The sequence below is a fragment of the Pirellulales bacterium genome (assembly GCA_035499655.1).
Classification (GTDB): Bacteria; Planctomycetota; Planctomycetia; order Pirellulales; family JADZDJ01; genus DATJYL01.
The window spans coordinates 1-57,671 of sequence record DATJYL010000021.1 but is presented as its reverse complement, the minus strand read 5'-3'; the positions used below and the strand labels follow the sequence as shown (position 1 = coordinate 57,671).

Genomic DNA, 57,671 nt, shown 5'->3' with positions numbered 1-57,671 from the left:
CTTCAAAGCCGCTGTAAATGGCCACCACTTTCGCCCCGGCCGCCAAAATGTCGTCGGCCACGCTTTCCAACAGCGCCTGCGTCAGCTTTTCGTGCACGGGGCTTTCCGCCATGTTCAAAACCACCATCGGAAACCCAGCCTCCGCCGCTCCGTCCAATTCCTGCATGTAGTCGGCCGCCAGCACCACCCGTTGCCCCGTGGTCACTTCGCGCAGCTCCTGCCAGGCGGTGGGCCCTTCCAGCAAAATGAGCAGCGCATCGGCAGTCACCACGTCCGCCAATTCAGCGGCCAGATGAATCATGCTCTGGAATTGTTCGGTAATCTTTTGCACGGTGATGGGCTGATTCAAACAGCGTTGCCTGGTTGGAGTTGACGTGCCGCTGACGAAGGCGCAAAGACGTCTTCGTGCCGCATCGTACGGACTTTATTCGCATCGGGCAAGCACAATGCAGCCAAATGGGTAGTGGCCCAATGTGGAAGAAAATAGATGTAGCGACGGCTGTCCTCAGCCGTTTTGTTCGAAAAAATTGCCGGCGTCTAGGGACAGACGCCACTACATTTTTCAGATTGGGCCACGACCGCCAATTGTGCTGGCCAAACATCCGGCCCAGGGTTAGACTAAAATTGAACAGAGCTGGGTTCGATTGAACCGCTACGAATCATTTGAATGCCGATGAGCGAGATATCAGCCATGCCCCCGCGCGGCTCATCGCCGACCCCTTCAGCCGCTCTCAGCGTGGCTGTGGTTGCCGCCGGTGACCCTCCCCTGCCCTTGCCCGTAACCGCGCCTAAAGCGCGTCAAGCCACCGGCTTCTGGCCCGGTAAAGTGGTGCTCATCACCGGCGGTTCCAGCGGATTGGGCCGCGCCTTGGCCCAAGCTTTTGCCCGTTCCGGAGCTCAGGTCGTCGTTTCCGCCCGCTCCGCCGACACACTGGAAACCGTCGCCGCCGATCTGCGGGTCTCAGGCGCCCAAGTGCTCGCCATTCCCGCCGATGTCACGCAGCAAAATCAGGTCGAACACCTCATCGAGCAAACGGTCCGTCATTTCGGCCGCCTCGATGTCCTGATCAACAACGTCGGCCGCTCCACCCGCGGCGCTCTGCTCGATACCACCCCCGAAGATTTCGCCAACTTAATGGACATCAACTTTCTCAGCGCCGTCCGTTGCACTCGGGCGGCGGTGCCCCATTTGCTCCGCAGCCGCGGGCAAATCGTCAACATCGGCTCGCTGTCGGGAAAATCCGCCAGCCGCTATGTCGGCGCGTATGCCGCCACCAAGTTCGCCCTGGCCGCATACACGCAGCAACTTCGCTTAGAACTGCAACCGCAAGGCGTGCACGTGCTTTTGGTTTCACCCGGTCCCATCGCCCGGGACGATGCCGCCGATCGTTATGCCGATCAACTGGAAGGCCTGCCCCCGCGCGCCGCCAAACCGGGAGCCGGCGTGCGAATTTCGCCAGTGCGTCCGGAAAAACTTTCGCAGGCCATTCTCACCGCCTGCCGCCGCCGCCAGCCGGAACTCATTTACCCCCCCCTGGCCCGCCTGTTCATCGCCGCCATCCATCTGTTTCCGCGCCTCGGCGATTGGTTGGTGCGCAAAATGACGTGAGAAGGCGATTCGCAACATAGCCGCTGGGCTTGCCCAGCGCTGATCGCCGTGCATCATGCACTCTCCCGTCCAGTCGCCGCTTTCCGCACTTGCTGCCTGATGTAATGCTGCACCGCCGCTAACCCGCGCATCCGAACCATCCCCAGCGATTCCAGCAAGCCCAACCGCTTGAGCAAATCTTCCGGTGTGCTCAGCACGTCCTCGGGCGTGGCTCCGTTGAAAGCGTCAATCAGAATTCCCACAAAGCCCTTAACCGTGGGCGCTTCAGGCGCAACATAAGCGTGAATTTCCACGCGCCCCTCGACCAGTTCCACCCAAATGAACGTCGGCGTTTGACACTCCGCAATCCGGTGCAGCCCGGCATCGCGTTCCGCTTCGTATTTGGCCGGAAGCGGCGGCAAATTCTCCGCAAACTCCAGCAGCAGTTCCAACCGCTCCCGCGGCTCCAAATCAGCAAACTCGCCGACAATTTCATCCAGCCTGGCAACGGGCATGTTCACCCCGCCACCGCCGTCTGCGGTTTTTCTGGTGCGGCCACCCCGCCCGGCTCGCTCCCCTTGGCAATCGGCATGCCGACCATGTTGCCCCATTCGGTCCAGGAGCCGTCGTAATTTTTCACGTTGCCAAAGCCCAGTAGATATTTCAGCACAAACCACGTGTGGCTGCTCCGTTCGCCAATCCGGCAGTAGGCAATGGTCCGGCCCCGGCGGCTTAGGCCGTTTTCTTTGCAGTACAACTTTTCCAGTTCCTTGGCCGGCTTGAACGTGCCATCTTCTTGCACCGCCTTCGACCACGGAATGCTCACCGCCCCCGGAATATGCCCGCCGCGCAACGCTCCTTCCTGCGGATAGTCCGGCATGTGCAGCAGCTCGCCGGTGTATTCGCCGTTGGAGCGCACGTCCACCAGCGGCTTGCCGCCCCGGCTGTGCTTCAGGGTTTCTTCACGGAAGGCTCGGATCGACAAATCGGGCTCCTTGGCCACGTAACGAGTCTGCGGATAGGTCGGCTCCGCATCGCGCGTCCACGCCCGCCCATCCAATTCCCACCGTTTCCGTCCCCCGTCCATAATCAGGCATTTTTCGTGACCGTACAGCTTGAACACCCAAAACGCGTAGCAGGCCCACCAGTTATTTTTGTCGCCGTAAAACACCACTGTCGTGTCGTTTTCGATTCCCTTCGACTGGCACAGCCCGGCAAACCGCTGCGTCCCGATGTAATCGCGCACAATTGCGTCCTGCAAATCGGTATGCCAATCGATTTTCACCGCCCCGGGAATGTGCCCCTGGGTATACAAAAGCACGTCTTCGTCCGATTCCACAATCCGGATGCTGTTATCGTTGAGATGCTCGGCCACCCAGACGGTGGAAACCAACACCTCAGGGTGTGCGTAGGATGTCATAACTATTGTCCTTCTATATTCAATTCGCCCGGCGGAGCGCTGCTGTCACCCGGCGGCCAAATTCGCTAACCAATAAGAGTATATTGCGAGGGTTATTCGCCCCAGGCAATGTCCCCACTTACACCCAACCACCCGCATCGAACCATCGCCTAATTCCTAACTCTTTACACCCCTTCAGCATACAACAGCAGTTTTACTCCCGCAATTGGCAAGAATTGCTCCCGAAATACGAAAAAACCTTGATTGCCAAAAATGGCGGTTAGACACTAATATAAGCCGCCACAACACACTCACCCTTTTTTCCACACACACGTACCCCGACGCTCTCGCGCCAGAGGTTCCACACGCATGATCCCCAACCAGGGGCTCGCCGCTGTCCAGGCGGCCCGGCCACGCAATGGATATGCGGGCCACACGGTTAGAATACTGTTTAACCTATTGATTTGGCTCTCCGCAGGAGCAACTTGCGCCCTGGCGAAGGACCAAGTCGGTCTGGATTCATCCCCCGCTGCGCACGCGATTGTTGCCGCCAAGCAAGCCGACGGAGCCATCGCCGCAGTTTCGCCCCCGACCGGCATTTTAAAACCTGCCTCGGGCGCCAAGCCCTTGCCTTCCAGCTCGAGCTCAAACTCCGCCAAAACCGGGCTGTTCAAAATTGGCGATTGGCCTTTCCGTCCGCTCACCCGTCCTAATGTTCCCACGCTCAGCAAATTGCACGGCTGGGCCCACAACCCCATCGACGATTTTATCGGTCAAAAGCTCGAAGCCGCCGGACTCCAGCCCAACAATGCGGCCGATAAGCTCACGCTCCTGCGGCGCGTCACGTTCGATTTAACCGGTCTGCCGCCGACGCCGGAAGAACAGGCCGCCTTTTTGGCCGACCACTCTCCCGACGCTTACACCAAAGTGGTCGATCGCTTGTTGGCCTCGCCGCGCTACGGCGAACGCTGGGCCCAGCACTGGCTCGACGTCGTCCGCTACAGCGAGACCGAAGGTTTCAAAAAAGATGGCCTCCGTCTCGACGCCCATCGTTATCGCGACTACGTCATCCGCGCCTTCAACAGCGATCTGTCCTACGACCGCTTCGTCCGCCAGCAAATCGCCGGCGACGAATTGGAGCCCAACAATCCAGATGCCCTCATCGCCACCGGTTTCATTCGCCTCTACCCGGAAGATATCAACGCTTCCAACATGGTGCAGCAGCGCCAGGAAATCCTCGACGACATCACCGAGAACACCGGCCTGGCCTTCCTGGGCCTGACCATCGGTTGTGCCCGCTGCCACGATCATAAGTTTGACGACATCAAGCAGACCGATTTTTACCGCCTCCAGGCCTGTTTTGCCGCCATCCTGCCTGCCGATGGTGTGTCCATTGCGTCCATAGACCAGGTCGAAAATTACGACAAGCGCATGGAAACGTGGGAGCAGGCCACCAAGCCCATCCGCGATCGCATCGACAACGAGCTGTCCGACGAGCGCGAAGCCGCCCGACAAGACGCCATTGCCGCCTACGATTCGCAAACCTTGGCCGCCATCAACACGCCGCCGGAAAAACGCTCCTGCTTCCAAAAACAGCTCGTCGCCGAGGCCGAAGAATGGATCGATTCCCGCATCGCACGCGCCTATCGCCGCTGCAATCCGGACGAACGAAAACAGTACGATCAGCAGATGGAGGAGCTGTCGAAGTACGATGCCATCAAGCCCGAGTCCTTACCCACCGCCATGGCCGTGGCCGATGGCGACGGTCAACCACCCCCCACCTGCGTCCTGGCCGTCGGCAATTATCTCCGGCCGGAGCAGGAAGTCGCGCCCGGCTTCCCCGCCTTTTTGGGCGCCAGCGAACCGGAAATTACCCCGCCCCCCGAAAAGCCCGCTTCCACCGGCCGCCGCACTGCGCTGGCCGAGTGGCTCACCCGCGCCGACAATCCCATGACCGCCCGCGTCATGGTCAATCGCCTGTGGGCCAATCATTTTGGCCAGGGCATCGTCGCCACGCCCAATGATTTCGGCGCCATGGGTGGAAATCCCTCGCATCAAGAACTGCTCGATTGGCTGGCCTACGAATTCATTGCCGAGGGTTGGCATCTCAAGCCCATCCAACGGCTCATCGTCCTCTCCGCTACGTATTGCCAATCGTCAAAAATCGATCCATCGTCCGCCGCCCAAGCCGCCGCCTTAACTGCCGACGCCGCCGATAATTTGCTCTGGCACGCGCGCCGCCAGCGGCTCGAAGGCGAACAGCTCCGCGATGCTCAGTTGCAAGTTTCCGGCCAACTGAATCTGCGCATGTACGGCCCCAGCGCCAAGCCGGAGTTGCCCCAAGTGCTGGAAGATTCCAAGTACGGTTGGGACGCTGATCAAAAGCCCGCCGACCGCAATCGCCGCTCCATTTACGTTCTCGCGCAGCGAAACATGCGGCTTCCCCTGTTGCAGTCGTACGATCAGCCCGATATGCAAAACAGTTGCCCGCGCCGCACCGCCACCATCACGGCTCCGCAAGCTTTGGAAATGCTCAACGGCGAAGATACCCAGGCCGCAGCCCGACACTGGAGCGGAAAACTGCTCTCCGACTGCGACCAGCACGGACAACTCGACGAAGCCAAATTGGTGCGCGAAGCATACACCCAAGCCTTTGGCCGCCCGCCGCAAGAAAACGAAATCACCGCCGCCGAAAAGTTCGTCGACGCCCAGGCCGCCACCATCACCGCCGAGGCCGCACCGCCCGACGAGAAACAACTCCCTCTCCCTCTGCCCTCCAAAGTCGATCGCGCCAAAGCCGCCGCCGTGGTCGATCTATGCCACGCCCTGATGTGTACCAACGAATTTTTGTACGTCGACTGATCCTGCTGTATAAAGCCGCGACCGTCGGTCGCGCGAGCAGTGTAAAACGTAATTTACTTTCAGCGCGACCACCGGTCGCGGCTTTATAAACATGTCCCTCATTCCTCACCACGAATCCGCCCATTCCCGGCGCGATTTTCTCTTCCGCGCCGGCGGCGGTTTCGGCGCGCTGGCCCTGTGGTCGCTCTTGAGCCGCGATGCTTCGTCCATTGCCCGCGCCGGAACCGACAGCGCCCTCGCCGGAGATCTCACAGCCGCCGCGCTCAATCCGCTGTCGCCCAAATCGCCGATGTTCTCAGCCAAAGCCAAATCGGTCATCTGGTGCTTCATCGACGGCGGACCCAGCCATCTCGATCTGTTTGATCCCAAGCCCACGCTGAACAAGCTCGCTGGCCAACCATTGCCGGCCAGTTTCGCTCGCCCCGAAACCGCCATGGGCAAAACCGCCAACACGCCGCTGATGGCCAGCCCCCGGAAATTCAAACAGTATGGCCAATCCGGAATTTGGGTCAGCGATTGGCTCCCCGAAATCGCCACCTGTGTCGACGACATCGCCGTCATTCAATCGTGCTGGGCCGATGGACTCACCCACGTCGGCAGCGTCTGCGAAATGAACACCGGCAGCATTCTCATGGGCCGCCCCTGTATGGGCTCCTGGGTTCTCTACGGTCTCGGCACAGCCTGCGAAAACCTGCCGGGCTACGTAGTGCTGACCGATTATCCCCAAGAACCACCCGGCGGCAGCCGCCAATGGAGCACCGGCTTCATGCCCGCCACGTACCAGGGCACCAAATTCCGAGACGGCAAAACGCCCATCTTGCACGTCGATCCGCCAGCCGGTTACTCCGCCGCACGGGAACGCAGCGAACTGGATTTCATCCAGCAACTGAACCGCCAACATCTTCTGGGCCGCGAGGACGACAAAGACCTCGAAGCCCGCATCGCCTCCTACGAACTCGCCTATCGCATGCAGTCCGCCGCTCCGGAAGCCACTGACATTTCCGGCGAAACTGCCGACACGCTTGCTCTGTACGGCATCGATCAGCAAGCCACCGCCGCCAACGGCCGCAACTGTTTATTCGCCCGCCGGCTGGTGGAACGGGGCGTCCGCTTCGTGCAGCTCTACATGGGCTCCGGCAGCAAATGGGACGCCCACACCGATGTGGAAGGCAATCACAGCCAGTATTGCAAAGAAACCGATCGCCCCATTGCCGGCCTGCTTAAAGATCTTAAGCAGCGCGGCTTGCTCGACAGCACGCTCGTGATTTGGGGCGGCGAGTTCGGCCGCACGCCGATGAGCGAAAGCGGCACTGGCCGCGATCATAATCCTTATGGTTTCACCATGTGGATGGCCGGCGGCGGCATCAAGCCGGGCACGGTTTACGGCGCGACCGACGAAATCGGCCTCTACGCCGTCGAAAACAAGGCCCACATCCACGACATTCACGCCACGGTGCTGGCCCTGCTCGGACTCGATCACGAGCAGCTCACCTTCCAGCACAACGGCCGCGATGAACGCCTCACCATCACCAGCGGCAAGGTCATCAAAGACATCATCGCGTGAATGACGACGACGAATGGGGAGTGTGGAATGGGGAATATCGCCATCCGCTTGCGGCTTAGCGTGCCGAGCGCGCAACCTCCTCCACCAACCGTCGCGGCACGCCGATGTCGCACACGTGAATTTCCCCCACGTATTGATCTGCGCCGGCCACAAAAAATCCTGGCTTGGCCGCCACAAACGTGGCCGTATTCGCCGCCCGAATCGTATGCCGCGCCGCCGCGCCGGTGTCGCAATCTAATCCGCTGGGCAAATCGACGGCGAGAATCGGCACGCCGCTGGCGTTCATCAGATTGATGGCTTCGGCATACGGCGATTTCGGCTCCCCCGTGGCGCCGGTCCCCAAAATCGCATCGACTAAATATCCGGCCCCCGCCAGCGCCGCGCGAAAGCGCGCCTCATCCAGCGGCGCTCCAAACGTTTGAATTTCCAATCCGGCTTTTTCGAGAATCCCGAAATTCGCCGCCGCATCGCCCCGCAATTCCTTCGGTTCGGCCAGCAACAGCACCATCACCGGCCAGCCGCGCAAATCCAAGTGCCTGGCAATTACAAATCCATCGCCGCCGTTGTTCCCCTTACCGCACACCACTACCATCCGCGGATCTGCGAACCTGCCGCCCCCTGCCCATTGGCTGCACAGCACATCCGTCGCGCCCCGCCCAGCGTTTTCCATCAGCACCAGCCCGCTCATGCCGTACTCGGCCACGGCCCGGCGGTCCACCTCGCGCACCTTGTCTCGGCTAAGAATCAACATAAAAATCCCGCTTCCAGTAAACAAAAAAGCCCTGGGGTTGCAACCCCAGGGCTTCCATCGTTTTCGATGATTGCCGACCGCAATTTTACGGAAACAGCGCCGCCACGCCGCAGTAGCCAATCGCGCCGGTCAGCAGACCGCGGCAGCTAAGCGGAAACGGATCGCAAATCCACGGGGCACAATCGCCCACGCGGTAATAACCCAAAGCGTAATCGCACTCGCACGGTGTCTGCACGCCCACGTTGTACGGCAGCAGCACCAAATCGCCAAAGAAGTGAATGTACGTCTGCGCGTCTTCAAATCCCAGCGGACCCCACGAGTGCCCGTAGCGCTCGATGCTGTCTTCTTCAAAGTATAGCGGCTTGTGACACAGCGCCGACGCCTTCCACGTGTACGTCAGGCATTGCCAATTGCGCGGCACAAACGCATCGGTGCTCAGCGAGCATTCAAACGGAACCTGGTCTCCTTTGGCATTCGCGCCCGGCGGCGTGATGTCGATGCTCAACTTCTCCAGCGTCAGCGCCTTAATTTGGTTGTACTCGTCGCGGCAGGCTTCCTCCGGATTCTTCGCGGGCTGCCTGGTATACGAGGGAACCGGTTCGGCACCGGGCAACAAATCGGGCGCAGGCGGCCCGGAAATTTGCGTTTGATACGTGTCTACGGTGCGCTTCGGCTCGCCGCTGCGCAGCGATTCCGGCGGCGTCGGCTCGTTCGAATCTTGTTCCGCCGATTCAATCCGCAGCGGAGCGGCTTCGTTTTGCACAGGCGCCGGCAAGCTGTCGATTTCTTCCGGCGGCGTCATCGCAATCCGGTGCGAAGTTTTGACCGACGGCAAATTGTCGCCGAACGGATCGGTCAGCGCCACGTTTGACGAGTTCGCGCCGCCAACCAAAATGGGCCCGCCCGCCGGCCGAATGGTTTTCCGCAATCGATCGTACTGGCCCGATTGGTCCTCGTCGTATCCGGCGGCAATCACCGGATGCTTTTGCCCCGCGACTTTGTTGCCCTCTAAATTTTCCACGTTCGCGCTTCGCGCTGGGGCATTCTTGCCGGTGGCGATGTCCGCTGGCTTGGCGCTGTCGACGCAGTCATCTTTGCCGCAGTCCGCTTTCTTTTCGGCAGTCGTGTCAGCCGACTTATCGGCGTCTTTTTTGCCCGAAGCCGAATCATCCGAACGCTCGCCGCTAGCGCTGTCGTCGGTTCGTTGCGGCCGCACTGGGTGCCACACCAAGCGCGTGCCCGGTACTACCGTGGCCGAATCGTAATCGGCCCGGGCCACAGCTAAATGTCCCATCTCCAACGCCGCAAACAGCGCGATGATGTAAAGCGCCACAATCCCCGATCGGTATTTTTTGAATTGCGAACTTCGAATTTCTGTCCTTCCAGCTTCATTCGTCATTCGAATTTCCAACTTCGAATTTGACGCGGCGTCCGCGCCGCCTAACTCGTGCGATGGGCTGCTATTCGTCTCCCGAATACTCCGCGCTGTAGTTGGGTGCTTCCTGCGTAATGGCGATGTCATGTGGATGACTCTCCCGCACACTGGCGTGCGAAACTTGTATGAATTGTGCTTCCTTGCGCAACTCGTCAATGTCGCGCGTTCCCAAATAACCCATCCCCGCTTTCAATCCGCCCACCAACTGATACACAAAACTGCTCAGCGGTCCTTTGAACGGCACGCGCCCTTCGACGCCCTCGGGCACCAACTTGCTGGCGCTGCGGGCTTCCTCGCCGCGCTTCACCGCCTGCCGATACCGTTCGCTCGATCCAGCGACCATGGCGCCCAAGGAACCCATGCCTCGGTACACCTTGAACGTTCTGCCTTGATACAAAATTTGCTGTCCCGGGCTTTCCGCGGTGCCGGCGAACAATCCGCCGATCATCACCACGCTGGCCCCGGCCGCAATCGCTTTCGTAATGTCTCCGCTATAGCGAATGCCTCCGTCGGCAATGATGGGCACGCCCGCCGCTTCGGCCGCGGCAGCCGCATCCATAATCGCCGTAATTTGCGGCACGCCCACTCCGGAAATCACCCGCGTGGTGCAAATGGAACCTGGCCCGATGCCCACTTTCACCGCGTCGGCTCCGGCTGCAATCAGGTCGGCCGCGCCTTGTTTGGTCGCCACGTTTCCGGCGACGACGTCAATTTTCTCCCAGCGTTTTTTGATCTGTTTGACGGTCTCGATCACGTTCGACGAATGCCCGTGAGCACTGTCGACCACTAACACATCCACCGCCTTGGCGATCAGACTTTCGGCCCGTTCAAAGTCGTGAACGCCAATGGCGGCTCCGACACGCAGCCTTCCCAGCTTGTCTTTGCAAGCATTGGGAAACCGCTTCTGCATGTCGATGTCTTTGATGGTAATCAGGCCCGTCAGCGTATAATCTTCGTCAACCAGCAAAAGTTTCTCGACCTTATTTGCCATCAAAATCTTCTCAGCTTCCGCAAGCGTTACAGTCCCCTGTGCTGTCACGAGGTTGTGCCGCGTCATAATTTCGCTGATGGGCGTGTCGCTGCTCTCGAGGAACCGCAAATCACGCCGCGTGATGATTCCCAGCAGCTTTTTATTGCTAGCGCTAGCAGTGATCGGTACGCCGGAGATGTTGGCCTGATTCATCACCTCGCGCGCCTTTGCTACCGTTGCTGTCGGCGGCAGCGTGACGGGATCGAAAATAATGCCGTTGGCGCTGCGCTTCACCTTGTCGACTTCTTCCGTCTGCCGCTCGACACTCATATTCTTATGAATGACGCCCAGCCCGCCTTCTTGGCTCAGGGCAATTGCCATGTCGCTTTCGGTCACGGTGTCCATGGGCGAGCTGACCAGTGGAATGTTAAGCCGAATGTTCCGGGTCAGCCGCGTGCCGACACTCACCTCGGCCGGCACCACCTGGCTGTACCGCGGAAGCAGTAGAACATCGTCAAACGTGATGGCTTGGGCAACGAGTTTGGGCATGGTCATGAGGGGCGAGGAACGAGGGGGTGAAGGGCGAGGGTGAGGTTGTTTGGCAGGGCGTATTATCGTGGTTTTGGCGTGGGTTGACAATGAGTGTCGGAAGCCGGTGGGAGCTCACTTCGTTCGACCCCAGCCAGGCGAAATTCAAATTTTTTTGCGGCGTGCGGAACGTTTGGTCCGTTTGCGCGTGCGCGAAGGTTTACCGGCAATGCGTTGGGGGGAATTTTTTTTCGGCGAGCGCCCGGCGCTGGGCGGCGGCGATGGCTTCCAGAACCAGATGTCGAAACGAGATGGGACCTTGTTCGGCTTCCAAGTCGGCCAGAAACGCGCGCGCAGCCGCTGGGCCGAGCCGCTGGATGACATTGTTCCAGGTGTTGACCGAATCGTGCATGTCCAGCACGCGCTGGTACAGGCTGAGCGGCGTGACGAAATGTCGCGGGGCAAGTTTGCGAGGACGTCCGGGACCGGGCGGACAGCCTGGGGTGAAGCGCCCGAGCGGATCGCGCTGGTGAACGACGATGGCCGGCGGGGACGCCTGGCGTGGGGCCAGCATGCGGGTGGATGCGTCTTCAAGTTGTGCCATGACCAGTTCGGCGCGGTCGTTGGCTGGCGTGAATGTTTGGGTGTGGCTGTTCATGTGTCTGGAGAAAACGGGAAAAAAGGGTGAAAAACAGATTTGAAAAGGGTGGAAAACCGACGGGAAAACGGCGGATGGGTTGGTTGAGCCGGAGCATATCAAGCCAGTTTTCTATTTTGAAAGATTGAGAGTGTACATATTACCATGTGAGTGGCCCAATTCTCTCAGAGAATTTTTTTAGAGAGAGCTATGGCAGTGCGAAAAAAGAAAGAGCCGCTTCCTCGCGGTCGCGGCTCTGGGTGGTGGGACAATTTGAAATTCCGACAGCCGCTTTTCCCGACTGACACAGTCGGGCTATGTTCAAATTGGCCCACCACCCGGCTCTGCTCGCCAGAATGTATATTTCACGCTTTTGTTGCGACCGGCCGGTCAATTCAGCGCATCACCGCCAAATGGAGCGGGCCAATCGTCAGTTGGTTGTGTTGGTCAGATCGATGTCACGGGTGCCGGTGGCTTGGCGCGACTGCATGATGTGAGTGCGGAGCAAATCTTTCACCACGTCGGGCTTGTTCACCCATCTCAGGAAAATGCCCGGCGCGTCTTTGTCGCTGGAAAGCGCCTCGACCGTGCCGACGTTGACCAGGCGCTGCAGGAAGGATTGATCCATGGATAAATCGCGGAGGCGGAACAATTCGATTTCGACTTCTTTGCGATCGACAATGCCCGTGTAAATTTTCAGCCGCTGGCTGGTGAGCGTGTAACGTGTGGCTTTAATGCGGCAGAATTTTGTAAAGGCGATCAGTAACGGCAGGAGCAAACCGAGCCAGAAATAAGGATGCACGAGCACGGCGGCAACGCCGAAAATAATCGCCAGCAGCACGCACCAGAAGTACGTGCCCAAGCCGGCCCATTGCGAGGGGTTGCCGGTCCAGATTTGGGTTTCAGCTTCGGCAGTTGACATGTGTGGGTGAGGAGGTGAGTGGTGAGGAAGTGAGTGGTGAAGGGTGAGTGTTGAGTGGCGACAACAATTGGAGCCGCGCGTGTGAGTAAGCGGTGATTAGAAGGCAGAAAGCAGAAGGCAGAATAACACAGGAGAGAACCGAGGGGAACAGAGGGTCCAACGGCAATTGCAGAGTGCAGATTGCAGCGTGCAGAATGGGCCGGGCCGGCACTGGCAGAGCCAGTGGCAAGCGGTGGGCTATAGTTGAATAGATTCAGAGGAAGCATCTATTTGTCGGGAGATATCACCATGCGCCGGTTCAAAATTGTTCTGTTCGTTAGTTTGTTTGCCGGGTGGAGTGTGAGTTATGCCAGTTCGGCGGGGGACGATACGCAAGCTTGGCAGGGAACTTGGAAACTGGTTTCGTGCATGGCCAATGGAACGGCGCAGATGGCGGATATGCAGTGGATTGTCAGCGGCAGTCAATATACCGTTCGTCTGAACGGGCAATCGGCGGCGGTGCCGTATGTGTTCAAGCTCGACCTGGAGCAAAAGCACATCGACGTGTTTCATCACGACACGCCGGCCGGAACCTTCGGCGGCCGGTTCAAAGGCATTTACGATGCCCAGGGAAATTCGCTACGGGTCTGCTACGACCTGAAGGGTCAAAAATACCCGAAGTCGTTCGACGCCAGCCGCGGCTCCGCCCAAGTGCTGTACGAGTTTCAGCGGAGCGGCAATTAAGACAGGTCGGCCGCGGGCGGCAGGCAGCAGGCAGTGATGCCAGTGCGATGACATAGAGCCCCGCGCGTCAGCAAGCGGTAGGCGGCGGCCCCAGGCATTTCTCGCGCAGAGACGCAGAGACGCAAAGAAGAATTTAGATGTAGAGCCGCGCGCGTCAGCAAGCGGTAGGCGGCACCCATGCAGAAATTAAGAGTTGGCAATTGCCGAATTAACGCCGAAGGCGTTGAACAACACAGCCCAGGGTCAGCGCAGCGCCGTACGTTCTCTGCCTGAGGGCCGGAGGCCCGACAGGAAATAGCCGCAACCGTGAGGTTGCGGTGTGATGGAACAAAAAATGAATGAGGTCCGGAGGACCGCTACCTTCTGTGCCGGTCCTTCGGACCTCGAATTGTTTTAATGCCCTCTGAACCCCGATCTGACGATCGGGGCTATTGCCTGACGGTCCTCCGGGCCTAAATCACGTTACCCAGGGTTGCCGGACAACCCTGGGCTTTGTTGTGCAACGCCTTCGGCGTTGGGGATGTTTGTCGCAGCTGGGCAGTATCACCCGTGCGATCAATAAAAAGTTGTGTATTCCCGCCAAATTGAGTAGACTAATTTGACGTTCGGTTAGTTGCTTTTAGTAAGGCGGAATAGGAGCGTCCGATATGGCGAGAAAAATTAAGCATATCCATGCAAGTCCCAATGAATGGATACGTGTTCATCGTGGGAGTGGCGGTGTATCGAAAGGGGGCGGCACGGGAGTATGGATAATAATTCTTTCAATTATTTTCGTGTTATATTGCATCCCAACCATCATCGGATGGGTGACAAACTTCTTCGGATGGACGGCTAATGCTGCTGAGTCGACGTCGCAAGGAGTACAGAATTCCTTCCATTACTTCCTTGATAATTGGATTGTGTTTGCCGCAACCATATTCGGCCTTACAATTTTGTTTCTTGTGATCGCATATAGAAAACCTATTTTATCTGCGATTTGCGCGGTAGGTCGAGGAATTGCCGAGCTATGGGTAATAAAAGATTGAATATCGCGTCTTTCGCCAGACCGGCGATGCGCCGGCTTTGTGTTAAACAGCAGGCAGCTCTCTCCCCTGCGCGGACTTCGGGTCGCGGCTAAACGTTTAGTGCACTAGTTTCTTGTATTTAAACCGGTGGGGTTGGTCGGCGTCTTGGCCGAGGCGGCGGCGGCGTTCTTCTTCGTAGGCGGCGAAGTTGCCGTCGCAGACGTGGACGTAGCCATCGCCTTCGAAGGAAATAATGTGCGTGGCGATGCGGTCTAAGAACCAGCGGTCGTGGCTGATGACGACCACGCAGCCGGCGAAATTCACGATTGCTTCTTCCAGAGCGCGGAGCGTATCCACATCTAAATCGTTGGTCGGCTCGTCGAGCAGCAGCAGATTGCAGCCGCGGCGGAGAAGTTTGGCCAGGTGTACGCGGTTGCGCTCGCCGCCGGACAGATCGCCGACTTTTTTCTGCTGATCGGTGCCGGTAAAGTTGAAACGGGCCAGGTAAGCACGGGAGTTGATTTTGCGGCCGCCCATTTCGAGCACGTCGGTGCCGCCGGAAATTTCTTGATAGACCGTGTTTTCGGCCTTGAGGGCGTCGCGGTTTTGATCGACGTAGCCCAGCTCGACGGTGTCGCCGATTTTGACTTCGCCCTTATCGGGCTTTTCTTCGCCGGTGATGAGGCGGAACAGCGTGGTTTTGCCCGCTCCGTTGGGGCCGATGACGCCGACAATGCCGCCGGGCGGCAGGCGGAAGCTGAGATTTTCGAACAGTTGATTGTCGCCGTAGCCTTTGCTGACGTTTTTCATTTCGACGACCAGCGAGCCGAGGTGCTTGCCCGGCGGAATTTGGATTTCGAATTCCTGCTCGCGTTCCTCGAAGCGCTGGTTGGAAAGCTGCTCGTAGGCGTTGATGCGGGCTTTGCTTTTGGCCTGGCGGGCGCGGGGGGCGAGGCGAATCCATTCCAGTTCGCGCTGCAGCGTTTTTTGGCGGGCCGTGGCCTGTTTTTCTTCCACGGCCAGGCGAGCCTGCTTTTGCTCCAGCCAGGAACTGTAGTTGCCTTCCCAGGGAATGCCGCGGCCGCGGTCGAGTTCCAAAATCCACTTGGCGACGTTGTCGAGAAAATATCGATCGTGCGTGACGGCGACGACGGTGCCGGCGTATTCGGCCAGATGGCGCTCCAGCCAGTGAACGCTTTCGGCATCGAGATGGTTGGTGGGCTCGTCGAGCAACAGCAGGTCGGGCTTTTCGAGCAGGATTTTGCAGAGGGCCACACGGCGACGCTCGCCGCCGGAAAGCTTGGTGACGTCGGCATCGCCCGGCGGGAGATTGACGGCATCCATGGCGATTTCGATTTGGCGGTCCAGCTCCCAGGCGTTGTGGAGATCGATTTGATCTTGCACTTTGGCTTGCTCGGCCAGGAGCTTTTCCATTTCGTCGGGCTCCATCGGCTCGCCGAGGCGGGTGTTGATTTCGTCGAAGCGGGTGAGAATGGCGCGGATGTGAGCGACGGCTTCGTCGACATTGCCCTGCACGGTTTTGGCGGGGTTGAGTTGCGGCTCCTGCGACAGATAGCCGACGGTGTAGCCGTCGGTGAGACGGGCTTCGCCTTCGAAGTTTTTGTCCTGGCCGGCCATGATGCGGAGGAGCGTGCTTTTGCCGGCTCCGTTTTTGCCTAGCACGCCGATTTTTGCGCCGGGATAAAAGGCAAGCCAGATGTTTTTGAGGACCTCTTTGGGGCCGTGCTTTTTGGAGAGATCGGCAACGGTGTAGATGTATTTTTCGGACATGGTGGAAGGAGGAAAGTGGGCAGTGGGCAGGGTTCAGGGTTCAGGCTAATTGCTAGTCGCTGGCCGCTCGCGCTATCAGACACCAGTTAACACGATTCTACCGTTACGGGTTGCCGCATGTCGCGGGGGGAGTTGGGGCGGGGGTTCGCTTTCTGCGGGGCATGACCTCCAATTGAGAGGAAGCCTGGATTGGGAAAGCGGCGTCGACGAAACCCCGGTCCGCGGTGCGCCGATGGGCAGGCTCTATTCGGGGTGCTGTAACGCATTCTGTTTTTATTTGGCGCTGGCAAAACAACAAGTCGGGCTGTTGCGAATCATGAATTGATCGAGGGAAGAGAAATTGGGGGCACTTGAAATGGGAAAAACTTTGAATGGCGAAACAGCCGAGACGGCGGGAAAGCACAAATTGAAAACCCTGGAGCCGGTGGTGATGTTTATTCGGCGCGTGATCCGGGGCGAAAAATTTTTCCCCGGCTCGGAACGTCGCACCAGTTTGCGGTATCCGGTGACCATGCCGGTGCGGGCCACACCGCTGGACGAGAGGCAAGTTCCCAACGGCGAGGCATTCCTGGGGGTCACACGCGATATTTCCGTGGGCGGGTTGTGCATGTATCACCTGGAATCGGTCGAATCGCGCTATTTGCAATTGGAGTTGACCGGCAACACCGTCAACGAAGAGCGGCTGAACGTGGTGTTGGAAGTGGTGCGTTGCCGCCAGACCGGACCATTTTTCGAAATCGCCGGGCGGTTTGTCGGTTATGCCTGAGGGACAGGCGGCAGGTGGTGCGCAGCAGACGGTGCGCAGCAGACGGTGAAAATGGAACGCCGGCCACAGACCTCGATCAGCGGGCAGAGGGCAAACGACGAACAGCGAAACCGGGGTTGGCCGTAGGCACGGCGTCGCAACTTCAGCGCCTGATCCATGGCCGGAATGCGAGCAGCAATGTTTATGCAAGAAAATCGGCCCAGGCATCGAAGTATTCTGTGGAAGATTGATCTGGCGATGATCTTCGTGTTGACAGTCTGCCTGTGGGTGGCATCGGCCCACTACAATTTTTTCGAACAACTGACGAGCACGATCAGAGATTACGAGAATTACAACGCCGATGAAGCATTCATTGCGTTGATTTTTTTGGGCAGTGCGCTGTGTGTGTTTTCTATCCGCCGGATGCGCGAAAATAAGCGGCTGCTGCACGACCGCGAAAAAGCGGTGGACGGTTTGAAAGTCGCCAAGGAACAGGCGGAAGTTGCCAACCAAGCCAAAAGCGAGTTTTTGGCGAACATGTCGCACGAGCTGCGCACGCCGATGAACGGCATCATTGGCATGACCGATTTGACATTGGACACGGCGCTTAGCGACGAGCAGCGTGAATATTTGCAAATGATCAAAAGCTCGGCTGACAACCTGATGCACATTTTGAACGAAATTTTGGATTTCTCCAAAGTCGAGGCCGGTAAACTGGAATTAATTCCCGCCAACCTGGCCCTGCGAGCCAGCCTGGGCGACACGTTAAAGTCGTTGGGATTGCGGGCCCATGAAAAGGGGTTGGAGTTGTTGTATCGAGTGGCCGCCGAGGTTCCGGACGACCTGGTTGGCGATTCGTTGCGGATGCGGCAAATTCTCGTGAATTTGATCGGCAATGCCATTAAATTTACGGAGCGCGGCGAAGTGGTGCTGGACGTGAATTTGGAGAGCACCGATAAACGCCAAGCGATTTTGCATTTTTCTGTGCGCGATACCGGCATTGGAATTTCGCCAAGGATGCAAGCCAGGGTATTCGAGGCGTTCACACAGGCCGACAGTTCCTCCACTCGTAAATATGGCGGGACCGGCTTGGGGTTGTCGATCTCCAAGCAGATTGTCGAGTTGATGCAGGGACGGATTTGGGTGGAAAGCAACGTGGGCCAGGGGAGCGCCTTCCATTTCACGTTGCGATTGGGATTGCCCCAGCGTCGACCTGGGGAATTGCCGCCGAGGCAGTTGGATTTTCATGGCGCGCGAGTATTAATTGTCGACGACAACGCGACCAGCCGAAACATTTTGGAAGAGCTTGCCTGGGGTTGGCATTTGCGCCCCTCGACGGCCGATAACGCCGCGGCGGCTAGTGCCGAGCTCAAAAAAGGGCTGCTCGAGGCCGATCCTTACGATTTGGTTTTGCTGGATGCGGCCATGCCTGGTTCCGACGGCTTTACCGTGGCCGAGCAAATACGGGCCGACTCGAAACTTGCACGCAACGTGATCATGCTGCTTTCGGCCGATGACAACAGCGGCGACGCAGCCCGCTGCCGCGCGCTAGGCATTACGCGGTATCTTCGCAAGCCGATTGCCACGCCGGAGTTGGCGGGGGCCATTTTGGGCGCATTGAGCAAGCCCGGCGAGCCTGGCGTGCCGGCATCGGACATGGCCACGGCCGATGCTCCAGGCGCCGTGCCTAAAGTTGCAGACTATCCGCGGCATATCCTGGTTGCGGAAGATAATCCGGTGAATCGTTGCGTGGCGGCCGGCTTGCTCAAAAAGCGTGGGTACCTGGTCGATACGGTGGAAAACGGCCAGCAGGCTCTGCGGGCTTTGGCCTGTCAGCAATTCGACTTGGTGTTAATGGATTTGCAAATGCCCGAAATGGACGGCTTGCAGGCTACGGGAGCCATTCGCCAGCTGGAAAAGACCACGGGAGAACATCTGCCGATCGTGGCCATGACCGCACACGCCATGGTCGGCGATCGAGAGCGTTGCCTGTCGGCGGGCATGGACGATTACGTTTCCAAACCGATTGAACCCAAACATTTTTTCGCCACCCTGAAGCGTTGGTTAATCAGCGCCGCGGACGGAGTGGGCGGCGCGGAACGGCCTGCAACGGGGAAGTTTGCGTCGGGTGAAGCGGGTCCAGCAATCTCGAACGCGGCTGGTGAGGAACACGCCGCTCCGCCGCAGATGATCGATCGCAGCGAAATTCTCGATCTGGCATCGTTGCGCGCGCGTGTGGAACAAGACTTGGATTTACTGGAGGAGATGATCGAGTTGTTTTTGAGCAGCTCGCCGTCCCTGTTGGCGGAGATCGAAAGCGCCGTGGCGCAGCGCGATTGCCCGACGATTACCCGGGCCGCGCATTCGCTGAAAGGCGCGTTGTTGAACATTTCGGCCGGCGGGTGCGCCAAGGCGGCCTTGGAGCTGGAAGACCTGGGCCGGTCGGGCGAAACCGCGCGCGTCGACGAATCGTTGGCCGCGTTGAAGCTGCAATTGCAGCAATTGCAGGCGGAACTGACCCGGACTGAAGTGGAAATTGAAGCGGAAAAAAATCAGCAGGCGGAACAAAACCGCTGCACGGAGCAATGGCCATCGATGGATTCCAGTCCCGCGGTCGAGCTCAAGCCCATCACTGCGTCTTCAGTCGCAGGACGCTGACCGAATGCGCGGGAAAATCGTGCGTGAAGCTGGCCGCGGCATTGTCGAGGGTGGATTTTTGCGGGGCCACCTTAGTGGGGTTCTCGACGGAGTTGACATCACCGGGCTCTCCAGAAAGCGTGATGAGCTGCGCTTGCGGGGCCACATTTTTGGCTCCCTGAAAGTTCAGTTTTGCCGAACACGGCTCGGCGGAGACATTCACCATTTTCAAAATGACCTCGCCGCTGGCGTCATCGCGGCTGGCGGTGGCGAACAGCGCGGGCGGAGGCGTTGCGGGCGTTTGTGTGCCTTCGGAAACCAGCTTGTCGTCCAAGTAGCACTTGATGTTGCGGCCTTTGACTTCCATGCGGATATCGTACCAGCGGTCTTGATCAACGGTGACGGGAGCATGCGGGCTGATGTCGGTACTGACGCCGTCTTCGATGGCTTCCAGTGCGGTCGACTTATTGTTCCAGCCGCCGATATTCCACCAGACGTAATTATTGCCGTCGGTCGCGTGGACCAGGATGAGGAAGCCTTCGCGGCCGGAGTTTTTACGGGCTTGCAAGGTGAGGGTGTAATCGGTCCAATCGCGGTCGCCGGCGACGGAGCGGCAGTTTTCGCTAATGGCCGATTGGTGGTAGGCGCCATCGTCGACGTTCCAAGTGCCGCGTGCGGGGCGCCAGTCGTCGGCGCCCTTGGAAAAATCGGATTGGTACAATACTTTGTCGCCGTCCGTGACTTTGATGTTTTTGTATTCGGAGTCGGTGTTCCAGGTGGCCACGCCGATGCGGCCGTGCGGCTCCGGCGGGGCATAATCGGGCTGGGCAGTGGCGGCAATTTCAACGGGCAACACGGTGTCGCCCCGGTTCTGGCTGAACATTACTTGGGCGTAATACGACGGCGAGCCGTAACTGGACAGCGCGTTGTAACCGATGAGGTCGGTGGCCCATTGCATAGACCCGGTGCGGGGAGTGAGATCGCTCACATTCACAAACAGCGGCGCGTAGGAAGCGATGAGGACCAAATCAGCATTGCGCTCCAGGCCGGTCATCCAAGCGGAATCGCCCAGGGCGGCATTCATGTTCGGCGTGGGGCTGCCTTCGCGGGTGGCCCATTCCCCGACGAAAATTTTGGGGCCGTTTCGAGGATGATGATCTGGATCATAAAGATGGGTCATGTGTTCCATCTGCTTGGCGCTGCGATAATAGTGATCGTCGAGCACGTCGGCTTTGCGGTCATGCACCGGCATGGTGGCGATGATTTGTAATTGTGGATATTTGGCCTTGATGGCATCGTAAAAGGCGGCAAAGCGTTCCTCGTAGGTTTTTGCGCCGCCGCCGAGGTTATCTTCATTGCCGATTTCCACGTAGTTGAGCATAAACGGCTGGGGGTGACCGTCGGCTGCCCGTTTGGCGCCCCAGGTGGTGGAGGCATCGCCGGTGACATACTCGATTTCGTCCAGCGCATCTTGCACGAAGGGCTTGAGTTGATCGCCGGTGGCCACGTAAGTGCCTCTCAAACAAAAGCCGGCGAACACGGCCATGACCGGCTGCATGTGCAGGTCTTCGCACCAATTCAGAAATTCCAAGAGGCCCATGCCGTCGGAGGAGCGGTAATTCCAGGGGCTGAGGTGTCCCGGCCTCTGATCGAGCGGACCGACGGTGATTTTCCAGTTGTAGCGGTTGGCGAAGTCGTTGCCTTCGACATAATTTCCGCCGGGGAAACGCAAGAACGCCGGATGCATTTCCTTCAGCAGGTTCATGATGTCGATACGGTTGCCATTGGGCCGGTCGTTGAACGTGGGCGGGAACAGCGAGACCAGGCTGAACCAAACTGTGCCCGGGGCGGCGGCGGAAATGACGAAGCGGTTTTTGGACGATTCGGGCCCGTCGCCGGTTTTAAGGGTGACGTCGTACTGTTTCCAATCGCTGGTGATTTGCGGCACCGTGGCGGAGGCATTGACTGTGCTGTTATTGCTTTCGATGTCGACGGTGAGCGGGCCTTTGAAATCGTCTTTGCCCTTGGCATAGAAGGAAGCGTGATAGGTTGTGTTTGGCTTGACGGGGATGCCCCAGTAACCCTCGTTGGCGACGCCGACGCGGCCGCCGTCGCCCACTTTGCTCACGTCTAAGCGAAGGCTTTTGGTGAGGGCCGTGGTGTTGACCGGATCGGCGGAGTCCAAATCGATTTTTCCTTCGGCGCCGTCGCTTTTAACGAGCGACCAATGCAGGGGCTTGGAATCGTCGTCTTTGAATGCGCGGTTATGGATCAGCTCGGCGTATAAACCCCCATCGTAGCTGTAGTTGATTTCTTCGGTCATCAGGCCATACAGCGAGGGGCTAATTTTAGCGCCGGGCTGATCGACTTTGACGGTAATCTCCGCGTCATTGGCAGCGCGGGCGGCGCTGCTGCACAAGACGATAGAAATGGTCAATAGCACGGCAAAAAGCGAAGCCAATTCGAGTTGGTGCGACAACCGGCGACGGATCATGGCACTTTCTCCCTTGAGCAGAGCGTGAGCATTTGAAGGCAATTGAAAACGCAGGCAACGAGAACCGATCGGTGTTGTTTTGCAGCAGGGCGGGCCGCGGCGGCTTTGATTGGTGGCGCCTAAACCGCCTGCACTTACCACCGCCTAGAGGCGGCTTCCCCGAATCTGGATTCATGTTAACTGTCGGCGTCGGGGGCTGCAATCGGCGGGTAAAAATTATTAGTTCCGGCGATGGCGTTGGGCAGGCTGAACCTGGACAGCCCGCAGGCGGTAGGATAATTTACAAGTTCCGCAAGGGAATTTTGGCACATCATCCAACTTATCTGGGGGAACTTCTATGAGGTCCTATTGTTGGCGAGCGGCGGTTGTCGCGCTGGGGCTGGCGATTTGTGTGCGGGGTTGGGCGGCGGACAAAAAAGTGAAGCTGGCGTTTGTGACCAACAACGCGGCCACATTTTGGACCATTGCTCGGGCCGGCTGCGACGAAGCCGCCAAACAATTAGGCAACGTGCAGTTGGATTTCCGCATTCCCTCGACAGGCGGAATTGCCGAGCAGCAACAAATTTTGGACGACCTGGTGGCGGCGGGCGTGGACGGCATCGCCGTGAGCCCGATTGATCCGGGAAATCAAACCGAGTTTTTGAACAAAATTGCGGACCAAACACTGCTGGTGTGTCACGACAGCGACGCGCCCAAAAGCAAGCGCGTGTGCTACATCGGCACCGACAACACCGCCGCGGGCGAGGCGGCTGGAAAGTTAATTAAGGAAGTGTTGCCCAGCGGCGGGAAAATTATGTTGTTTGTCGGTTCGCTCGATGCGCAAAACGCTAAGGAGCGGTTCGCCGGCATTAAGAAGGAATTGGCCGGCTCGAAAGTGGAAATTATCGACGTGCGAACCGACGAGACCGACACGGTGCGGGCGCAAAAAAACGCGGAGGACACGCTGGTGAAATATCCGGACGTGGCCTGTTTGGTCGGCTTGTGGAGCTACAACGGGCCGGCGATTTTGAACGCGGTGCGCAATGCGGGCATGACCGACAAAGTGAAAATTGTGTGCTTTGACGAAAACGCCGAGACGCTGGAAGGCGTGGCTTCGGGCGACATTTATGGCACCGTGGTGCAGCAGCCGTTTGAATTCGGCAAGCAAGCGATTACGCGGATGGACAAATATTTGAACGGCGACAAAACCGCGCTGTCGGACGGTAAACTTATTGTGCCGACGCGGAACATTAAGAAGGCGGACGTGGCGGAATTTCAAGCGAATTTGAAAAAGATTTTGGGGAAGTGAGGGGGGTCGGTGGTGCGCATGCTAAACCGTTAGCGGAAAACCGGCGGCAGGTGGCGGTCGAGAACGCTTTTCGGAATTTGGCCGAAAATATTGATTTCAATTTCCATGGTGGACGTTTCCAACGCCGGCGCACCGAGCGCTGTAACCGAAAGCTCTGGCCCGCTGCTTTTGATGCGCGGCATTTCCAAGCGCTTTCCCGGCGTGGTGGCGCTGGATCATGTCAGCCTGGAAGTCGCCCCCAGCGAAGTGTTGGGCCTGTGCGGTGAGAACGGGGCGGGCAAATCGACGCTGATGAAAATTTTGGGGGGCGTGTATCAGCCCGACGCCGGTGAAATTCAGTTTGCCGGCCAGACGGTGAAGATCAGCAGTGTGAACGACGCCATGCGGTTGGGTGTGGCGTTCATTCATCAAGAGTTGAACGTGCTGGACAATCTGGACGTGGCGGCCAACATTTTTTTGGGGCGCGAGCCGCGCTGGGCGGGGCCGCTGCGATTGATCGACCGCAAACGGATTCATGCCGACGCCGCGCCGCTGATGCAGCGGCTGGGTTTGCAAATCTCCAGCCACACGCGGCTGGATCGATTGCCGATCGCTCAGCAACAACTGGTAGAAATTGCCAAGGCGCTGTCGCTAAATGCCCGGCTGATCATCATGGACGAGCCGACTTCGTCGCTGACGCTGCAAGAGACCGATCGGTTGTTGGAATTGGTGGCTGAGCTGCGCAAGCAAGGCGTGAGCGTGGTGTATATTTCGCATCGGCTGGCGGAATTGAATCGCATTGCCGACCGGGTGGTGGTGTTGCGCGACGGCAAAAATGCCGGGCAGTTAAGCCGCGAAGAAATCAGCCACGACCGCATGGTGAGTTTGATGGTGGGGCGTGAAATCAAAAATTTTTACGTGGCTTCGCAGGTGCAAAAAACGCCGGGGTATTTGCAAGTACGGAATGCTCGATCGAGCCGGTATCCGAAGCAGAGTGTGTCGTTCGACGCGGCGCAAGGTGAAATTTTGGGTTTTGCCGGGCTGGTGGGAGCGGGGCGGACGGAAATTGCCGAGGCGCTGGTCGGTTTGGACCGGCAGGGCCGGGCGGAAATGGCGATTGGCGGCGAGCGAATGAACATCGGCTGTGCGGCGGATGCCATAGCGCGCGGCATTTATTTGGCGCCGGAAGATCGACGGGCCGCTGGTTTGGTGACTGAGATGACGGTGCGGGAAAACATCACGCTGGCGTCGCTGGAAAACTTCGCCTCGATGTTTCTTATCAGTCGGCAGCGGGAATTAAAGACCACTCAGGAGCAAATTGCAGTGCTGAAAATTAAAACGCCGGGGGCGGAAGCGCGGGTGGTGAATTTGAGCGGCGGCAATCAACAAAAGGTCGTGCTGGGCAAATGGCTGTGCATGAGTCCCAAGGTGATGATTTTGGACGAGCCGACGCGCGGGATCGACGTGGGCGCGAAGGCGGAAATTTATCGCTTAATGCGCGAGTTGGCTGACGGGGGCGCCGTGATTTTGATGATCTCCAGTGACATGGAAGAAATTTTGCACGTCAGCGACCGGGTGGCGGTGATGTACGAGGGGCGAATTTCCGGCGTACTGGAGCGGGCCGATTGCAGCGAACAAAACATTATGCAGCTGGCGGTCGGGCGTACGGTGGCGGCGGCTAAATCGCCATGCGAGAATGTGACGGATTCGGCATAGCGCTGGGTCATCCCCCGGCCATTGACCGGGGGCTAAATTAAGGATAATTGCGAAGGTCATGAAAAAAGAAACCGCTGTATTATTGGTTTTCCTTGTGGCGCTGTGTGCGGTGACGACGGCGTTTAATCATCGCTTTTTATCGCCGGCGAATTTGACGAATTTGACCAAATGGATAGGTGTGTACGGCGTGTTCAGCATTGGGGGCGGGCTGGTGATTATCACCGGCGGCATTGATTTGTCAGTCGGCTCGATGTTAGCTCTGGCGGGCGTGCTGCTGTGCATGGAACTAGGTGAATGGCATTGGCCGTGGCCGGTGGCCGTATTGAGCATTTTGCTGCTGCCGATGGTGTTGGGATGGATTCACGGCCTGTTGATTACGCGGATGAATTTGCAGCCGTTTATTGTCACGCTGTGCGGGCTGCTGTTGTATCGCGGTGTGGCCCGATTTATTGCCGACGACGGCACCAAAGGGTTTGGCGACGCGGAGGGAATCGACACGCTGCGGTTTGTGTCGTCGGAGATGGTGTTTCGGTCGCTCGACCCGGAAACGCACAAAGTGGTGTTCCCCGGCATCCCGATGCCGTTTGTCATATTAATATTGGTGGCGATTGTGGCGTGGATTGCCCTGCACCGCTCGGTGTACGGCCGGTATCTGTTTGCCGTGGGGAAGAACGAACAGGCGGCACGTTTTTCGGGCATTAATACCCGGCGGATTATTTCCAGCACGTATGTCATTTCCGGACTGCTGGCGGGTGTTTCCAGCATTATGTTGGCGTTTTGCACGAATTCGGTTTCGCCTTCGACGCATGGCAATTTTTACGAATTGTACGGCATTGCGGCGGCGGTGCTGGGCGGTTGCAGTTTGCGCGGCGGCGAGGGCTCGATTGTCGGCATCGTGCTAGGGACCGCCATTTTGCAAGTGCTGCAAAACCTGGTGAACCTGCTGGGCATTCCCAGTTCGCTCAACTTTGCGGTGATGGGAGCGGTGGTGCTGGTGGGAGTCTTGGCCGATCAAATTCTCCAAAAGCGGGCCAAGAAACGGCTTATTCAACAGCGGGCGTAGGGAAGGACGAGAGGCGAGGGATGAGGGGTGAGATTTGTGCTGTGCTGAAAGTACGGGTAGCATGATGGGTTGGGATGTGTCGGCGAACGGTCGTTCATTCAATCCGGGCATAGATTCGGGGGTGTCATGTGAAGGGGAGCACAATTCGTGTCGCTGGTGGCACGGTGATGGCCGCTGGCGTGATTTTTATCGCGGCGATGTTCGGCCGGCATCTGCTTAGCGAGCAAACGGCCCTGGCGCAAGATGGCGGGCGCGGGCGTTTGCCGCCGCTGGAGGATTCCAATGTTGATCTAGTGAATTTAGCGCTGGTGGCCACGCCTTCGACTTCGTACGTCTCCGGCGACCAAAATATTTTGGCCATTAACGATGGCGCAAATCCACGTCGCTCTGGCGAGCATTACGGCAACTGGCCCCGGGGCGGTACGCAATGGGTGGAATACACGTGGCCCAAGCCGATCAGCACCAACAAGGCCGACGTGTATTGGTACGTCGACGGCAGAGGACTTCATCTGCCTAAGGCTTGCCGTCTGAAATATTTTAATGGCAGCGAGTTTGTCGACGTGCTGAATGCCCAGGGTTTGGGCGTAGATGCAGACGTGTGGAACGAAACCACGTTCGACGAAATTACAACCGACAAAATTCGATTGGAGTTCGATGCCGAAGGAGGCCGCGACATTTCGACGGGCATTACCGAGTTCCGCGTGTTCGATTCGGGCAAATCGCCGAAGTTTCCGCCGCGGGTGAAAGCGGGACCAGACCGGGTGGTGGTGCTGGGCGCCAAAACATTTTTGAACGGCAGCAGCCGCGCGGTGGACAACAGCGATACTGCCCAACTTGCCTGGAGCAAAACCTCCGGTCCGGGCGAAGTGACGTTTGACGATGTGCACTCGCCGGTGACGCGGGCGGCATTTTCCGCCTTGGGCGATTACACGTTGACGCTGAGCGCGGGCGAAGGAGATTTAACTTCGTCCGACACGTTGCGCGTCAAGGTTGTGCCTGCCGCCGATGCCGCACACTTGGAGCCGGTTTACACGACGCACTACAAGCTCGACAGTCCGCTGTGGAACAGTCGGGCCAAAGCCTTAATTGTGAATTGGATTCCCCACTGCTATGCCGAGATTTCCGATTTGAACTTGAAAGAAGGGGGAATTGCCAACCTGATTGAAGCCGGGAAAAAGCTGCGCGGCGAGCCGGCCAAGCCTCACGTGGGCTATCCGTTTTCCAATGCTTGGATTTACAACACGCTGGAGTCGATGTGCATTGCGCAAATGGTGGATCCGAACGGCGATCAGGAAATCGTCGATGCACAGAAGGTGATGCGGGCGAAAATCGACGAGTGGATTCCGATTATCCTGGCGGCCCAGGAACCGGACGGTTATCTGCAGTCGCGGTTCACATTGGGCACGCTGAACCGTCGCACGGGTAATGTGGATCTCGCGCCGCCGCATTGGAGTCCGCAAGGGCGCGGCGAGCACGAAGGATACGTTGCCGGCTACTTTTTGGAAGCGGCCATTTCGCACTACAACATGACCGGCGGACAGGACCGGCGGCTGTACGATGCCGCGAAAAAATTAGCGGACTGCTGGTACGACAATATCGGGCCGCCGCCCAAAAAAGCGTGGTATGACGGGCATCAGGAAATGGAACAGGCTTTGGTGCGGTTTGCGCGGATGGTCGATCACGTGGAAGGCGTGGGCAAAGGGGATAAGTACACGGAACTGGCGAAGTTTTTAATTGATTCGCGCCGCGGCGGCAGCCAGTACGATCAAAGCCATTTGCCGGCTTACGAACAGTACGAAGCCGTCGGTCATGCAGTGCGGGCCGGATATTTTTACAGCGGCATGGCAGATATTGCCATGATGACGCACGACTTGGATTATCAAAGCGCGGTGTGCTCGCTGAGCGACAACATTGTGAACAAGAAGTATTACATTACCGGCGGCATCGGAACTGCGGAAAAAGGGGACGAGGGCTTTGGCCCCGATTATTCGCTGCGCAACAACGCCTACTGCGAATCGTGCTCGGGCACGGCCGTGTTGTTCTTCAACTACAAATTGGATCTCACGTACCAGGATGCGAAGTATGCCGACTTGATGGAGGAGACGCTGTACAACGCCATTTTGGGCGATACAGATTTGGACGGCAGAAACTTTTGCTACACCAATGAATTGGAAACGGCCGGCACACCCGATCCGCGTTATCCGGCGGACGACGATCACTCCGCAGCGGCCGAAAGCTATCGGCAATACCACGCGACTTTGGTGGGCTTCCGCTATCCTTGGCACCAATGTCCCTGCTGTGTCGGAAACATCCCGCGGACATTGCTGATGCTGCCGACGTGGATGTACGCCACGAGCCCGGACAGTTTGTACGTGAATTTATTCATCGGCAGCACCGTCGACGTGCCCAACGTGGCCGGCACGAAGGTGCAGGTGGTGCAATCGACGTGGTATCCGTGGGATGGCAGAGTTGCCATCACGGTCAATCCTGAGGCAAGCAAAGAGTTTTCGATCCGCATTCGTGTGCCTGACCGCGCCACGAGCGAACTGTATCAGGCCATGCCGGCGGTTGCAGGCCTCGTTTCGTTGGCCGTCAATGGCGAAAGCGTGCAGCCGCAAATCGAGCAGGGATACGCCGTGATCACCCGGCAATGGAAGCCGGGCGATAAAATAGAATTCGAGTTGCCCATGAAGCCGCAGCGTGTGACCGCCATCGACAAAGTGGCGGCGGATCGCGGCCGGGTGGCGGTAAAGTATGGCCCGCTGGTTTACAATTTCGAACAGCCCGACAATCCGGGGATGGAGGGGCGTAACTTACCGACGCTGAAAACAGGTTCGCCGCTAACGGCCGAGTGGAAGCCCGAGCTGCTCAACGGCGTGGTTGCCATTCAAGCGGAAGCGGCGGACGGTTCGCCGCTGTTGGCCATACCCAATTATGCCCGCAACAACCGCTCCGGCCATTCGGCCGTGTGGATTCGCGACGAAACGGCCTCCACGACCGCCGCTCAGTGAAAAATTAATTCTGCGTTTATTCCATTCGGAGGAATTTCATGTCGAAGCGACTGATAGCCGTCTGTAGTGGCGCCGTGCTGCTGGTGTGTGCATGCAATGATGCCGTGGCGCAAAGCGACGAAGGTGCGCTGCAAGCCACGGTGACGCTGCACTTGGACCAGGCGAAAACGCGCATCGCGCCGGAAATTTATGGACAATTTGCGGAGCATTTGGGGCACTGCATTTACGGCGGCATTTGGGTCGGCGAAGATTCGCCCATTCCCAACACCCGGGGCATTCGCAACGACGTGGTGGCGGCGCTGAAGAACATCCACGTGCCGGTGGTGCGTTGGCCGGGCGGCTGCTTCGCGGACGAATATCATTGGAAAGACGGCATTGGCCCGCGCGACCAAAGGCCGAAAATGATCAACACCCACTGGGGCGGCGTGGTGGAAAGCAACGCCTTCGGCACGCACGAATTCATGGATTTTTGCGAGCAAGTGGGCTGCCAGCCGTACATTTGCGGCAACGTGGGCAGCGGCAGCGTGGAAGAAATGATGCAATGGGTCGAATACATGACCTCCGACGCCGACAGTCCGATGGCCAACTTGCGGCGCAAAAATGGCCGCGACAAACCGTGGAAGCTGAAATACTTTGCAGTAGGGAATGAATCGTGGGGTTGCGGCGGCAACATGACGCCGGAGTATTATTCGGACGAATTTCGCCGCTATAACACGTTCATCAAAAATTACGATCCGGCCAACAAAATTTATCGCGTGGCGGGCGGCCCCAACAGCGGCGATTACAACTGGACGGAAGTGCTGATGAAAAATGCGGCGAAGTTCATGCAGGGCATTTCGCTGCATTATTATACGGTGCCCAGCGGCAGTTGGGACCACAAAGGCTCGGCCACGGATTTTGATGAGGCGGCGTACCATTTGACGCTGGTGGGCGCGTTCAAAATGGAAGAGCTGCTCAGCAAGCACTCGGCCATTATGGATCGGTACGATCCGCGCAAGCGCATTGGCCTGGTCGTCGACGAATGGGGGAACTGGTACGACGTGGAGCCAGGCAGCAATCCGGGCTTTTTGTATCAGCAGAACACGCTGCGCGACGCGCTGACGGCGGCCGTGAACTTGGATTTATTTCAGGCCCACGCCGACCGCATTTCGATGGCAAACATTGCCCAAATGGTGAATGTGCTGCAGGCGATGATATTGACCGACAACGAAAAAATGGTCCTGACGCCGACGTATCATGTGTTCGACATGTACCAAGTGCATCAGGGGGCGACATTGATTCCGGTGGAAGTGAAAACCGCGGATTACGAGTTGAACGAGAAGAAAGTGCCGGCCGTCCATGCGACGGCTTCCAAAGACACGGACGGGAAAATTCACATCTCGCTGGTGAATTTGGACGCGAACCACGGGACAACGGTAACGATAAAAGTGCCGGATGGAAGCTCGGTCAATTCGGGCACGGTGCTTACGTCGGCGAAGCTAAGCGACCACAACACGTTTGATCAGCCTGATGTAGTGAAGCCCACCGGATTCAGCGCGACCAAAGTCGAGGGCGAGAATTTAACCGTCGAGATGCCGGCGAAGGCAATCGTGGTGCTAGAGCTGCGGTAAAACCGGCATGATTCGGTGGTGGGACAATTTGAAATTCCGACAGCCGCTTTTCCCGACTGACACAGTCGGGCTATGTTCAAATTGGCCCACGATCCACGATTCCCGTCAGTTGTGAGACGCTCGTTGGTTTGTTAATCTAATGGCGTTTGGGGTGAACAGCGTCGAATTTTCCGGGCAATTTGAATGCGACTCTGTACTGAAGCTTGTCGGCTGAGGACGCGCTCTGAACGTAAATCTCTGCGGAGTGTATCGGCATTATGAATACATTGGGCTTGGTTGTTGGCAATCGAGGCTTCTTTCCCGACCATTTGTGTGCCACGGGGCGCGAAGCCGTGATGAAAGTTTTGGCGGCGCAAGATGTGCAAGTGGTCGCGCTGCCGACCGACGCCACCAAATTCGGCGCGGTCGAGTCGCTGGAAGACGCCCGCAAGTGCGCCGATTTGTTTCGGGCCAACTCCGACAAGCTCGACGGCGTGCTGGTGACGCTGCCGAACTTCGGCGACGAGCGGGCCGTGGCCAACACGCTGCGGTGGGCCAACTTGAACGTGCCGGTGTTGGTGCATGCCTTTGACGACGCGCCGGGCACCATGACCATTAAAGATCGCCGCGATGCGTTTTGCGGAAAAATGTCGGCCTGCAACAATTTGAGGCAGTACAACATTCCGTATTCGCTGACCGGCCTGCACACGATCGATCCGGTACGGCCGGAGTTTGCCGACGACGTGCGACGCTTCACGGCCACGTGCCGGGTGGTGAAAAAGTTCAAAAACGCGCGCGTGGGGGCCATCGGAGCGCGGCCCGGGGCGTTCAACACAGTTCGCTACAGCGAAAAGATTCTGGAGCACTACGGCATTACATGTGAAACGCTCGATTTGTCCGAAGTGCTGGGCTGGACCCGCAAATTAGCCGACGATGACGCGGCGGTGAAAGAAAAAATGGCGGCCATCAAAGCGTACACCAATACCGCCAACGTCCCGGAAGGGCCGCTGGTGAAAATGGCCAAGCTAGGGGTAGTGATTGAACGGTGGTCGAACGAGCAAAAGCTGATCGGCACGGCCATTCAGTGCTGGACCGCCCTGGAGGAGTTTTACGGCGTGGTGCCATGCACGATTATGAGCATGTCATCGAACAGCCTGATTCCCAGCGCGTGCGAGACGGACATTACGGGTTTGATAGGCATGCTGGCGCTAACGGCGGCTGCCGGCAAGCCGGCTGCGCTGCTCGATTGGAACAATAATTTCGGCACCGATCCGAACATGGGCGTGGTGTTTCACTGCTCCAACTTGCCCAAGGATTTTTTCAGCAGCCAGAAGATGGATTATCAGGAAATCATCGCGGGCACGGTCGGCAAAGAAAACACATTTGGCACGATTGTCGGAAAAATTGCGCCGGGTCCGTTCACGTATTGCCGGGTTTCGACCGACGATTTGACCGGCAAAATGCGGGCTTACGTGGGCGAGGGGCAATTCACCGACGACAAACTGAACAGCTTTGGCGGCTACGGCACCTTCCGCGTGGAACGCTTGCAAGAATTGCTGCAGTTTATTTGCCGCAACGGTTTCGAACATCACGTGGCGGCCACGAAAGTTTCTGTCGGCGAAGCGGTGTACGACGCGCTGACCACGTACTTGAAATGGGATGTGTATCGACACGCTTAGGGCTAATCGCGATTATGGAAAGAGCATTGGGAATCGGCGGATTCTTCTTTCGAGCCACTGATCCCGATGCGCTAAGTCAGTGGTACTTGAAGCATTTTGGCATCTTGCCTGTGCCCACAAGTTACGGCCAACCTGCCTGGCAGCAAGAGGCGGGAGAGACTGTATTCGCGCCGTTTCCCTTAGATACAAAATATTTTGGAAACGCAAAACAGTCGTGGATGATCAACTTTCGCGTGCAAAATTTAGACGCTATGATTGCCCAACTGCGGGCAGCGGGAATCGATGTAGAAGTTGATCAGGAGGAATATCCTAACGGTCGTTTTGCTCGGTTGAGCGATCCTGAAGATAACCCCATCCAAATTTGGGAACCCAAGTGAGTTTGAATATGCCTCACTATACCATCGGACTGGATTACGGCACCGGCTCGGTGAGGGCGGTGCTGGTGAGCACGGCGGGCGAAGAAGTCGCGGCCAGCGTGTTCGATTATCCGCACGGCACGGGGGGCGTGATCATTAACGACCGCGATCCGAATTTGGCCCGGCAGCACCCGCGCGATTACGAAGTTGGAGCTGAAGCGGCCGTCAAAGGCGTGCTGAAAGAAGGGCGCGAAAAGAAAGGCGTCAAGCCGGAAGAAATTATTGGCATTGGGGTCGACACCACGGGCAGCACACCGTTGCCGGTTGATGCGCAAGGCATGCCGCTGGTCTACGACAAGAAATTTGAAAACGATCCTGCTGCACTGGCGTGGCTATGGAAAGATCACACTTCGCACGCCGAGGCGGAAGAAATTACCAGCGTCGGCGGGAAAAAGCATCCGGAATATCTGGCGAAAATCGGAAATCGGTATTCGTCGGAATGGTTCTGGGCGAAAATTTTGCACTGTGCCCGAGTTGCGCCGGCGGTGTTTGATGCGGCGGCCAGTTGGGTGGAAATTGCCGATTGGATTCCGGCCATGCTGTGCGGGACGCTTGCGCCGGCGAAAGTGAAACGCGGAGTGTGCGCCGCCGGGCATAAAGCGTTTTTCAACGCCCGTTGGGGTGGCTATCCCGATGTCGAGTTTTTGAAAGCGCTCGATCCGCGGTTGGAGAAAGTTCGCAAATCGCTGCCGGAGAAAGTTTACACCGTGGCCGATGCGGCGGGCGCGCTGTCGGAAACGTGGGCCGACCGGCTCGGTTTGAAAGCCGGTATTCCCGTGGCCGTGGGCGCGTTCGACGTGCATTTGGGCGCCGTCGGCTCGGGCATTGCGCCGGGCACGCTCGTGAAAATCATGGGCACGTCCACCTGCGATTTGGCGATTGTGCCCACCAGCGAAAAAATTGCCGATGTGCCAGGCATTTGCGGCATTGTCGACGGCTCAGTGTTGCCGGGCTATTACGGGTTGGAGGCGGGGCAATCGGCGGTGGGGGACATTTTCAATTGGTTTGTGAACGTGCTGCAGCCGGGGGGCACGACCGGGGCAGATCACGCCAAGCTGTCCAAAGCGGCGGCGGCGCTGCGGCCGGGTGAGTCGGGCTTACTGGTGCTCGATTGGCACAACGGCAACCGCACGGTGCTGGTCGATCAGCGATTGACGGGATTGATTGTTGGGCTCACGCTGCATTCCAGCCCGGCGGAAATTTATCGGGCACTGATCGAAGCCACGGCGTTTGGCGCCCGAGTGATTATGGAGCGCTATGAAGAATACGGCTGCCCGGCGAAGCGGATCGTGAACGGCGGGGGCATTGCGGCGAAAAATCCGGTGGCGATGCAAATTTACGCCGACGCCATGGGGCGGCCCCTGTCAGTCACACGCAGCCAGCAAACTTGCGCCTTGGGGTCAGCCATTGCCGGGGCCGTGGTCGCTGGGAAGAAAGCGGGCGGATTTGACCATTTCGCCGAGGCCATTACTGCAATGGCCAGCCCGGCCGACCGGACGTTTACGCCGCAGCCGGAAGCCGTGGCGGTTTACAACAAGCTGTATAGGCTGTATCGGCGGTTGCACGATTCGTTCGGCGTTTCCGGGCACAGCGACGCGCTGGGTGATATGATGAAGGAACTGCTGGCGATTCGCGATGCGGCGAAGCGGGGCTGAAGTTCGGGCGCGCTCCGCTCCGCAGACTCCGCTCCGCAGACTCCGCGTCGCGGCTAAACGGGACGCCGTTGAACACGCGAAACGAGGGGCTTCAACATTTGTTGGTGATTCGAGAGCGACCAATCCCGGCGCGCCGGGACGGCTTTATGTATGGCATACGATGATTTGAAACGCGCTGTGCTGAATGTGAATGTGGCGCTGGTGAAGTCGGGCCTGGTGGTGCTCACTTGGGGCAATGCCAGCGGGGTGGATCGCAAAGCCGATGGTGGCCGCGGCGTGATGGCGATTAAACCTTCGGGCGTGGATTACGACAAGTTAAAGCCCGAGGACATTGTTATTGTGTCGCTGGCCCGCGGGAAAGTGATCGAAGGGACGAAGCGGCCTTCATCGGATACGCAAACGCATCTGGAATTGTACCGCGAGTTCGGCAACATCGGCGGGATTGTGCATACGCATTCGTTTCATGCCACGGCGTACGCGCAGGCCTGCGTGGAAATTCCGTGCTTAGGCACCACGCATGCCGATCATTTTTACGGCACGGTGCCGGTGACGCGGGAATTGACGGCCGAGGAAATCAAAACTGATTACGAATTGAACACGGGCAAAGTGATTGCGGAGCGGTTTCTCAAGGGCGGGATCAATCCTGACGAAGTGCCGGCGGTGCTGGTGGCCAGCCATGCGCCGTTTGTATGGGGCAGCACACTGCAAAATGCGCTGGAAAACGCCATCGCGCTGGAATACGTGGCCGGCATGCAGGTGGAGGCGTATCAAATCAACGCCAAAGCTAAGGCGATTTCGCAAACGTTGCTGGACAAGCATTTCCTGCGTAAACATGGCGCTGCGGCAACGTATGGGCAGGCGGAGGGCAAGTAAGTTTACAATCGCACGGTAGCACAGCGATGGAATTTTGAACCGCGAAGGACGCAGAGGACGCGAAGGAAAGAAAGTCGATCCCAATGAAACGCACCCCAACGGTTCCATCTGCGCAAGTCCGAGAAATCCAAAGCGATTATTATGCGAAGACTAAAAATCTTTGGTTGGTTTTGATTTTGGCAGCGATAGTCAGTTGCTTCGCTGCTAGGGGCGAGGAAACTGCGGCCCCTGCCCTGCCCTTTCACCAATGGGCGCAAACGCCGCCGATGGGTTGGAACAGTTGGGATTGCTACGGCGCAGCGGTGACGGAAGACGAAACCAAGGAAAACGCCGATTACATGGCCGACAAGCTGGCTGCGCACGGCTGGCAGTACGTGGTGGTCGACATTCAGTGGTACGAGCCGCAGGCCAAGGGTTTTAACTATCGCAAAAATGCAAAGCTGGAAATGGACGAGTACGGGCGGTTGTTGCCGGCGCCCAATCGCTTTCCGTCGGCGGCCGACGGGGTGGGGTTCAAGCCACTGGCCGATTACGTGCACGGCAAGGGCTTGAAGTTCGGCATTCATTTGTTGCGGGGCATTCCGCGGCAGGCGGTCGAGGCCAACACGCCGATTTTGGGCACCGACTACCACGCCGCCGATATCGCCGACAAAGAACATCCTTGTAAATGGAACGGCGACATGTGGGGTGTCGACATGACGAAACCCGGCGCACAGGAGTATTACAATTCGGTGTTCAAGCTGATTGCGTCGTGGGATGTCGATTTTGTGAAGGTGGACGATCTCAGTCGGCCGTACGACCAAAACAAGCCGGAGATTGAAGCGATTCGCAAAGCCATCGACAATACGGGCCGGCCCATCGTGCTTAGTACATCGCCGGGCGAAACACTGCTCTCAGAGGCAGATCATGTTGTCACGCACGCGAACATGTGGCGGATCAGCGACGATTTTTGGGACAACTGGAAATCGCTGAAAGAGCAATTCCAGCGCTGCAAAAACTGGGCGCAGTACGCCGGGCCAGGACACTGGCCCGACGCTGATATGCTGCCGTTCGGCCAGGTGCGCGTGGGGCAACGCAACGCCGGAACGCATTTCACACATGACGAAGAAACCACGGTGATGACGCTGTGGTCGATCTGCCGGTCGCCGCTAATCATTGGCTCGAATCTGCCCGAGAACGATGATTTCACGCTGTCGCTGCTGACGAACGATGAGGTGATCGCGGTCGATCAGCACAGCACGGGGGGGCGCGAGCTGTTTCGCAATGACGATTTAATCGCTTGGGTGGCCGATGTGCCCGAGAGCGGCGACAAATATTTGGCGCTGTTTAACGCGCAGGATGCCAAAGAAGGGGCGGATTCAACGGGGCAGGAAATCGGCGTCGATTTAATGAGGCTGGGCTTTTCCGGTCCGTGCCAGGTGCGCGATTTATGGCGGCATACGGCGCTGGGCACTTTTCGTGACAAATTTGTAGCGACGATTCCTTTTCATGGCGCGGGATTATTTCGCGTGGCCATCGACGAAAACAAGCCGGGCGAAACCAAGACCAGGGAAAGCGCGGGCAATGGCAAGCCGATTTTGGCCTTTCCGGGGGCGGAAGGGTTCGGCGCACTGGCAATCGGCGGGCGGGGTGGCAGCGTGGTGCATGTCACTAATCTGAACGATTCCGGCCCGGGCTCGTTGCGCGAGGCCGTAAGCAAACAGAATCGGATTGTCGTGTTCGACGTGGGCGGGTATGTGGCGTTGGAATCGGTATTGCCCGTGGCCAGCAACATTACCATTGCCGGGCAAACGGCGCCCGGCGATGGCATTGGCACGAAGAATTATGAGGTGTCGTTCTCTGGAGCGCACAATATCATTGTCCGGTATTTGCGTTTCCGTCAGGGCGAGACGCCGAAGCAAGACAAAAAGTGCGCCGTTGACATTCATCAGGGGCAGGACATGATTTTCGACCATGTGTCGATCCAGTACGGCCGTTGGGACACGATCGGCATGACCGAAAGCGCGAACATCACGATGCAGAATTGCATTATTGGTCCGGGCATTGCGCCGCAGCGGTTTGGCTGCTTGTGCGAAAGCGACGGCGTGACGTTCAGCCACGACCTGTGGATCAGCAATCACGGCCGCAATCCCAAGAGCAAGGGCAAAGTGCAGTTCATCAATAACGTGGTGTACGATTGGAACGTGGGGGGTTACGATCTGGCGCATTCGGCGGGGGTGAGTTATCACGAGCTGATCAATAACAATTTCATTCGCGGGCCGGCGAGCGGCAATCACGCCCCGTGGTATCAGGCCAACAGCAACGACCAGGTGTTTGCCGAGGGAAATGTGCTCGACGGGCAGCCGCTGGAAATACCGACCGTAGTCACGACGTTGAAAGAAGATTGGGCCCGGCCGCCGGCGGCGGTGACGGTCGATACGCCGGAGAGAGCCTACGAGAAAATTGTGGCGGGCGTGGGTTGCTCGCTGCATCGCGACGCGGTGGATAAGTATCTGATTCAAACACTGACCACGAAAACGGGGAAGCTGTTGAACAGCCAGACCGATTTGGCGGCGGACTTTGGGGGCAACGGTTATGGCGAACTAAGCGGGGGTTCCGCGCCCAAAGATTCCGACGGCGATGGGATTCCCGATGCCTGGGAAACCGCCCACGGCCTGAACCCCAATGACGCGGCGGACGGAGACAAACTGACTGCGAGCGGCTACACGAATTTAGAAGTGTATGTGAACAGTTTGGCCGCGCCGGAAGGGCAATAAATCGGCGTCGGTCGAAGATTCAATTGACCGGCTGGCGGTTTTTGGCCGCATTGCTTTTGCAGCCGATCCAATGGGTGCACATCGAGAGCAATTGGATTTTGTTGACCGGTTTGGTAAGGAAGTCGTCGCAGCCGGCCTCGAGGCACTTTTTCCGGTCCTCTTCCATGGCATGCGCAGTCAAGGCGATAATGGGGATGGCACTGCCGCGTTTGCGCAGAATGCGGGCCAAAGTGTAACCGTCCATTTCCGGCATTTGGATGTCGGTCAAGAGCAGGTCGTACCGCGGCACGCCGGGCAAGCCCGACTCGGTCCTTTCCAGCATTTCCAATGCGACACGTCCATTGTTGGCAAACTCGATATCCATGCCGGCCTTACGCAGATAAAAGGCGATGAGCAGTTGGTTGTCGGGACCATCTTCTGCCAGCAGCACACGTCCCTGAAGACGATGCGGAGCCAGAGGCACGGCTGCTAAAGTCTGGATGTGCTTCAAGGCGGCGGTCCAGGGTGCGTCGGGCGCGGCGCGGAGAGGCAATTCGACACGAAATACCGAACCTACGCCCGGCAAGGTGTGCTGCAGAGCGATCATCCCGCCCATCAATTGCGCCAGTCGTCGGCAAATGGCCAAACCCAGCCCGGTGCCGCCAAAGCGACGAGTCACGCTGTTGTCAGCTTGATTGAACGGCGTGAACAACCACGACGTTTGTTCCGGCGTCATTCCCAGTCCAGTATCGCGAATATCGATGTGCAGCAGCGCCTCGGCCCCCTGACCGGCGACGGCAGTCGTAATTTCCACATAGCCATGCTCGGTGAATTTGACGGCATTGCCTGCCAGGTTTAGCAAAATCTGGCGCAAGCGAGTAGGATCGGTGCGGATTCGACAGGGGACCGCGGTGGTTAGGCGAACTTCAAAGGCCAGGCCTTTGCCAATGGCCCGCGGACGCATGAGTGAATCGACTTCGGACAGCAGATTTGGCAGATCGCATTCCACCTCTTCGACCTGCACTTTTCCGGCTTCGATTTTCGAGAGGTCGAGGATGTCGTTGACGACGGTGAGCAAGTGTTCGCCCGCGCATTTGATGGTGGCCATTTTTTCGGCGCGGCAAGCGGAGTCTTGCCCTTCCTCGGCGTCTTGCTCGATCAACAAGTCGGTGTATCCCAAAATGGCGGTGAGGGGAGTGCGGATTTCGTGACTCATGTTGGCCAGGAATTCGCTCTTGGTGCGGTTGGCGATCAGGAGCGAATTCACGGCGGCATCTTTGAGGTGTTCGTAAATCAGGGTCAGGGAGTAAATCACGAGGGTAATTCCCACCGCGGAGGCCACTCCCCAAATCGACAGTTGATGGTTGTCGAGCGAGAGCGTTACGGGCCAGGTTGAGCGCTGCTCAAGGAACAAGACCGGCATGATCGCCAGCGTTGCGGCCAGCCAGACGATTCCGTTGCGGTAACCCAACATCATGGTGGACAGAACAGGAATCACCGCGAACCAAGCGGCAGCGGGCGAGTTAATTCCCCCGCTGCGGACGGAAAGATATGCCAGCAGGACGTACAAGATGAGCGTCATCAAATTGCCCGACAGCATGACCGATCCAAACCGGCGCATGAGCCCGAGATTGATGAGACCCAGCCCGGCAGCGAGGAGGATGCTGATGGCCAGCGTCGGGAGATGCACGGCAAAATAAAGCACCGAGAAGACCGGCGCCCAGATAATCAAAGCCAGGGTGAAGGCCACGATTTGGCGGGCGCGGCGGTGCACATCGACTCCGCTGCTGCGAAGCTGTTTGGAGATTTGTAGATCAACAAATCGTGACAGAAAGGACATGGATGGCCGCACGGTTCAAAGATGCATGGCAGTCGGGGCGGATCGGGTTGGGAAATTACCCTGACGACGTGGCAGCACTGACCCAGTAACTTGACCTGAACAAGTCCTGTGTGAAGGAGTTGATCGGAATGGCAGTTTTTCAATGCGACCCCGGCGGCCCATACACAAATATATGCCACGTTTTACCCCACAAAATGGCGGGGCTGTTTCCTTCCGGTCTCCAGCCCAAACGGGGCGTCATGCCGACAGAATGTGCGGCAGGTCGGCTTTGCGTCGCAGCAGGAAGAGACTGGCCAGGCCGAGGCCTGGGCAGGTCATTCTTTTCTCGGCAGGCGGAGAGTTCGCGTAGCGAGGGGGGGAAGCTTCGAGGAGTTTCGCCGCACAAAACGCGGCCCTCAGGCCGCCCTTATTCCGGTGGTGGGCCAATTTGAAATTCCGACAGCCGCTTTTCCCGACTGACACAGTCGGGCTATGTTCAAATTGGCGCACCACCCCCTTTCCGTGGGAAAAGGCATCTTGGGGCCAAAGATCGAAGTGGAGACGACCGGGATCGAACCGGCAACCCCAGCCTTGCAAAGGCTGTGCTCTCCCAATTGAGCTACGTCCCCGGTAAGGGTGAGTGGTGAATGGTGTGGGGTGAGTGAAGCGGGTACGGTGGTGGGGAATCAGGGATGAAGCTTCATCGAATCCCGTCCACGATCTTACAATTTGACAGTGCTTTTGCAAGGCAAGTTCGCGGTCCAAGTTGGGACTGGTTGAAAGTACACATCAGGTAAGTCTATAACTCATAGCTGGGCACCGTTCCAAAAACGCTGCAGGCATTTTTTTTCGCCTGTTCCAAAGTTTTGGGCGACTTTCGCGGACGGTGATGGTGGAGGACCATTTTGCTGTGCGAGTGTTGATTGCGGACACGTTTGAACCCTCGGGGCGCGAAGCGCTGGCGGCCCTTGGATGCGAAGTTTTGTACGAGCCCAAGTTGGCGGACGAGGCTTTGGCGCAAGCTGCGCACGAGTTGCGGCCGGACATTTTGGTAGTGCGTTCGACGAAAGTGAACGCCGCGGTATTGGAGGCGCCTTGGCTGAAGCTGGTGGTGCGCGCAGGAGCGGGTTACAACACGATCGACGTGGCCGCCGCTTCGAAGCGAGGTATTTACGTGTCGAACTGTCCGGGGAAAAACTCGGTGGCGGTGGCTGAGTTGGCCTTCGGATTGATGTTGGCTTTGGACCGGCGCTTGGCGGACAACGTGATTGCGCTGCGTGCCGGCCAGTGGAATAAGAAGCAGTTTTCACAGGCGCGGGGGTTGTTTGGCCGGACGCTGGGCTTAATTGGACTGGGACAAATCGGCATGGAGATGCTGCCCCGCGCCAAAGCGTTTGGCATGCCGGTGATAGCCTGGAGCCGCAGCCTGACCGCGGAGCGGGCCAAGCAACTGAATATTGGCAACAAAAACACGCCGTCGGAAGTTGCGGGCGAGGCGGACGTGGTTAGCGTACATTTGGCGTTGACCAAGGAAACCCGGGGGTTGCTCGACGCGGATTTTTTCAAAGCCATGCGGCCGGGAGCATACTTCATCAACACGGCGCGGGGGGAGCTGGTCGATCAAACGGCGTTGGTGTGGGCCATGCGGGAACGGAAGATTCGAGTGGGATTGGACGTTTACGCCAGCGAACCGACGGAAAGCGCTGGCGCGTTCAGCGACCCTATCGCGCAGGAAACCACTCTGTACGGCACGCATCATATTGGCGCGTCGACCGAACAGGCACAGGAAGCCATTGCAGCCGAAACGGTGCGCATTATCCGGAGTTTTCAAGAGACGGGGCGGGCGCCCAACGTGGTCAATATTGCTCGGCATACGCCGGCCACGTACTTGTTGAGTGTGCGACATCGTGATCGACCGGGAGTATTGGCGCGGGTGTTGGATGCCATTAGCGCGGCACGGATCAACGTGCAAGAGATGGAAAATATAGTGTTCGAGGGGGCTGAGGCGGCGGTGGCCAATATCCAGTTGGAAACCGCACCGGGGGAAGACATACTAAATGGCCTGCGCCGCGCAGAGGCGGATGTGTTTGAACTGCGACTGACTTCGCTGGGTAAATAGGAAGCATGCGACAAATTTGGGAGAAGCAAATGCGGATTGTTTACACCTGGCCCGTGGCAGCGGTGTGTGTGGCTGTTTGTGCTGCGATTACCTGTGCGCAGGGCGCCGAAGCAGACAGTGCGATCGATCGGCACGCCTTGGTGAACCGACATAACATCGAAATCCACGAGATCGATCCGAACGGCGCCATGGCGGTAGGCAACGGGGAATTCGCCTTTAATTTCGACGTTACCGGGCTGCAGAGCTTCCCGGAGTATTACGAGAAAACGATGCCGATTGGCATTTTGAGCAATTGGGGCTGGCACAGTTTTCCCAACCCGGAAGGGTACACGCTGGATAAGTTCAAAATGAAGAGCCTCGCGAAGCACGATCGGGAGTTTGTGTATCCAGCGGCAAGCACGAGCAATCCGGCGCCCGACGCGGCATATTTGCGTGGCAATCCGCATCGATTTGGGCTGGGGCGCATCGGGTTGGAAATGACCAAAGCCGACGGCACTTCGGTAGCGATAGGCGATTTGAAAAATCTTGATGAGCGGCTGGATTTGTGGAGCGGCCTGGCGAGCAGTTCGTTCGAAGTGGAAGGCGTGCCGGTGCACGTGCAGACGGCGGTGCATCCGCAGCGGGACGAGGTGGCGGTGGCGATCGATTCGCCATTGATCGCCAGCGGCCGGCTGAAAGTGCGGATTGCGTTTCCGTACGCGCTGATGTCGTTTGGGCCGGATTATCAGGATTGGACGAAACCTGACGCGCACCAAACTTTGCATTCTGTATTTGCTGGGCATGGGATAAGCGGGGCCGATTTTGCGCGAACTTTGGACGACACTCACTATTTTGTGCGTGCATGCTGGTCCAATGGCGTCAAGTTGACACAAACCGACAAACATCAGTATTTGCTGAGTGCGGATCTCGCGGCGAATCCATCCATCCAGCACATCGAACTAACGGCCTGGTTCTCGCCGCAGGCGATTCAGGCCGAGGCGGATAGTGTGGTTGCCGTGCAACGCGCAGCGCAAGAGCATTGGCAGCATTACTGGAGCAGCGGCGGGGCGATTGATTTATCGGGCAACGACGATCCACAGGCCGCGGAGTTGGAGCGGCGGATAGTGCTGTCGGAGTATGTCATGGCGGTACACGATGCGGGTTCGCTGCCGCCGCAGGAAACCGGGCTGGCGGTGAATTCGTGGTTTGGCAAATTTCACATGGAAATGTATTGGTGGCATGCCGCGCATTGGGCGTTGTGGGGCCGACCGGAAATTTTGGAAAAGAGCTTCGAGCATTTGAAGCAAATGATGCCGCCGGGCCAGGCGATGGCCCAGCGCGAAGGGTGCAAAGGAGTGAAGTGGTCGAAAATGACCGACCCCAGCGGCGTGGAAAGCCCGTCGGGGATAGGCCCGGTGCTGGTGTGGCAGCAGCCGCATCCGATTTATCTGGCGGAATTGCTGTGGCGGGCGCGCCACGATCAGGCGACATTGGATCGCTATAAGGATATTGTCTTCGAAACGGCCGACTATATGGCCAGCTTCGTGGATTACGATGCTGAGCGGAAGCAATACGTGCTGGGCCCCGCGGTGGCTTCGGCGGAAGAAAAACACAGCGATTACGAACACAACCTGAACCCGACCATGGAACTTGGTTATTGGAAGTGGGCCTTGGAAACGGCGCAGGAGTGGCGCGTGAGGCTGGGCATGCCGCGAGATGAAAAATGGGACGACGTGATTCATCACTTCGCGCCGCTGACGGTTCGCGAGGGCATTTACCCGACGCTGGAAATTCCGGTGGAAAATACGGCGGCCCGCATGGCGACGTGGTTGTACGGTGTGCTGCCGGGTCGCGACATCGACGTGGACGTCATGCGAAATACGCTGCACGCGGTTACGGGGGGCGCCCATTGGCATCCGGAGGAAGATCAAACGTGGGGGACGGCGATGGTTGCCATGTGCGCGGCCCGGCTGAATGAACCGGAGACGGCCATCAAAATGCTGGTGGGCGATATGGATGTCAAGTCGTTCCGGCCGTCGGGCTATACCATTCGGCGGCCGAATCAAACGCCGATGTACATGCCGGCCAACGGCGGTTGGCTGGCGGCCGTGGCGATGATGGCCGCCGGCTGGGACGGTCACACTGAGCACGCCCCGGGCTTTCCAAAGAATTGGAAGGTGCGCTACGAGGGCTTGCAGCCGATGCCGTAGAGTGTGGCCATAGCACCTGCATGCGGCTCCGGTGCTAACGTCGGCAAAAATTCAACAGGAGGAAACAGAGGGCACAGAGTAATCATGGAAATAGAATTTGAAAAAAGGTCTCCGTTTACTCTGTTATCTCCTGTTTAAGTTTTGTTGCATAAGGGCATGGCGGCCAGACAGTTAATACTACCCACTTAAAGAAGCGGCCTGGCACCCGCATGCGAACGGCTTTTCAGTTTTCCCACAGGAACATTTTTCTGCCGCGACTGAGGGCCTAAAAAAGCGCTCGTGGTATATCGGACTCGATTTGATATGATTGCTGTGGGGATAGCGTGCCGAAGTTGTCTGCCATCGAGGGGCGGCACGGCCGGCCTCGGATGATGCAACCCAGGTGGCGAAAGGCATTATGGAGCAGAAAATTGCATTTTGGGGGGCCTGTGTGTGCTTGCCCCTTACGTTGGCGGCGGGATGCAGTTCCAAGTCGCTGAACGTAGCGCCAGCGGAGCCGCCGGCAATTCCAGTCAGCCAGCCGGTTGAGCGGCAGGTGACGGACTATGTTGATTTCACCGGCCGGATTGAGGCTCCGGAAGCGGTTAGCGTTGTGCCGCGCGTCACCGGATATTTGATTAGCGCGCCGTTCAAGGAAGGCGCGGAGGTAAAAAAGGGAGAAGTGCTGTTTGAAATTGATCCCCGACCTTATCAAGCACAGTACGATCAGGCGGAAGGACAAGTGCTGCTGAACGAAGCGCGCGTGAAGGAAGCCGAGGCGGACAACGCCCGGGCGAAGGAGCTGGCCAAAACGCCGGGCGCGATCAGCAAGCAAGATTTGGATCGGTATCAGGCGGCCGAGGAAGAAGCGGAGGCATCGGTGCAAGCCGCCAAGGCCAGCCTGGAAGTGTACAAGCTGAACTTGGGTTTTTGTAAAGTGACGGCGCCGCTGACGGGGCAAATATCGCGTTATTATTTGACGCCGGGAAATTTGGTCAATCAGGATCAAACGCAATTGACCACGGTGGTGTCGGTCGATCCGATGTACGTGTATTTCGACATCGACGAGAACACGGTGTTGCGCGTTCGGCGAGCGGTGAACGAAGGCAAAATTGTGCGTTATCAGCAGGGAGAAATTCCGGTCTTCATCGGGCTGGAAGGGGAAGATGGCTATCTGCACGAAGGCACCATCAATTTCGTGAATAACCAGGTGAACCCCGGCACGGGCAGCATTACGGTTCGCGGGGTGGTGCCGAATCCGAAGCCGGCGAATGGGGTGCGGTTGCTGTCGCCGGGAATGTTTGTCCGCGTGCGGCTGCCGATTGGCCAACCGCACGACGCACTGTTGGTGATCGACCGTGCCATTGGTTCCGATCAAGGCATGAAGTACGTGTACACCGTGGACGACAAAAATATTGTGCAGCAGCAGCGGGTCGACACCGGTGCTTTGCAAGAAGATGGATTACGGGTGATTGATTCTGGATTGAAGACCTCCGAATGGGTTGTGATCGGCGCCATTCAGCAAGTTCGCCCCCGAATGCAGATTACTCCCGACCGCGAACCGATGCCGACGCTGGGAGCAATTCGTGAAGGAACTTCCGCGGGCGAGGGTAAATCCGCGGAAAGCAAATCCGTTGATTCCTCCACGGATTCCAAAGATTCCAACCAACCCGGCGCGGTGGAAACCTCGCCCGGTCCTGCCAAGACCAATTGAAATGCAAACCGGGTCAGCGAAGGCCGCTTTCACGCAGTTGATGCGCCAGCCATGATATCACGATTTTTCATCGACCGGCCGATTTTTGCCTCGGTCGTTTCGATTGTGATGACGCTGATCGGGGCGATCTCGCTCTTTTATTTGCCCATTGCGCAATATCCGCGGATCACGCCGCCGGGGGTTTCGGTTTCCATCAACTACCCGGGCGCAAGCGCTAAAGTGGTGGCCGATACCGTGGCTGCCCCGATCGAGCAGCAAGTGAACGGCGTTCCCGGCATGTTGTACATGTCTTCGCAAATGGGGAACGACGGCTCGTATACGCTGACGGTGACGTTCGACATCGGCGTCGATTTGAATACGGCGCTGGTGATGGTGCAGAACCGGGTAACGCTGGCCATGCCGCAATTGCCCACGCAGGTACAAAACCAGGGGATTACGATCCGCAAGCGAACGCCCGACATTTTGATGATTGTGAACTTTTTTTCGCCGGACCATCGATACAACGATATTTATTTGAGCAATTATGCGACCATCAATATCCGGGATGAATTGTTGCGGGTGCCGGGAGTTTCCGACATTACGTATCAGGGAGAGCGCGATTATAGCATCCGCATCTGGCTTGATCCGCAGGAACTGGCCGCCCGCAACATGACGGCGTTGGATGTGGCCACGGCCATTCGCAACCAAAATTTAGACGCACCGGCTGGACAAGTTGGCCAGCAGCCGGCGCCGCAGGGACAAGTGTTCCAATTGCCGGTCGACACGCTGGGCCGGCTAACCGAGCCGGAACAGTTCGGCGACATTATTGTCAAGGTGAGCCAAACGACGCCGCCGGCGCAAGCGACAGGCTCGCCGCGCTCGGTGGTGGGGAGCATTGGCGTGCCGGCTGCGGCAGCCAGCGCGGCAAGCAGCGCTGCTCGGGCATCTTCAAGTACGGCTACGACGGGTACCGCCGGCGGCAGCGCGCTGGCGGCGAATTCGGTTACTAGCGGGGGCGGAGCCAGCAGTACCGCCACGGTGGCGCCTTCTAGTTCTATGTCCTCTACGGCAACGACGACCACCACCGGAACGAGTTCCAATTTGGGCGTTTCCACGACCGGAGGCGGCAGCGCAGCCGGCGGCGGCACAACGACCGGCGGCAGCGCGACGGGGGGCGGCGGTTCAACCGGCGGCAGCGCCAGCGGCGCTTCTTCGACAACTTCAACTGCCGGCACAGCCACCGACAACACCAACACCACGGGCACGATTGAAGGAATTTCGATTAACAGCGCGGCGGGAGCCGGGGCCGCAGGCGGAGCATCGCCGGCGGGGCCGGGCCAGCCCTCGATTGCCATCGTAAGGGTGCGCGATGTGGGGCGCGTCGAACTGGGCGCGCAGAATTACAATCAATCGTGCTTGTTCGACGGCCAGCCTTCGGTCGGTTTGGCGGTGTATCAACTTCCGGGCACGAACGCCTTGGATGTGGCCGACCGAGTGCAGGCGAAAATGGAAGAATTGAAGTCGCGGTTTCCGGAGGGAGTGGATTACGCCATCGCATACGATACGACTCCGTATATTCGCGAATCGGTTTCCGACGTGGTTCGAACTTTGTTCCTGGCGGTGTTTTTGGTAGCGATCGTGGTGCTGATATTTTTACAAAATTGGCGGTCGGTCATTATTCCGCTGATTGCCGTGCCGGTGGCGATTATCAGCACGTTTGCGGTGATGGCTGCGTTGGGATTCAGCCTCAACAATATTTCGCTGTTCGGTTTGGTGTTGGCGATTGGCATCGTGGTGGACGACGCCATTGTCGTTGTGGAGAACGTCGAACGTTGGATGACGCACGGCCTGGGGCCGCGCGAAGCCACGCGGAAAGCAATGGAAGAGGTGACCGGTCCCATTATTGCTGTGGCGTTGGTGTTGTGCGCGGTGTTTGTGCCGTGCGCATTTGTCGGCGGGATCACGGGGCAATTCTATCGGCAATTTGCGGTTACAATTTCGGTTTCGACGGTGTTTTCGGCCATCAGTTCTTTGACCCTGAGCCCCGCTTTGGCTGCCATTTTGCTGAAACCGCACGGTAGCCGCCGGGATCCGGTCACGTGGCTGTTAGACCTGGTATTGGGCTGGTTTTTTCGGCTATTCAACTGGCTATTCGGCGTGAGCACGTCGGCGTATTCGTGGGTCGTTGAACGCATGATGAGATTCAGCGTGGCGGTGCTGTTTGTGTACGGCTTGTTGATACTGATTACGTACGTGACGTTCAGCAGTGCGCCGATCGGCTTTGTGCCGCAACAGGATCAGGGACGGCTGATCTGCAGCATTCAATTGCCCGATTCTTCTTCGTTGCAGCGCACGCAGGAGGCAATGAAGCAAGTGGCCGAGATCGCCAATCGGGCGCCGGGCGTGGCACATACCGTGGGAATATCCGGATTGTCGTTTGTCATGCAGGCGACAAGCCCGAATTATGCATCGATGTTCATTGTGCTGAAACCATTTGCCGAACGGCGAAATTTGCCGGATACGGCCATTATGTCAAACTTGCGCCGCCAGTGGGCCAAGGAAGTGCAGGATGCGCAGGTGACGGTGTACGGGGCATCGCCGGTGCCGGGGCTGGGTGTGGCGGGCGGCTTCAAGGTGATGATTGAAGACCGGGGGGACTTGGGACTTCCCGTGTTGCAACAACAAACCGACGATTTGGTGGGGAAGCTGCAAAAACAAGTGCCCGGCTTAGTCGGCGTGACGACGCAGTTTCGCTCCAAAGTGCCGCAGTTGCTGTTGAACATCGATCGGATGAAAACCGCCGCGCTGGGCGTCTCGCTGACCGACGTGAATCAAACGCTGGAGATATTGCTCGGTTCGCTGTACGTGAACAGCTTCAACGAATTCGGGCGGCATTGGCAGGTGACCGTGCAAGCCGCCGGCGAGTTCCGGAACCACACGGACGATATTAATTTATTCCAGGTGCGAAATAATCGAGGACAAATGGTGCCGCTGGGGACGCTGGTGCAACTGCAGGAAATCAATGGGCCCAGCAGTGTGACGCGGTATAACTTGTACTCGGCGGCCGCCATTACGGGGAATTTGCAACCCGGCTACAGTTCCGGCGCGGCGATCAAGCGGGTCGATGAGATCGCGGCGGCTTCGTTGCCGCTGAGCATGAGGGCGGATTGGACCGAACTGATGTTCATGCAAAAGCGGGCCGGGAACACGTCGATGTATGTGTTTGCGCTGGCGGTGGTGAGCGTGTTTTTGGCGCTGTCGGCGTTGTACGAAAGTTGGTCGTTGCCGTTGGCCGTGATTTTGGTGGTTCCGTTGTGCTTGTTGAGTTCGGTGGTGGGCGTATTGTGGACTCAACGCGATGTGAATATTTTCGTGCAAATTGGTTTGGTCGTGCTGGTGGGCTTGGCCTGCAAAAACGCGATTCTGGTGGTCGAGTTCGCCCGGCAGTTGCACGAAGAGGAAGGGCGATCGCGGTTTGACGCCACGGAGGAAGCTTCGCGGTTGCGGCTGCGGCCGATATTGATGACTTCGTTCGCGTTTATTTTTGGCGTGGCTCCGCTGGTGGTTGCTTCTGGCGCCGGCGCCGAGATGCGGCGCTCGCTGGGGGTGGCTGTGTTCAGCGGCATGTTGGGCGTGACGCTGTTCGGCATTTTTTTGACGCCGGTGTTCTTTTATGTGATTCAAGGCCTGGGAGAATCGCAGCTGCTGACCGCCGAGCGGACGCGGTGGATAGGCTCCAGCGTGGCGGGCGGGGCGTTGGGTTTGACCATCGGTTTTTTATCAAGCCAGTTGGGCGGGTTCGCCGTGGGGACAGCGTGTTTTGTGGGAGCCACGGCGGGAGTGTTGGCGGCGCTGGTGATTTTGGAAATTCACCGGCGGATTCGGCTGCAAAATCCGGCGGGCGGCTCGTAAGCGAGGTTATGTTGAAAAGCAAACAGAAGCACCCTCACCCTACCCTCTCCCACAGGGAGAGGGTTTCCGGCAGAGGTCTAGGGAGTTTAGCGGCGTGATTGCGGAATTTTTTGTCGATCGCCCGATTTTCGCGACCGTGATTTCGGTCGTGTTTGTGCTGGCCGGAGGCGTGGCGGTATTCACGCTGCCGGTGGCGCAATATCCGGATGTCACGCCGCCGACGGTGCAAGTGACGGCTTCCTACCCTGGGGCCAATTCGGAGACAGTGCGCGACACCGTGGCAGCGCCCATCGAGGAGCAAATCAGCGGCGTCGAAGGCATGATGTACATGTCGAGCCAATCGACCAACGACGGCGCGTACAAACTGACGGTTACGTTCAATCTGGGAATGGATTCCGACATGGCCCAGGTGCTGGTGCAAAATCGCGTGTCGTTGGCGCTGCCGGTGATTCCGGCCGTCGTGCAAAACGAGGGCATCAACGTCAAGAAGATGTCCCCCAATACGTTGATGATTGTGAATCTGATTTCGCCCGACAAACGCTATGACGACATTTTTCTAAGCAACTACGCCACGATTTACGTCAAAGACGAGTTGGGGCGCGTGGCCGGCGTGGCGGGCATTACTTATTTGGGCCAGCGCGATTACAGCCTGCGCGCTTGGCTGGATCCGGACAAATTGGCCGCGCTCAGTTTGACGGCCAACGACGTTGTCAACGCGATTGCGCAGCAGAACATTCAAGTGGCGGCCGGACAAATTGGCCAGCAGCCAGCCCCGGCGGGCCAGCAGTTTCAATTGACCATCAACACGCTGGGCCGACTGACCGACCCGGAACAATTTGCCAACATTATCATCAAAGCGGCCAATGCCGGCGGACCCATGTCCACGGCCGGCGCAGCTTCTACGGGGCAGCCTGGCGCGGGTGGAACCAGCGGATCGACGGCCGCGGCGAATGTTGGCGGATCGAACCCGGCGGCTGCGCCGTCGACGGGCATTGTTCGCTTGCGCGACGTGGTGACCAAAACGGCCGACGGAAAGCCGCGCGTCGAATTGGGTTCGCAGCAATACGAGCAATCGTGCACGCTGGATGGACAGCCTTCCGTGGCGTTGTCGATTTATCAACTGCCGGGCTCCAACGCGCTGGATACCTCCGGCAACGTGTACGCAAAAATGCGGGAATTGAAGACACGATTTCCGGACGGGTTGGATTATCGCATCGTGTACGACACCACGCCGTTTATCCGTGAATCGGTGAACGAAGTGTTTCGCACGCTGCGCGATGCGGTGATTCTGGTCGCCATCGTGGTGCTGCTGTTCTTGCAGGACTGGCGGGCGATGATTCTGCCCATGATCGACGTGCCGGTTTCGCTGATCGGCACGTTTGCAATTATGGCGGCCATGGGATTCACGCTGAACAACTTGACGCTGTTCGGGTTGGTGTTGGCGATCGGCATTGTGGTGGACGATGCGATTGTAGTGCTGGAAAATATCGAACGGCAAATCGCCACCGGGCTGGATGCGCGCAGCGCCACGATTAAGGCGATGCACGAAATTACCGGACCGATTATGGCGATTACGCTGGTTCTTAGTTCCGTGTTTGTGCCGTGCTGTTTTTTGGGGGGCGTGACAGGGCAATTTTTCCGGCAATTTGCCGTGACGATAGCGGTGTCGACCATTATTTCGGCGGTGAACGCGATTACGATGACGCCTTCGCGGGCGGCGGTGATTTTCAAATCGGAAGTAGGCGAGCATGGCCATCAGCATAAAAAAGAGGCGCTGCCCTGGTGGTTTTTCGGCATTGTGGGCGGATGCCTGAGCGTTTGGCTGGGGGACAAATTGCTGGCCCAGCGGTTAGGACTGAACGCCGAACAAGGCGAGGGACTGTCGACCGCCATGTCGTGGGCCGTGGATGCCGCGTTATTTATTCCAGGGGCTATACTGGGCGGGGGGATCGGCTGGTGGGTTATTGATTCGGTCAACGCAGTGCTGGGCTCGCTGTTTCGCGCATTTAATGTGCTTTTCGATCGCGTGATTACCGTGTACGGCAAAACGGTGGGGGCACTGTTGCGAATCAGCGCGTTGGCACTGGCTGTGTATGGCGGCTTGCTGGTGGTGACGTGGTGGCAGTTCAATCGCACGCCGACCGGCTTTGTGCCGCAACAGGACAAAGGCTACTTGTTGCTTAACGTGCAATTGCCCGATTCGGCTTCGGTCGAGCGAACCCAGGCGTCGATGGCGCGGATTGAGGAGGTCGTGGGCCGTGCGCCGGGGGTGGCTCACACGGTCGGCATTTCCGGGCAATCGCTGATTTTGAACGCCAACGCGCCGAACTTGGGCTCGATGTACGTGATGCTGAAGCCGTTCGACGAGCGGCGCGGGGCCGATTTAACTGCCGACGCCATTGCCGCCGACTTGCAGCAGCGCTGCCACCAAGAAGTGAGCGAAGCGATGGTGGCTGCGTTTGGCGCGCCGCCGATTGACGGCTTGGGCACGACCGGCGGCTTCAAAATGATTGTCGAAGACCGCGGGAATTTGGGCTTGGGACCATTGCAGCGAGTGAGTGAGCAAATTGTTTCCCGCGGCAATCGCACACCGGGCTTAAAGGGACTGTTTAACAGCTCCGGAGCGAATACGCCGTGGCTGTATTTGGAAATCGATCGCACCAAATGCGAGGCGCTAGGAATTTCCGTGGCCGATTTGTTCAACACACTGCAGGTTTATTTCGGTTCTTATTACGTGAATAACTTCAACGAGTTTGGGCGCACGTGGCAAGTGAATGTGCAGGCCGATCCCACCTTTCGCAACCAGGTACCCGACGTGCGCCAACTCCAGGTACGCAACAATCAAGGGCAAATGGTGCGGTTGGCGACGCTAATGACCGTGCGCGACACGAGCGGGCCGGTGATGGTGATGCGGTACAATTTATATTCGGCGGCGGCGGTGACGGGCGAAGCGGCGCCGGGAACCAGCTCCGGGCAGGCGGTCGATTTGGCGGCGGAAATTGCCCAAAGCGAATTGCCCCGTTCGATGGCCTACGAATGGACTGATTTGGCGTACTTGCAGCTGCAGGCCGGGAATAGCGCGATGTGGTTTTTCGCCTTGGCGGTACTGTTTGTATTTTTGGTGTTGGCCGCGCAGTACGAAAGTTGGTCGCTGCCGCTGGCCGTGATTTTGGTGGTGCCGATGTGCCTGCTATTTTCGGTCACGGGCATTCAGGTGGGGCACAACGACCTGAATATATTCACGCAGATCGGCTTTGTCGTGTTGGTGGGTTTGGCCAGCAAGAATGCGATATTGATTGTCGAATTTGCCAAGGTGCAGCACGAATCGGGCGTGCCGCGGCGGGAAGCAGTTTTAGAAGCCGTGCGGCTGCGACTGCGGCCGATTTTGATGACTTCGTTCGCGTTCATATTGGGCGTGGTGCCGCTAGTGGTGGCCAGCGGCGCCGGGGCGGAAATGCGCCGCACGCTGGGAATTGCCGTGTTTAGCGGCATGCTGGGCGTGACGCTGTTTGGCGTGTTCTTGACGCCGATTTTTTTCTATGTGATTCAGGCGTGGAACGACCGCCGGGCGAAAAAGCATGTTGCGCAGGCGGTCGAATCATTGGAGCCGCACCGGTTAAAGAGCGGCGGCGCACATTCCTGACGCCACGCGCTGTTAGCGAAGCGAAGAATTGGTTCGTCGCCTAATTTGAATCACCACGATGTAGTGACCCCGGCGCACCGGGGTCCTCAGCCGTTTTTCTTCGAGAAAAACTGCGGGCGTCTGGGGATCCCGACGCGCCGGGACCGCTACATTTTTCAAATTAGGCGACGACCTAGAATTGTTGGCCCGCTGAGAGTCGTGATAGAACTGGCTAGCAGTGCATTCTAGGTGATCGGTTCTCCGGAAAAGCTGGCCCTCCTACCCGAATGAATTCTGTCGCAGCCGGAAACTGCGCAGGCTTGGCGGTATCTACGGTGCTAGCAGCGCGATACGGATTCGACTTTACCGAGAATGCCGATGATTCCGATTGTGTGGATCATAGCGATTTTTCAGTCCACTACTCCTCGAGCTGCTCTTGCCGACAATTCATCGCGAAAGACCGACTGCGCGCGAGCCCCTTGCCAGCGAATGCGCCGTTGTAAACCGGCGAGTGCGTTTGCTGGTGGTGGTCATACTCTGCGCGCTGGTGCTTAGCGGCTGCACTTCGTGGCGCGACTATTTTCATAACGGATTTAAGGTCGGCCCCAATTACGGTCGGCCGGCGGCGCCCGTGGCAAAAGAGTGGATCGACGCCAACGACAAGCGCGTGAAGACCGACGAAGACGATCCTTGCCAGTGGTGGACGGTATTTCATGATCCCATTTTGAACGATCTGGTTTGCACGTCCTATCACCAAAATCTCACCTTGCGTGAAGCCGGCTTCCGCGTGTTGGAAGCCCGGGCACAATTCGGCATTGCCATTGGCAGCTTTTTTCCACAAACGCAAAACGCTGCGGGCAGTTACATGGCGATTGCGAACAGTCAGGAAACGGCGCAGGGCGGATTTGGCCCGCAATTTTTTAATCAATGGAACTTTGGCTTCAATTTGGCGTGGGAGTTGGATTTTTGGGGTCGCTTTCGCCGGGCGATCGAGGAGAATTCCGATTTGCTGGACGCCTCGGTGGAAGATTACGACGCGGCGCTGGTCACCCTGTTGGGCGACGTCGCCACGGCTTACGTGAACATGCGGACGTTGGAGCAGCGAATTCAATATGCCGAAGACAACGTTCGGATTCAGAAAGACACCCTGAATATTGTCGAGGCGCGCTTCAAAGTAAGCACCATCAGCGAGTTGGATGTCGATCAGGCCCGCACCACGCTGGAGGCCACGGAAGCCGACATTTCGGAATTGCAAATTCAGTTGCGTCAAAGTATTTTGCAACTGTGCATTTTGCTGGGGATGCCGCCGGAAGATTTGTTGGCGCGGGTCGGGGCGGCGCCGATTCCCACGGCTCCGAAGGACGTGGCGGTGGGCATTCCCGCCGATCTGCTGCGGCGCCGGCCCGATGTGCGTGCCGCCGAGCGGCGATTGGCGGCCCAGTGCGCGGCGATTGGCGTTGCTGAATCGGAATTTTATCCGCACATTTCAATCAACGGCACGTTGGGTTGGAGCGCGGAAAATTTGGGCCACTTGTTTGAGCCCGGCGCACTGAACAGCAATGTGGGGCCATCGTTCCAGTGGGATTTGCTGAACTACGGTCGGCTGCTGAACAACGTGAAGCTGCAGGACGCCACTTTTCAGGAGTTTCTGGCGACGTATCAGAACAGCGTGCTGGCGGCCAACCAGGATGTGGAAAGCGGGTTGGTGACCTTTTTGCGCGGACAGGAGCGGACGGGCCATCAACAGACCGCGGTGGATAGCGCGGTTCAGGCCGTGAACATCGCGCTCAAGCAATATCAGGCGGGCACGGCCGATTTCACCACCGTGACGCAAGTGGAGCAGATTCAAGTTCAGCAACAAGATTTGCTGGCTCAGACGGAAGGGGAAATTGCGACGGGCTTGATCGCGGTATACCGTGCGCTGGGAGGGGGATGGCAGATTCGCTTGACGAACTGCAACGAAGAATTGCCGCCGCAACCGGGTGAAGTGAATGCACCGCCGCCAACGTTGGAAACGGTACCGACGCCAAATCCCGAATTGCCCAAGCCCGAATCGGCAGCGCCAGAAACAGCAACGCCAGAATCGGCTTCACCGGCGGCAGCACCGCAAACGGCGCCGCCAGAGACAGTGACGCCACAAACGGTGGCGCCGCAGACATCAACACAGCCATTGCCGCCGCCGCAATCTCCAGCGAATCAGTCGCCCACGTTGCCATCGCCATTTCCGCAGTTGCCAACGCCCAAAGGGCTGCCGGCTCCGGGAGCGCATTCGCCGCCGCAAACCTCGCTGCCTCAAAATCGGAACCCATTCATGGCCGCGCCGGTGGTTACGGGTCCAGTCGGCAATCGGCAAGGGGACAGTCAACAAGTGTTGCAGCAGCAAGGGGAGAACGTGCAGCCGCAGAAGAGGGAGCAAGAGTTTAATGTATTGCCGGTTTCGGCGTCGTTTTTAGACGATTCCCAAGCGGCGATGGCCGTGACGACACGTCCTGCGACGTCGCCGATGGCTTTTTTTCCGCAAGCCAGTTCGCAACCGGCGCCTCCGGTGACGGCGGCGGTTACGTCGCCGCCCGTACCGCCCGTTACCCCAGCGCCGGCGATGGCGCCAGCCGTGCCGAATCCGTCCGGATACATCACCCTACCGACCGTGGTGCAGCCCGCTGCCCATCCGTAAGGGAGTGCTTATGCGACGGATCAATCTGTTGGGGTGTATCTGCGTTTTGTCGGCAATCGGCTTGCTCGGTTCGACCGTGCTGTGCTTGATGGCTGCCGCGGCACAGCCTAGCGACGGTTGGTGGCTGTGTCCGGGCATTTCGCTGCATCGGCCTTGTTTGTGTTGTCTGGACGATTATTGCCGCAAACCACCGCCCTGCCCTCCGTGCCCGGTGTGCTGCTTTGGGCCGAACGATTATTGCTGCAAGCCGCCGCTGTGCGTTTCGCCGTATTGCGGTTTCGGCTGCGATGACTATTGCCGCAAGCCGCTACCCATAGTTTCGCCCTGTTATACTCCGCCGGGCTCAACGTGCGGGCCGCCGGCATGTGGCGCGGATACAAGCAGTGATTCTAATTGCGCCAAAGTCAAAATTGCGAATTAGGTATTTTTTTAGTCGCAGAACGTGGAAATAGCGAGATGAAAATCGGCGTGATCAGTGCGGGGCCGATTTGGAAGATAGACCTGCCGACAGCCGCGGAGCCGAACCGACGAGTGGCAAGGGCGTCAATAAAGTGCGCGCACTTAGATTCGAACTAAGGACCTCCACCTTATCAGGGTGGCGCTCTAACCAACTGAGCTATGCGCGCTTAGACTATGTTTTACGCGGTAATTGACGTTTTCGAGCATGGGTATATTATTCTGTTTACACCCGTTTCGACACCTGATTGATCTGGGAGCGTGACCAGTGCTGAAAAGTATCGCTGGAAAAGACCTCCGTAACAAGCCCCGCAAAGATTTCCCCCCTCTTTCCCCATGCGTTGGTCAAACCATTGTCAAAGCGCAGGCTGCCGCGCGACAGAAGTCGCATTGGCCAATCCACACTAGTTGCCGTCACTGGATTGGCTGGCGAGCGGATTGCCGGAGGGAGTTGCTGTCGGGCCATCCATGGTCAGCCCAGTAATCTTCAGCGAATACGCGTATTTGCACGGAGCTTCCGCAGGCAACTCCACTTTCAGTTTTTGCGTGTCTTGACTGAATTCCAGATCACCGTCGTGCCCCAAAAGTGCGACCGACACAATTTTTCCTTTTACACGACCGCTGGCCAAGGCGGTGATCGAAATAGCGGAATTTGGCCAATTGCCCAGGATCATGGCATATAGAGATTGGTCTTTGACCGTAAAACGTATGTTAAGTTCGGCTTTACCTGAACCACCTTCGCCGAACTGAATCCAATTATGGGTGTCGTAAATCGCCTCGCCGTTGATCTCCAGCCACTTGCCAACTTCCAATAAAATCGCTTGTTGATCGTCCGGAATCGTGCCGTCGGCCATGGGGGAAATATTAAGCACATAGTTGCCATTTTTGCTCACGGTATCGATTAGATGGCTCAAAATGGTCTCAGGCTTGCTGAGTCGTAAATCGCGGACATAACCCCAACTGTTGCCAGCAATCGGATCATCTACCTGCCACGAACCCGTGCGGATTGCTGAGGGCGAACGCGCTCCAACTTTTTCAAAATCGATGATCGAACCAATCGTTGCGGTGTTATCGTTGGTCGGTGAGTAAGCAGCCTTCTTGGTGGTGATGGAAACCTGCTTGCCCCATTCTTCGCCTCGATTGTAATAGTAGGC

The 57,671-nt window shown here is 58.0% G+C and carries 36 protein-coding genes and 2 tRNA genes (1 of these 38 running past the window's edge); 23 read left to right on the top strand and 15 right to left on the bottom strand.

The window, feature by feature from the left end; genetic code table 11:
• On the bottom strand, window positions 1-349 hold the start of the coding sequence (locus VMJ32_01310) for a diadenylate cyclase (GenBank protein ID HTQ37631.1). 593 nt of this gene lie to the left of the window's left edge; only the first 349 of its 942 coding nucleotides appear in the window; the start codon lies at window positions 347-349; the stop codon falls past the left edge of the window.
• Between the two features lie 324 nt (window positions 350-673).
• Between VMJ32_01310 and VMJ32_01305 the strand changes: the two genes are divergently transcribed.
• Entirely contained in the window at window positions 674-1,609 is a 936-nt protein-coding gene (locus VMJ32_01305) for an SDR family oxidoreductase (protein ID HTQ37630.1), read from the top strand.
• A 53-nt stretch (window positions 1,610-1,662) separates the two neighbouring features.
• On the opposite strand, the gene VMJ32_01300 is transcribed toward VMJ32_01305, so the two are convergent.
• Both VMJ32_01300 and VMJ32_01295 read right to left on the bottom strand, forming a co-directional pair.
• The gene (locus VMJ32_01300) at window positions 1,663-2,103 is read right to left on the bottom strand and encodes a SufE family protein (GenBank protein HTQ37629.1); all 441 of its coding nucleotides are present in this window, start codon (window positions 2,101-2,103) and stop codon (window positions 1,663-1,665) included.
• Between the two features lie 2 nt (window positions 2,104-2,105).
• A complete protein-coding gene (locus VMJ32_01295; GenBank protein HTQ37628.1) occupies window positions 2,106-3,008 on the bottom strand; it encodes a sulfurtransferase in 903 nt (300 codons plus the stop codon).
• 348 nt (window positions 3,009-3,356) lie between these two features.
• On the opposite strand from VMJ32_01295, the gene VMJ32_01290 reads away from it, so the two are divergent.
• Window positions 3,357-5,849 (top strand): DUF1549 and DUF1553 domain-containing protein, encoded by a 2,493-nt coding sequence (locus tag VMJ32_01290; GenBank protein HTQ37627.1) that lies wholly within the window; start codon window positions 3,357-3,359, stop codon window positions 5,847-5,849.
• A 91-nt stretch (window positions 5,850-5,940) separates the two neighbouring features.
• The gene (locus tag VMJ32_01285; GenBank protein ID HTQ37626.1) at window positions 5,941-7,413 is read left to right on the top strand and encodes a DUF1501 domain-containing protein; all 1,473 of its coding nucleotides are present in this window, start codon (window positions 5,941-5,943) and stop codon (window positions 7,411-7,413) included.
• Window positions 7,414-7,468: 55 nt separating this feature from the next.
• Here VMJ32_01285 and VMJ32_01280 read toward each other — a convergent pair whose 3' ends face one another.
• The 5 genes from VMJ32_01280 to VMJ32_01260 all read right to left on the bottom strand — a co-directional run bounded on the left by VMJ32_01280 (window position 7,469) and on the right by VMJ32_01260 (window position 12,656).
• Window positions 7,469-8,164 (bottom strand): NAD(P)H-hydrate epimerase, encoded by a 696-nt coding sequence (locus tag VMJ32_01280; protein HTQ37625.1) that lies wholly within the window; start codon window positions 8,162-8,164, stop codon window positions 7,469-7,471.
• Between the two features lie 85 nt (window positions 8,165-8,249).
• Entirely contained in the window at window positions 8,250-9,563 is a 1,314-nt protein-coding gene (locus tag VMJ32_01275; GenBank protein ID HTQ37624.1) for a hypothetical protein, read from the bottom strand.
• Between the two features lie 61 nt (window positions 9,564-9,624).
• The gene (gene guaB / locus VMJ32_01270) at window positions 9,625-11,118 is read right to left on the bottom strand and encodes an IMP dehydrogenase (protein HTQ37623.1); all 1,494 of its coding nucleotides are present in this window, start codon (window positions 11,116-11,118) and stop codon (window positions 9,625-9,627) included.
• A 199-nt stretch (window positions 11,119-11,317) separates the two neighbouring features.
• Window positions 11,318-11,755 carry a hypothetical protein gene (locus tag VMJ32_01265; GenBank protein HTQ37622.1) on the bottom strand — a complete coding sequence of 146 codons (438 nt, stop codon included), beginning with the start codon at window positions 11,753-11,755 and terminating at the stop codon, window positions 11,318-11,320.
• Between the two features lie 409 nt (window positions 11,756-12,164).
• Window positions 12,165-12,656 carry a PH domain-containing protein gene (locus tag VMJ32_01260; protein ID HTQ37621.1) on the bottom strand — a complete coding sequence of 164 codons (492 nt, stop codon included), beginning with the start codon at window positions 12,654-12,656 and terminating at the stop codon, window positions 12,165-12,167.
• A gap of 288 nt (window positions 12,657-12,944) precedes the next feature.
• Between VMJ32_01260 and VMJ32_01255 the strand changes: the two genes are divergently transcribed.
• Window positions 12,945-13,379 carry a TIGR03067 domain-containing protein gene (locus VMJ32_01255; protein ID HTQ37620.1) on the top strand — a complete coding sequence of 145 codons (435 nt, stop codon included), beginning with the start codon at window positions 12,945-12,947 and terminating at the stop codon, window positions 13,377-13,379.
• Between the two features lie 647 nt (window positions 13,380-14,026).
• Window positions 14,027-14,404 (top strand): hypothetical protein, encoded by a 378-nt coding sequence (locus VMJ32_01250; GenBank protein HTQ37619.1) that lies wholly within the window; start codon window positions 14,027-14,029, stop codon window positions 14,402-14,404.
• Window positions 14,405-14,500: 96 nt separating this feature from the next.
• Here VMJ32_01250 and ettA read toward each other — a convergent pair whose 3' ends face one another.
• Window positions 14,501-16,174 carry an energy-dependent translational throttle protein EttA gene (gene ettA, locus VMJ32_01245; protein HTQ37618.1) on the bottom strand — a complete coding sequence of 558 codons (1,674 nt, stop codon included), beginning with the start codon at window positions 16,172-16,174 and terminating at the stop codon, window positions 14,501-14,503.
• A gap of 355 nt (window positions 16,175-16,529) precedes the next feature.
• On the opposite strand from ettA, the gene VMJ32_01240 reads away from it, so the two are divergent.
• Window positions 16,530-16,940: a PilZ domain-containing protein gene (locus VMJ32_01240; protein ID HTQ37617.1), complete on the top strand. Its 411-nt coding sequence runs from the start codon at window positions 16,530-16,532 to the stop codon at window positions 16,938-16,940.
• Between the two features lie 237 nt (window positions 16,941-17,177).
• On the top strand, window positions 17,178-19,577 hold the full coding sequence (locus VMJ32_01235; protein ID HTQ37616.1) for a response regulator: 2,400 nt from the start codon (window positions 17,178-17,180) through the stop codon (window positions 19,575-19,577).
• Here VMJ32_01235 and VMJ32_01230 read toward each other — a convergent pair.
• Window positions 19,549-22,050, bottom strand: coding sequence for an alpha-L-arabinofuranosidase C-terminal domain-containing protein (locus VMJ32_01230; GenBank protein HTQ37615.1), 2,502 nt, complete (start codon window positions 22,048-22,050; stop codon window positions 19,549-19,551). The two genes, VMJ32_01235 and VMJ32_01230, sit on opposite strands and share 29 nt — an antisense overlap.
• Before the next feature lie 337 nt (window positions 22,051-22,387).
• Between VMJ32_01230 and VMJ32_01225 the strand changes: the two genes are divergently transcribed.
• From VMJ32_01225 to VMJ32_01180, 10 genes are all read left to right on the top strand, one after another.
• Window positions 22,388-23,338 (top strand): sugar-binding protein, encoded by a 951-nt coding sequence (locus VMJ32_01225; protein HTQ37614.1) that lies wholly within the window; start codon window positions 22,388-22,390, stop codon window positions 23,336-23,338.
• 105 nt (window positions 23,339-23,443) lie between these two features.
• Complete coding sequence (locus VMJ32_01220) at window positions 23,444-25,033, top strand: sugar ABC transporter ATP-binding protein (protein HTQ37613.1); 1,590 nt, start codon at window positions 23,444-23,446, stop codon at window positions 25,031-25,033.
• 58 nt (window positions 25,034-25,091) lie between these two features.
• The gene (locus VMJ32_01215) at window positions 25,092-26,096 is read left to right on the top strand and encodes an ABC transporter permease (GenBank protein HTQ37612.1); all 1,005 of its coding nucleotides are present in this window, start codon (window positions 25,092-25,094) and stop codon (window positions 26,094-26,096) included.
• Window positions 26,097-26,224: 128 nt separating this feature from the next.
• Window positions 26,225-29,107: a beta-L-arabinofuranosidase domain-containing protein gene (locus VMJ32_01210; GenBank protein ID HTQ37611.1), complete on the top strand. Its 2,883-nt coding sequence runs from the start codon at window positions 26,225-26,227 to the stop codon at window positions 29,105-29,107.
• A gap of 38 nt (window positions 29,108-29,145) precedes the next feature.
• Window positions 29,146-30,717, top strand: coding sequence for an alpha-N-arabinofuranosidase (locus VMJ32_01205; protein ID HTQ37610.1), 1,572 nt, complete (start codon window positions 29,146-29,148; stop codon window positions 30,715-30,717).
• A 257-nt stretch (window positions 30,718-30,974) separates the two neighbouring features.
• Window positions 30,975-32,375, top strand: a complete 1,401-nt coding sequence (locus VMJ32_01200; protein ID HTQ37609.1) for an L-fucose/L-arabinose isomerase family protein — start codon at window positions 30,975-30,977, stop codon at window positions 32,373-32,375.
• A gap of 14 nt (window positions 32,376-32,389) precedes the next feature.
• Window positions 32,390-32,752: a VOC family protein gene (locus VMJ32_01195; protein ID HTQ37608.1), complete on the top strand. Its 363-nt coding sequence runs from the start codon at window positions 32,390-32,392 to the stop codon at window positions 32,750-32,752.
• 8 nt (window positions 32,753-32,760) lie between these two features.
• Window positions 32,761-34,446: a ribulokinase gene (locus tag VMJ32_01190; protein HTQ37607.1), complete on the top strand. Its 1,686-nt coding sequence runs from the start codon at window positions 32,761-32,763 to the stop codon at window positions 34,444-34,446.
• Window positions 34,447-34,596: 150 nt separating this feature from the next.
• Window positions 34,597-35,319: an L-ribulose-5-phosphate 4-epimerase AraD gene (araD, locus tag VMJ32_01185; protein HTQ37606.1), complete on the top strand. Its 723-nt coding sequence runs from the start codon at window positions 34,597-34,599 to the stop codon at window positions 35,317-35,319.
• A gap of 83 nt (window positions 35,320-35,402) precedes the next feature.
• On the top strand, window positions 35,403-38,075 hold the full coding sequence (locus VMJ32_01180) for a hypothetical protein (GenBank protein ID HTQ37605.1): 2,673 nt from the start codon (window positions 35,403-35,405) through the stop codon (window positions 38,073-38,075).
• Window positions 38,076-38,094: 19 nt separating this feature from the next.
• Here the strand turns inward: VMJ32_01180 and VMJ32_01175 are convergent, their stop codons facing one another.
• Entirely contained in the window at window positions 38,095-39,894 is a 1,800-nt protein-coding gene (locus VMJ32_01175; protein ID HTQ37604.1) for a response regulator, read from the bottom strand.
• 535 nt (window positions 39,895-40,429) lie between these two features.
• A tRNA-Ala gene (locus tag VMJ32_01170) sits at window positions 40,430-40,502 on the bottom strand.
• Between the two features lie 263 nt (window positions 40,503-40,765).
• Here VMJ32_01170 and VMJ32_01165 point away from each other — a divergent pair.
• From VMJ32_01165 to VMJ32_01140, 6 genes are all read left to right on the top strand, one after another.
• Window positions 40,766-41,992: a phosphoglycerate dehydrogenase gene (locus VMJ32_01165; GenBank protein HTQ37603.1), complete on the top strand. Its 1,227-nt coding sequence runs from the start codon at window positions 40,766-40,768 to the stop codon at window positions 41,990-41,992.
• Window positions 41,993-41,997: 5 nt separating this feature from the next.
• On the top strand, window positions 41,998-44,181 hold the full coding sequence (locus tag VMJ32_01160; GenBank protein HTQ37602.1) for a hypothetical protein: 2,184 nt from the start codon (window positions 41,998-42,000) through the stop codon (window positions 44,179-44,181).
• Between the two features lie 397 nt (window positions 44,182-44,578).
• A complete protein-coding gene (locus VMJ32_01155) occupies window positions 44,579-45,874 on the top strand; it encodes an efflux RND transporter periplasmic adaptor subunit (protein ID HTQ37601.1) in 1,296 nt (431 codons plus the stop codon).
• A 51-nt stretch (window positions 45,875-45,925) separates the two neighbouring features.
• Window positions 45,926-49,765 (top strand): efflux RND transporter permease subunit, encoded by a 3,840-nt coding sequence (locus VMJ32_01150; GenBank protein ID HTQ37600.1) that lies wholly within the window; start codon window positions 45,926-45,928, stop codon window positions 49,763-49,765.
• Between the two features lie 94 nt (window positions 49,766-49,859).
• The gene (locus tag VMJ32_01145; GenBank protein ID HTQ37599.1) at window positions 49,860-53,408 is read left to right on the top strand and encodes an efflux RND transporter permease subunit; all 3,549 of its coding nucleotides are present in this window, start codon (window positions 49,860-49,862) and stop codon (window positions 53,406-53,408) included.
• 415 nt (window positions 53,409-53,823) lie between these two features.
• Complete coding sequence (locus VMJ32_01140) at window positions 53,824-56,061, top strand: efflux transporter outer membrane subunit (protein ID HTQ37598.1); 2,238 nt, start codon at window positions 53,824-53,826, stop codon at window positions 56,059-56,061.
• Between the two features lie 552 nt (window positions 56,062-56,613).
• Here the strand turns inward: VMJ32_01140 and VMJ32_01135 are convergent.
• From VMJ32_01135 to VMJ32_01125, 3 genes are all read right to left on the bottom strand, one after another.
• A tRNA-Ile gene (locus VMJ32_01135) sits at window positions 56,614-56,687 on the bottom strand.
• A gap of 56 nt (window positions 56,688-56,743) precedes the next feature.
• On the bottom strand, window positions 56,744-56,908 hold the full coding sequence (locus tag VMJ32_01130) for a hypothetical protein (GenBank protein ID HTQ37597.1): 165 nt from the start codon (window positions 56,906-56,908) through the stop codon (window positions 56,744-56,746).
• Between the two features lie 13 nt (window positions 56,909-56,921).
• A partial coding sequence (locus VMJ32_01125; protein HTQ37596.1) for an alpha-L-fucosidase occupies window positions 56,922-57,671 on the bottom strand: 750 nt, incomplete at its 5' end.

Excerpts from the sequence above, each read along its gene's own strand:
- VMJ32_01160 (HTQ37602.1), top strand. The coding sequence starts at position 41,998 with ATGCGACAAATTTGGGAGAAGCAAATGCGGATTGTTTACACCTGGCCC.
- VMJ32_01260 (HTQ37621.1), bottom strand. The coding sequence starts at position 12,656 with ATGTCAACTGCCGAAGCTGAAACCCAAATCTGGACCGGCAACCCCTCG.
- VMJ32_01220 (HTQ37613.1), top strand. The coding sequence starts at position 23,444 with ATGGTGGACGTTTCCAACGCCGGCGCACCGAGCGCTGTAACCGAAAGC.
- VMJ32_01195 (HTQ37608.1), top strand. The coding sequence starts at position 32,390 with ATGGAAAGAGCATTGGGAATCGGCGGATTCTTCTTTCGAGCCACTGAT.
- VMJ32_01230 (HTQ37615.1), bottom strand. The coding sequence starts at position 22,050 with ATGATCCGTCGCCGGTTGTCGCACCAACTCGAATTGGCTTCGCTTTTT.
- VMJ32_01180 (HTQ37605.1), top strand. The coding sequence starts at position 35,403 with ATGAAACGCACCCCAACGGTTCCATCTGCGCAAGTCCGAGAAATCCAA.
- VMJ32_01300 (HTQ37629.1), bottom strand. The coding sequence starts at position 2,103 with ATGCCCGTTGCCAGGCTGGATGAAATTGTCGGCGAGTTTGCTGATTTG.
- VMJ32_01205 (HTQ37610.1), top strand. The coding sequence starts at position 29,146 with ATGTCGAAGCGACTGATAGCCGTCTGTAGTGGCGCCGTGCTGCTGGTG.
- VMJ32_01275 (HTQ37624.1), bottom strand. The coding sequence starts at position 9,563 with ATGACGAATGAAGCTGGAAGGACAGAAATTCGAAGTTCGCAATTCAAA.
- VMJ32_01240 (HTQ37617.1), top strand. The coding sequence starts at position 16,530 with ATGGGAAAAACTTTGAATGGCGAAACAGCCGAGACGGCGGGAAAGCAC.
- VMJ32_01250 (HTQ37619.1), top strand. The coding sequence starts at position 14,027 with ATGGCGAGAAAAATTAAGCATATCCATGCAAGTCCCAATGAATGGATA.
- VMJ32_01215 (HTQ37612.1), top strand. The coding sequence starts at position 25,092 with ATGAAAAAAGAAACCGCTGTATTATTGGTTTTCCTTGTGGCGCTGTGT.
- VMJ32_01285 (HTQ37626.1), top strand. The coding sequence starts at position 5,941 with ATGTCCCTCATTCCTCACCACGAATCCGCCCATTCCCGGCGCGATTTT.
- VMJ32_01225 (HTQ37614.1), top strand. The coding sequence starts at position 22,388 with ATGAGGTCCTATTGTTGGCGAGCGGCGGTTGTCGCGCTGGGGCTGGCG.
- VMJ32_01175 (HTQ37604.1), bottom strand. The coding sequence starts at position 39,894 with ATGTCCTTTCTGTCACGATTTGTTGATCTACAAATCTCCAAACAGCTT.
- VMJ32_01290 (HTQ37627.1), top strand. The coding sequence starts at position 3,357 with ATGATCCCCAACCAGGGGCTCGCCGCTGTCCAGGCGGCCCGGCCACGC.
- VMJ32_01255 (HTQ37620.1), top strand. The coding sequence starts at position 12,945 with ATGCGCCGGTTCAAAATTGTTCTGTTCGTTAGTTTGTTTGCCGGGTGG.
- VMJ32_01280 (HTQ37625.1), bottom strand. The coding sequence starts at position 8,164 with ATGTTGATTCTTAGCCGAGACAAGGTGCGCGAGGTGGACCGCCGGGCC.
- VMJ32_01150 (HTQ37600.1), top strand. The coding sequence starts at position 45,926 with ATGATATCACGATTTTTCATCGACCGGCCGATTTTTGCCTCGGTCGTT.
- VMJ32_01305 (HTQ37630.1), top strand. The coding sequence starts at position 674 with ATGAGCGAGATATCAGCCATGCCCCCGCGCGGCTCATCGCCGACCCCT.
- VMJ32_01265 (HTQ37622.1), bottom strand. The coding sequence starts at position 11,755 with ATGAACAGCCACACCCAAACATTCACGCCAGCCAACGACCGCGCCGAA.
- VMJ32_01200 (HTQ37609.1), top strand. The coding sequence starts at position 30,975 with ATGAATACATTGGGCTTGGTTGTTGGCAATCGAGGCTTCTTTCCCGAC.
- VMJ32_01190 (HTQ37607.1), top strand. The coding sequence starts at position 32,761 with ATGCCTCACTATACCATCGGACTGGATTACGGCACCGGCTCGGTGAGG.
- VMJ32_01235 (HTQ37616.1), top strand. The coding sequence starts at position 17,178 with ATGATCTTCGTGTTGACAGTCTGCCTGTGGGTGGCATCGGCCCACTAC.
- VMJ32_01130 (HTQ37597.1), bottom strand. The coding sequence starts at position 56,908 with ATGCGACTTCTGTCGCGCGGCAGCCTGCGCTTTGACAATGGTTTGACC.
- guaB (HTQ37623.1), bottom strand. The coding sequence starts at position 11,118 with ATGCCCAAACTCGTTGCCCAAGCCATCACGTTTGACGATGTTCTACTG.
- VMJ32_01295 (HTQ37628.1), bottom strand. The coding sequence starts at position 3,008 with ATGACATCCTACGCACACCCTGAGGTGTTGGTTTCCACCGTCTGGGTG.
- VMJ32_01155 (HTQ37601.1), top strand. The coding sequence starts at position 44,579 with ATGGAGCAGAAAATTGCATTTTGGGGGGCCTGTGTGTGCTTGCCCCTT.
- ettA (HTQ37618.1), bottom strand. The coding sequence starts at position 16,174 with ATGTCCGAAAAATACATCTACACCGTTGCCGATCTCTCCAAAAAGCAC.
- araD (HTQ37606.1), top strand. The coding sequence starts at position 34,597 with ATGGCATACGATGATTTGAAACGCGCTGTGCTGAATGTGAATGTGGCG.